General features: G+C 44.1%; 49 protein-coding genes (2 of these 49 cut by a window edge). 14 read left to right on the top strand and 35 right to left on the bottom strand.

Going from position 1 to position 57671, the window contains the following annotated elements; all coding sequences use genetic code 11:
* Both lpxD and ACQY73_RS14540 read right to left on the bottom strand, forming a co-directional pair.
* Positions 1 to 557, bottom strand: partial view of a UDP-3-O-(3-hydroxymyristoyl)glucosamine N-acyltransferase gene (lpxD, locus tag ACQY73_RS14545; protein ID WP_428667283.1) — the 5' portion only. Its footprint begins 481 nt before the window's first position; only the first 557 of its 1038 coding nucleotides appear in the window; the start codon lies at positions 555 to 557; its stop codon lies beyond the left edge, outside the window.
* 10 nt (positions 558 to 567) lie between these two features.
* A complete protein-coding gene (locus tag ACQY73_RS14540) occupies positions 568 to 1800 on the bottom strand; it encodes an HD domain-containing protein (protein WP_428667281.1) in 1233 nt (410 codons plus the stop codon).
* 70 nt (positions 1801 to 1870) lie between these two features.
* Here ACQY73_RS14540 and ACQY73_RS14535 point away from each other — a divergent pair, with 70 nt between their 5' ends.
* From ACQY73_RS14535 to hisIE, 3 genes are all read left to right on the top strand, one after another.
* Positions 1871 to 2569 carry a peptidylprolyl isomerase gene (locus ACQY73_RS14535; RefSeq protein WP_428667279.1) on the top strand — a complete coding sequence of 233 codons (699 nt, stop codon included), beginning with the start codon at positions 1871 to 1873 and terminating at the stop codon, positions 2567 to 2569.
* 203 nt (positions 2570 to 2772) lie between these two features.
* Entirely contained in the window at positions 2773 to 3936 is a 1164-nt protein-coding gene (locus tag ACQY73_RS14530) for a sigma-54-dependent transcriptional regulator (protein ID WP_428667277.1), read from the top strand.
* Between the two features lie 103 nt (positions 3937 to 4039).
* Positions 4040 to 4639 carry a bifunctional phosphoribosyl-AMP cyclohydrolase/phosphoribosyl-ATP diphosphatase HisIE gene (gene hisIE / locus ACQY73_RS14525; RefSeq protein ID WP_428667275.1) on the top strand — a complete coding sequence of 200 codons (600 nt, stop codon included), beginning with the start codon at positions 4040 to 4042 and terminating at the stop codon, positions 4637 to 4639.
* A 333-nt stretch (positions 4640 to 4972) separates the two neighbouring features.
* Here the strand turns inward: hisIE and ACQY73_RS14520 are convergent, their stop codons facing one another.
* The gene (locus ACQY73_RS14520) at positions 4973 to 5842 is read right to left on the bottom strand and encodes a carbon-nitrogen hydrolase (protein WP_428667273.1); all 870 of its coding nucleotides are present in this window, start codon (positions 5840 to 5842) and stop codon (positions 4973 to 4975) included.
* 123 nt (positions 5843 to 5965) lie between these two features.
* Between ACQY73_RS14520 and ACQY73_RS14515 the strand changes: the two genes are divergently transcribed.
* The 4 genes from ACQY73_RS14515 (at position 5966) to ACQY73_RS14500 (ending at position 10333) form a co-directional block, all read left to right on the top strand.
* The gene (locus ACQY73_RS14515) at positions 5966 to 8185 is read left to right on the top strand and encodes a prolyl oligopeptidase family serine peptidase (protein ID WP_428667271.1); all 2220 of its coding nucleotides are present in this window, start codon (positions 5966 to 5968) and stop codon (positions 8183 to 8185) included.
* A gap of 53 nt (positions 8186 to 8238) precedes the next feature.
* Positions 8239 to 8559, top strand: coding sequence for a hypothetical protein (locus ACQY73_RS14510; RefSeq protein WP_428667269.1), 321 nt, complete (start codon positions 8239 to 8241; stop codon positions 8557 to 8559).
* A gap of 30 nt (positions 8560 to 8589) precedes the next feature.
* Entirely contained in the window at positions 8590 to 9528 is a 939-nt protein-coding gene (locus ACQY73_RS14505; protein WP_428667267.1) for a sugar phosphate isomerase/epimerase family protein, read from the top strand.
* Positions 9529 to 9697: 169 nt separating this feature from the next.
* Positions 9698 to 10333 carry a hypothetical protein gene (locus ACQY73_RS14500; RefSeq protein WP_428667265.1) on the top strand — a complete coding sequence of 212 codons (636 nt, stop codon included), beginning with the start codon at positions 9698 to 9700 and terminating at the stop codon, positions 10331 to 10333.
* 56 nt (positions 10334 to 10389) lie between these two features.
* On the opposite strand, the gene ACQY73_RS14495 is transcribed toward ACQY73_RS14500, so the two are convergent.
* The 6 genes from ACQY73_RS14495 to mutL all read right to left on the bottom strand — a co-directional run bounded on the left by ACQY73_RS14495 (position 10390) and on the right by mutL (position 18545).
* Entirely contained in the window at positions 10390 to 10779 is a 390-nt protein-coding gene (locus ACQY73_RS14495; RefSeq protein WP_428667263.1) for an RDD family protein, read from the bottom strand.
* 134 nt (positions 10780 to 10913) lie between these two features.
* Complete coding sequence (locus ACQY73_RS14490; RefSeq protein WP_428667261.1) at positions 10914 to 12143, bottom strand: dicarboxylate/amino acid:cation symporter; 1230 nt, start codon at positions 12141 to 12143, stop codon at positions 10914 to 10916.
* 550 nt (positions 12144 to 12693) lie between these two features.
* Entirely contained in the window at positions 12694 to 14625 is a 1932-nt protein-coding gene (dxs, locus tag ACQY73_RS14485) for a 1-deoxy-D-xylulose-5-phosphate synthase (protein WP_428668469.1), read from the bottom strand.
* A gap of 120 nt (positions 14626 to 14745) precedes the next feature.
* Entirely contained in the window at positions 14746 to 15663 is a 918-nt protein-coding gene (locus ACQY73_RS14480) for a rhomboid family intramembrane serine protease (RefSeq protein ID WP_428667259.1), read from the bottom strand.
* Between the two features lie 115 nt (positions 15664 to 15778).
* Positions 15779 to 16558 carry a rhomboid family intramembrane serine protease gene (locus tag ACQY73_RS14475; protein ID WP_428667257.1) on the bottom strand — a complete coding sequence of 260 codons (780 nt, stop codon included), beginning with the start codon at positions 16556 to 16558 and terminating at the stop codon, positions 15779 to 15781.
* Positions 16559 to 16679: 121 nt separating this feature from the next.
* Entirely contained in the window at positions 16680 to 18545 is a 1866-nt protein-coding gene (mutL, locus tag ACQY73_RS14470) for a DNA mismatch repair endonuclease MutL (protein WP_428667255.1), read from the bottom strand.
* Positions 18546 to 18837: 292 nt separating this feature from the next.
* On the opposite strand from mutL, the gene ACQY73_RS14465 reads away from it, so the two are divergent.
* Positions 18838 to 19017, top strand: coding sequence for a hypothetical protein (locus ACQY73_RS14465; RefSeq protein ID WP_428667253.1), 180 nt, complete (start codon positions 18838 to 18840; stop codon positions 19015 to 19017).
* On the opposite strand, the gene ACQY73_RS14460 is transcribed toward ACQY73_RS14465, so the two are convergent.
* From ACQY73_RS14460 to ACQY73_RS14425, 8 genes are all read right to left on the bottom strand, one after another.
* Positions 19012 to 19317 (bottom strand): DUF6787 family protein, encoded by a 306-nt coding sequence (locus ACQY73_RS14460; RefSeq protein ID WP_428667251.1) that lies wholly within the window; start codon positions 19315 to 19317, stop codon positions 19012 to 19014. The genes ACQY73_RS14465 and ACQY73_RS14460 overlap by 6 nt on opposite strands.
* A gap of 48 nt (positions 19318 to 19365) precedes the next feature.
* Entirely contained in the window at positions 19366 to 20094 is a 729-nt protein-coding gene (locus ACQY73_RS14455) for an RluA family pseudouridine synthase (RefSeq protein ID WP_428667249.1), read from the bottom strand.
* Positions 20095 to 20187: 93 nt separating this feature from the next.
* Positions 20188 to 21012 carry a 3-methyl-2-oxobutanoate hydroxymethyltransferase gene (panB, locus tag ACQY73_RS14450; protein ID WP_428667247.1) on the bottom strand — a complete coding sequence of 275 codons (825 nt, stop codon included), beginning with the start codon at positions 21010 to 21012 and terminating at the stop codon, positions 20188 to 20190.
* Positions 21013 to 21084: 72 nt separating this feature from the next.
* Positions 21085 to 22506: a murein hydrolase activator EnvC family protein gene (locus ACQY73_RS14445; protein ID WP_428667245.1), complete on the bottom strand. Its 1422-nt coding sequence runs from the start codon at positions 22504 to 22506 to the stop codon at positions 21085 to 21087.
* 63 nt (positions 22507 to 22569) lie between these two features.
* Entirely contained in the window at positions 22570 to 23529 is a 960-nt protein-coding gene (locus tag ACQY73_RS14440; RefSeq protein WP_428667243.1) for a DUF4292 domain-containing protein, read from the bottom strand.
* Between the two features lie 33 nt (positions 23530 to 23562).
* A complete protein-coding gene (locus tag ACQY73_RS14435; RefSeq protein ID WP_428667241.1) occupies positions 23563 to 25278 on the bottom strand; it encodes a tetratricopeptide repeat protein in 1716 nt (571 codons plus the stop codon).
* 186 nt (positions 25279 to 25464) lie between these two features.
* Positions 25465 to 26247 (bottom strand): exodeoxyribonuclease III, encoded by a 783-nt coding sequence (locus ACQY73_RS14430; protein ID WP_428667239.1) that lies wholly within the window; start codon positions 26245 to 26247, stop codon positions 25465 to 25467.
* Positions 26248 to 26338: 91 nt separating this feature from the next.
* Positions 26339 to 27535, bottom strand: coding sequence for an MFS transporter (locus ACQY73_RS14425; protein WP_428667237.1), 1197 nt, complete (start codon positions 27533 to 27535; stop codon positions 26339 to 26341).
* A 408-nt stretch (positions 27536 to 27943) separates the two neighbouring features.
* Here ACQY73_RS14425 and ACQY73_RS14420 point away from each other — a divergent pair, with 408 nt between their 5' ends.
* Positions 27944 to 28759, top strand: coding sequence for an ion transporter (locus tag ACQY73_RS14420; RefSeq protein ID WP_428667235.1), 816 nt, complete (start codon positions 27944 to 27946; stop codon positions 28757 to 28759).
* Positions 28760 to 28962: 203 nt separating this feature from the next.
* On the opposite strand, the gene ACQY73_RS14415 is transcribed toward ACQY73_RS14420, so the two are convergent.
* Complete coding sequence (locus ACQY73_RS14415) at positions 28963 to 29358, bottom strand: hypothetical protein (protein WP_428667233.1); 396 nt, start codon at positions 29356 to 29358, stop codon at positions 28963 to 28965.
* A gap of 333 nt (positions 29359 to 29691) precedes the next feature.
* A complete protein-coding gene (locus ACQY73_RS14410; protein WP_428667231.1) occupies positions 29692 to 32814 on the bottom strand; it encodes a glycoside hydrolase family 9 protein in 3123 nt (1040 codons plus the stop codon).
* A gap of 192 nt (positions 32815 to 33006) precedes the next feature.
* On the opposite strand from ACQY73_RS14410, the gene ACQY73_RS14405 reads away from it, so the two are divergent.
* Positions 33007 to 35172 carry a bi-domain-containing oxidoreductase gene (locus ACQY73_RS14405; protein ID WP_428667229.1) on the top strand — a complete coding sequence of 722 codons (2166 nt, stop codon included), beginning with the start codon at positions 33007 to 33009 and terminating at the stop codon, positions 35170 to 35172.
* 51 nt (positions 35173 to 35223) lie between these two features.
* Here ACQY73_RS14405 and ACQY73_RS14400 read toward each other — a convergent pair whose 3' ends face one another.
* Both ACQY73_RS14400 and ACQY73_RS14395 read right to left on the bottom strand, forming a co-directional pair.
* On the bottom strand, positions 35224 to 36402 hold the full coding sequence (locus ACQY73_RS14400; protein ID WP_428667227.1) for a sodium:proton antiporter: 1179 nt from the start codon (positions 36400 to 36402) through the stop codon (positions 35224 to 35226).
* Positions 36403 to 36541: 139 nt separating this feature from the next.
* Positions 36542 to 38065, bottom strand: a complete 1524-nt coding sequence (locus ACQY73_RS14395) for a trypsin-like peptidase domain-containing protein (protein WP_428667225.1) — start codon at positions 38063 to 38065, stop codon at positions 36542 to 36544.
* Positions 38066 to 38456: 391 nt separating this feature from the next.
* Here ACQY73_RS14395 and ruvX point away from each other — a divergent pair, with 391 nt between their 5' ends.
* The 4 genes from ruvX (at position 38457) to ACQY73_RS14375 (ending at position 41893) form a co-directional block, all read left to right on the top strand.
* Positions 38457 to 38870 (top strand): Holliday junction resolvase RuvX, encoded by a 414-nt coding sequence (ruvX, locus tag ACQY73_RS14390; RefSeq protein ID WP_428667223.1) that lies wholly within the window; start codon positions 38457 to 38459, stop codon positions 38868 to 38870.
* Between the two features lie 44 nt (positions 38871 to 38914).
* Positions 38915 to 39487 carry a peptide deformylase gene (gene def / locus ACQY73_RS14385; RefSeq protein ID WP_428667221.1) on the top strand — a complete coding sequence of 191 codons (573 nt, stop codon included), beginning with the start codon at positions 38915 to 38917 and terminating at the stop codon, positions 39485 to 39487.
* Between the two features lie 87 nt (positions 39488 to 39574).
* On the top strand, positions 39575 to 40306 hold the full coding sequence (locus ACQY73_RS14380; protein WP_428667219.1) for a 3'-5' exonuclease: 732 nt from the start codon (positions 39575 to 39577) through the stop codon (positions 40304 to 40306).
* A 42-nt stretch (positions 40307 to 40348) separates the two neighbouring features.
* A complete protein-coding gene (locus ACQY73_RS14375; RefSeq protein ID WP_428667217.1) occupies positions 40349 to 41893 on the top strand; it encodes a M20/M25/M40 family metallo-hydrolase in 1545 nt (514 codons plus the stop codon).
* 133 nt (positions 41894 to 42026) lie between these two features.
* Here ACQY73_RS14375 and ACQY73_RS14370 read toward each other — a convergent pair whose 3' ends face one another.
* The 14 genes from ACQY73_RS14370 to ACQY73_RS14305 all read right to left on the bottom strand — a co-directional run.
* Positions 42027 to 44198: a molybdopterin cofactor-binding domain-containing protein gene (locus tag ACQY73_RS14370; RefSeq protein ID WP_428667215.1), complete on the bottom strand. Its 2172-nt coding sequence runs from the start codon at positions 44196 to 44198 to the stop codon at positions 42027 to 42029.
* Between the two features lie 3 nt (positions 44199 to 44201).
* The gene (locus ACQY73_RS14365) at positions 44202 to 44675 is read right to left on the bottom strand and encodes a (2Fe-2S)-binding protein (RefSeq protein WP_428667213.1); all 474 of its coding nucleotides are present in this window, start codon (positions 44673 to 44675) and stop codon (positions 44202 to 44204) included.
* A gap of 61 nt (positions 44676 to 44736) precedes the next feature.
* On the bottom strand, positions 44737 to 45414 hold the full coding sequence (locus tag ACQY73_RS14360; RefSeq protein ID WP_428667211.1) for an NAD-dependent epimerase/dehydratase family protein: 678 nt from the start codon (positions 45412 to 45414) through the stop codon (positions 44737 to 44739).
* Positions 45415 to 45416: 2 nt separating this feature from the next.
* On the bottom strand, positions 45417 to 45980 hold the full coding sequence (locus ACQY73_RS14355; RefSeq protein ID WP_428667209.1) for a TetR/AcrR family transcriptional regulator: 564 nt from the start codon (positions 45978 to 45980) through the stop codon (positions 45417 to 45419).
* A 125-nt stretch (positions 45981 to 46105) separates the two neighbouring features.
* Positions 46106 to 46246, bottom strand: coding sequence for a hypothetical protein (locus tag ACQY73_RS14350; RefSeq protein ID WP_428667207.1), 141 nt, complete (start codon positions 46244 to 46246; stop codon positions 46106 to 46108).
* A 17-nt stretch (positions 46247 to 46263) separates the two neighbouring features.
* Positions 46264 to 46635, bottom strand: a complete 372-nt coding sequence (locus ACQY73_RS14345; RefSeq protein WP_428667205.1) for a LytTR family transcriptional regulator DNA-binding domain-containing protein — start codon at positions 46633 to 46635, stop codon at positions 46264 to 46266.
* 539 nt (positions 46636 to 47174) lie between these two features.
* Entirely contained in the window at positions 47175 to 47960 is a 786-nt protein-coding gene (locus ACQY73_RS14340; protein ID WP_428667203.1) for a hypothetical protein, read from the bottom strand.
* Positions 47961 to 48330: 370 nt separating this feature from the next.
* Positions 48331 to 48591 (bottom strand): hypothetical protein, encoded by a 261-nt coding sequence (locus ACQY73_RS14335; RefSeq protein ID WP_428667201.1) that lies wholly within the window; start codon positions 48589 to 48591, stop codon positions 48331 to 48333.
* Positions 48592 to 49766: 1175 nt separating this feature from the next.
* The gene (locus ACQY73_RS14330; protein ID WP_428667199.1) at positions 49767 to 50909 is read right to left on the bottom strand and encodes a glycoside hydrolase family 5 protein; all 1143 of its coding nucleotides are present in this window, start codon (positions 50907 to 50909) and stop codon (positions 49767 to 49769) included.
* A gap of 316 nt (positions 50910 to 51225) precedes the next feature.
* Positions 51226 to 52017 carry a cupin domain-containing protein gene (locus tag ACQY73_RS14325; protein ID WP_428667197.1) on the bottom strand — a complete coding sequence of 264 codons (792 nt, stop codon included), beginning with the start codon at positions 52015 to 52017 and terminating at the stop codon, positions 51226 to 51228.
* A gap of 28 nt (positions 52018 to 52045) precedes the next feature.
* On the bottom strand, positions 52046 to 52942 hold the full coding sequence (locus ACQY73_RS14320; RefSeq protein ID WP_428667195.1) for an MBL fold metallo-hydrolase: 897 nt from the start codon (positions 52940 to 52942) through the stop codon (positions 52046 to 52048).
* 57 nt (positions 52943 to 52999) lie between these two features.
* On the bottom strand, positions 53000 to 54553 hold the full coding sequence (locus tag ACQY73_RS14315) for a serine hydrolase domain-containing protein (RefSeq protein ID WP_428667193.1): 1554 nt from the start codon (positions 54551 to 54553) through the stop codon (positions 53000 to 53002).
* Between the two features lie 177 nt (positions 54554 to 54730).
* A complete protein-coding gene (locus ACQY73_RS14310; RefSeq protein WP_428667191.1) occupies positions 54731 to 56269 on the bottom strand; it encodes an acetylxylan esterase in 1539 nt (512 codons plus the stop codon).
* Positions 56270 to 56284: 15 nt separating this feature from the next.
* Positions 56285 to 57671: the 3' portion of a sialate O-acetylesterase gene (locus ACQY73_RS14305; protein ID WP_428667189.1), read on the bottom strand. The gene runs 1283 nt beyond the window's last position; 1387 of the gene's 2670 nt are visible here — the last part of the coding sequence; the start codon falls outside the window, past its right edge — the gene reads right to left on this strand; its stop codon occupies positions 56285 to 56287.

The following is a 57671-nucleotide window of genomic DNA, read 5'->3' as shown; positions in this document are numbered from 1 at the left end:
CCAAAACCGTCGCTTCCAATGACCGCGTTGGCAAAGAAAGTACAATTCTTGCCAATAACGGTATTATTATAAATTTTTACTCCGGAATGAATGACCGTATTGTCGTCAATACAGACGTTGTCACCAATGAAGGCCTGTGGAAAAATCTTGACATTTTTGCCAAGTTTGCTGTTGTTTCCAACATAGGCAAAAGCACCGAGGTAGAGCCCTTCACCGGCGGTAGTTCCTTCTCCAAGATGAGAAGGTTGCTCTATCCCTTTCTTCGTTCCTTTGATGATTTGTTCGTACTGCTGAAGAAGTTGAGTAAAAGCGGTATACGAGTTATCAACCCGAATAAGAGTTGTGTTTACTTTTTTTCTGACTTCAAAATGCTTATCAACAATTACTGCCGAAGCTTCGGTAGTGTACAAATAAGGCTCATATTTGAGGTTCGCTAAAAAAGAAATAGTCCCGGACTTGCCTTCTTCTATTTTTGCTAACTGATTGATTATCAGATTTTCATCTCCTTCTATTTCGCCTCCTAGCAGTCCGGCTATCTGCTTGACGGTAAATTCCATACGGTCTTAATTAAGACTGCAAAGTTAGAGGTTTCATCCAACAAACATAATACTTTCGGACAATATTACTGAGCGCCTTAATGGTCGGTAAATCAGAAGCATCCGCAATATCGCGTACGCTGCTGTCTTTCATTTTGATCAGGATGCGCTCTTTGCTCGAAACATAGGCGGCATTGGTTGATTGGCCCTGCACCAAAAAATAAGATTGCAGCTCTTCGGGCACACCTTGTGCGACTAATTGCTGATGAATTTGTGACAACTGATTTTGATTGAAGGGTTCGTCTGAAAACTGGATTTTGTACAATTTTCGGTCTAAAAGCCGCTGGCAGATCGAAGAAAGCACAGTGTCAAAATGACCGGCCCATGACTTCACACATGACCAAATATCATAATCATCAATTTGAGTAAACGCGTGAAAATAAGCGCTGTCTGCTTCGAATTGGCTGAGAGTCACGGTATTGGTCAGAAATAATAAAAAATGCGGTGGTGCAAAAACCGCTTCTCCGCTCATTACCAATTCACGAGCCCGTCGAATGGCCTGAATGAGCATTACCTCTCCGCAAATGGAGGTTTTGTGTAAATACACTTGCCAATACATAAGGCGGCGCGCGTTTAGGAAATTTTCGATACTTAAAATTCCTTTAAACTCCACCACCAATTGATCATCCACCACGTCGAGCATTTTGATAATGCGGTCGGTGCCGATGGCTCCTTCTGCCACGCCCGTAAAAAAACAATCTCTATTAAGATAATCCATCCGGTCCATGTCCAATTGACTGGAGATGAGTTGGTGGAAAAAATGCCTTGGATAACTTCCTTCAAACATTTGGATAGCCAAGTCCAATCTGCCGTTGAGTTGGCGGTTGAGCTCTTTCATGATCTGTAAGGAAAGATATTCGTGGGGAGTATTGGCAAAAATAGTCTTTTCCAGTACGTGTGAAAAAGGCCCGTGCCCTACGTCGTGCAACAAAATGGCAATTTGGGCAGCTTCCCACTCGGCATCCCAGATCAAGTGTCCTTTGGCACGCAACGTATTGAGTGCCTGACACATCAGATGCATAGCGCCCAGCGCGTGGTGAAAACGGGTGTGTAATGCTCCCGGATACACCAACTCGGCCAAACCTAATTGTCTGATACGCCGGAGGCGTTGAAAATAAGGGTGTTCTATAAGGTCAAAAACGAGGTCGGACGGAATAGTGATGAAACCGTAAACGGGGTCATTGAAAATTTTGCGTTTGTTCACGGAGTATGTGAAATTTGGGAAACGTTTTTTTTGATTGCAATTTCGTGAATTAAATAAAGCCAATACCTAAATGAATCGCTTTTGTCTACTATTTCTCCTGCTGAGTTGTGTACAATCAATGGCTCAAAAAAAGTCTCGCAAGGATTACCTCATTACCATCAATACCAACTACGGCGAAATGAAGGCGGTATTGCACGACCAAACTCCTTTACACAAACAAAATTTTCTGAAACTTGTTCAGGAACATTTCTACGATAGCCTGCTGTTTCATCGGGTCATTGAAGGATTTATGATTCAGGGAGGCGATCCCGGTTCAAAAGGAGCCAAAGCCGGCGAACGGCTAGGCAATGGCGGTGGAAATATGGAGCGTGTTCCGGCAGAATTCCGTCCCGAATTATTTCATAAAAAAGGAGCCTTGGCGGCAGCTCGTGATAATAACCCCGAGAAAAAGTCTTCTGCCTGTCAGTTTTATATAGTGCAGGGCCGAGTTTGGGATGCTGCGACGCTGGACGCGCAGTTGAAACGAGGTGGGAGAACGCCTTCGCCGCAACAAATTGAAACCTACAAAACCAGCGGCGGTACGCCTCATTTGGATGGTGGTTATACCGTATTCGGGCAGGTGATAAGCGGCCTGTCAGTGGTAGACAGCATTGCGCATCAACCCAAAAATCAGGCCGACCGACCCATCAAAGATGTGAGAATGAGTATGACTGCTAAGAAGATGAAAAAGAAAAAAATCACGAAACAGTACGGATATGTCTTCGAATAAGATAGAAATAGCAGAGATAAAGCTAAAATATTTGTAAAAGCTCAATTCTTTCGCGTAATTTCCGCCATGGGTTTATTAAATTTGCCCATTCAAGTGCTTTTGTATAAGGAGTTGTTAAGGATTAATCGGTAAGTATGAAAGCATTATATGCGCTGCTTTTTTGATTAACAGCTAACAATTAACGGTTAACTTTTTTACTACTGATGGCTAGAATCCTAATTGTGGATGACGAAAAAAGTATCCGGGCAGCTTTGCGGGATATATTAGAATATGAAGGTTATGAGGTCGAAGAAGCCAAAGATGGTGAAGAGGGCCTCAATATGATTTTGAAAAATTCCTATGATGTTGCACTATGTGACATCCGAATGCCCAAATTGGAAGGACTCGAAGTTCTCCTGAAAGCAGGAGAAGCCGGGCGATCGACGCAATTTATCATGGTATCGGCCTTTGGTAACATAGAAAATGCCGTCGAAGCTACCAAAAGAGGGGCGTATGATTTTATCACCAAACCTCCGGATCTGAACCGTTTATTGGTCTCGGTTCGCAATGCCATTGAAAAGTCGAAATTGGTGGCAGAAACCGTTGACCTGAAAAAACGAATTTTTAAAATCAACGAGATAGTGGGCGAATCAGCCCCCATCCGAAAAGTAAAAGATACCATTGATCGCGTAGCGCCAACCGAAGCAAGGGTGTTGATCACAGGAGCCAACGGTTCCGGAAAAGAGATGGTTGCTAAGCAAATTCATGAAAAAAGCAACCGCGCCAATAAACCGTTGATCGAAGTGAACTGCGCAGCGATACCCAGTGAGCTGATTGAAAGTGAGTTGTTTGGGTACGAAAAAGGGGCATTTACCGGAGCGGTAAAACAGCGCATCGGAAAATTCGAACAATCAGATGGCGGAACGCTTTTTCTGGATGAGATCGGAGATATGAGTCTTTCTGCTCAGGCAAAAGTGTTGCGTGCATTGCAGGAAAGCAAAATCACACGCGTGGGTGGCGATAAAGAGATCAAAATCAACGTACGAGTGATTGCCGCGACGAATAAAGACCTGAAACGCGAGATCGCGGAAGGCGGTTTTCGCGAAGATTTATACCATCGTCTCAACGTTATTCCTATCCACGTTCCGCCATTGTCGGAGCGCCGGGAAGACATCGGGCTGTTGGCCGATAAATTTCTGTATGATATTTCGCAGGAATACGGCGGCTTTGCTAAGTCCATCCTTCCTGATGCCATGCAATACCTGAAGTCGTTGCCTTGGACCGGAAATGTTCGAGAATTACGCAACGTTATTGAGCGATTGGTCATCATGTGTGGCGACGAAATCATGCTTGATGACGTTCGCTTATATGCTAGTTTTGGCAATTAATTTTTTTAGAAAATAGAGGTTATACAGTGGACGATGGATGTTAGATAATGGAAATAATCCGATCTAATGTCCATCGTTCAGTATCTAACGTCACCATTAATGTATGCAGATCAATTTTGAAAAATCCCCGGATGGTTTAGTGCCTGCCGTGGTTCAGGACCACGAAACGGGCAAAGTGCTGATGTTGGGATATATGAATGAAGAGGCTTTGGCCAAAACCGAAGCCGAAAAAGTGGTTACTTTTTTTAGCCGCAGCAAACAGCGTTTGTGGACCAAAGGCGAAACATCCGGCAATTTCTTAGAGGTTAAAACTATTCTGGTGGATTGCGACCAAGACACCATTCTGATCAAAGCCCATCCCATTGGGCCTACCTGCCATACGGGTGCTGATACCTGCTTTTTTGAAAAGAATGAAGGGAAAGCTCCTTTCCTGAATTATTTGCAAAAGGAAATTATTCGCGAACGCAAAAACAATCCTTCGGAATCATCGTATACGAGCAAATTGTTCAAAAAAGGGGTTAATAAAATCGCCCAAAAAGTGGGTGAAGAAGCTGTTGAATTGGTGATCGAAGCCAAAGATACCAACGATCATCTTTTCAAAAACGAAGCTGCCGATCTGCTTTTCCATTACCTGATTCTACTCGAACAACGCGGAATGGATCTGGACGACATTGTGGATGTATTGAAGGAAAGACATAAATAATAAAGATAGTCCGGTCTTGAACGTCAGACTGTATTTCAACGTCGACGTTCAAGACGATACCCTTCCGACAATTCAGAACCGTCGGAAGAGTGCTTCTCTAAGTCCTTGACCTTTATTTTAAATACCCTGAAATTTTGACAGGTCATTTAAATGAAACTCTTTTAATAGTTGACGTTTACGATGTTCAAACTGTTGGAAAGAGAGTCGTAATAAAGAATCGGTAGAATGCTTCTCTAACATTTCGGAATGTTGTATAAGCAGCTGATTCACATCATTTAACTCTTTTGCCACTATATCGGGATGCCTAGGTTCAGTTATTTTTAAAGCCATTTTCTATTCGTCGATCAAACGCTTTGTAATGGGTTGGTAACTGTCAATGCGGCGGTCGCGGAGATAGGGCCAAGTGGTGCGATAATATTCAGTTTTATCCAGATCCAACTCGACCACTTTTACTTCTTCTTTGTCGTGAGACGCCAAGTACAGCAAACTTCCGAAAGGATTTGACACAAACGATCCACCCCAAAACTGTTGATCTGCTTCGCGTCCTACTCGATTGACTGATACCACATAGACCCCATTAGCCACAGAATGACTGCGCTGGATGGTTTGCCAGGCGTTGTATTGTTCTTCATTAGTAGCGGAATCCTGTTCATTTGTATCCCAACCGATGGCGGTAGGATAAAACAGAATTTCGGCTCCCATTAAACTCGTGATCCGAGCTGCTTCCGGGTACCATTGATCCCAACAAATCAGGATGCCCAATTTCCCGAATTTGGTATTGAATACTTTATAGCCCAAATCTCCGGGCGTGAAATAAAATTTTTCGTAGTAACCCGGATCATCGGGAATGTGCATTTTGCGGTATTTTCCCAGATAACTACCGTCCGCATCCAATACGGCCGTGGTATTATGATAAAGGCCGGGCGCGCGTTTTTCAAACAATGAAGCAATGATCACAATCCCCAATTCTTTGGCCAAATCGCCAAAAAGTTCGGTTGTCGGGCCGGGAATGGCTTCTCCCAAATTAAAATTGGCGTGGTCTTCTACATCGCAGAAATAGAGCGATTTAAATAATTCCTGTAGGCAAACGATCTGCGCTCCCTGCGCCGCCGCTTCGCGAATTTTGGCAATGGCTTTCTCTACATTATGGTCAACATCAGCGGTACAACTCATTTGTACAAGGCCAACTTTTACGTTTCGCATGGTAATCCGGTTTCTATGTAAACTACGTCTTATGAGGGTACAAAGGTAACGCGAAAAACGGTTGATTATTGACAAATCCGCGAAAGTGCTTACTTTAGAGGTAAAATCAACAAACCCTTTAAGATGATGTTTTTTACTAACCTAACGAGAGCAACTTTTCTGTCAACGGCTCTTTTCTGTTATTCCTTCAGTAGTTTTTCCCAAACCAAAGAAAAAATCGTAGCCTCTGACCTGACACGTATTAAGCAAGTTGGAGGCATTGCCATTTCGCCCACCGGAAAGCAGGCCGTTTACACCTTAACAACGCTTGAACCTGCAACGGAAGCGCTTGATTACGACTACCGTACGCATATTTGGTTGGTGGATTTGGAAACCAAAACTCCACCCCGTGCCATTACGCGCGGATCAGAAAGTGCCGGCCAACCCACTTGGAGCCCGGACGGGAAAACCGTTGCTTTTGTGAGAGCAGTAAAAGGTAAAGCTCAGGTATTCATCATGCCGCTGGATGGGGGAGAGGCATGGCAGTTGACCGATTACAAACATGGCGCTTCGGGCCCTCAATTCTCACCGGATGGACGCCAAATACTGTTTTCAACGACCCCGGCCTTTTCTGCTTTAATGACCGATTCTACTTTAAACCCCACCAAAGCAGGACCGGCGTGGAGTTTGGAAAAAGCGGGTTTTGCTAAAAATGAATTTCTAAAGAAAAACACTGCCAAACCCAATCCTGACGGTACCATTGAAGAAATCAGAGCTTACCTGGACAAAGATGTGGAAGATAAAAAAGCAAAAGTGATCAATCGCCTCAATTTTCAGGGCGAAGCCTCTGCGGGACAGGAATTAAATTTCAGCCACTTATTGGTCATTGACGTCAAAGAAGGCGCAAAACCCACGCCGCTTACTAAAGGATTTTACTCTTATACGGGCGCGGCTTGGTCGGGCGATGGCAAACATATCTGGTTCACCACTCGCGTCGATAGCCTGCTTCACCCTGACCGCGATGCAGAAAGCCGTATTTGCATCATGAATGCCGATGGCAGCGGTATGCGTACCGTTTTGGTAGAAAAAGGAAAGAATTTCGGGCAACCGACTCCGTCGCCCGATGGGCAATGGTTGGCGTTTACTACCTCACAGGCACCTGTGAAACCTTCTTCGCTTGATCAGGGACATTTAGGTTTTCTGAATCTCAAAACTGCAGGGGCTAAATATACGGTCAATCCGTTTGACCGTTCGTTCAGCAATATGAAATGGGTCACGCTGACTTTTCCAAAAAATAAAAAGGAAGTAGGAAAAGTTGATTACGTGTATTTTACGGCTCCATCCAATGGCGGTACACCGCTTTTCAGAGCGGTACCCACCATTGATAAAGTTGAGCAATTGTCTGACTTTGACAGCGGTGTCACTGATTTTGATATACTTCCCAACAAAGTGATTTTTTCCAAAACCGAAGTAGTAAATCCTTCCGAATTGTATCAGGCCGATGTATTGGCAAAAAATGCCGTTAAGCTGTCTTCGCACAACGATTGGGTTAGCAAAAAGGCGTTGAGTATGCCTGAAAAACGTACCTTCAAAAATGCAAAGGGCCAAACGATCGAGTACTGGATCATGAAACCGACGTTTTTGGAAACAGGCAAAAAATACCCGTTGTTGCTCAACATGCACGGCGGCCCAACGGCCATGTGGGGCCCGGGAGAAGCATCGATGTGGCATGAGCATCAATTCTTCTGTGCACAAGGTTACGGCGTAGTATATGCCAATCCGCGTGGCTCGGGAGGATATGGGGTTGAATTCATGAAAGCCAACTACCGTGATTGGGGAACCGGACCGGCTGACGATGTATTGCGGGCCTGTTCTGATGCGGCTAAAGAAGCATGGGCCGATACGGCACGCCAGGTGATCACGGGAGGCTCGTATGCCGGTTATCTCACGGCGTGGATCATTGCGCACGATTATCGCTTTAAAGCCGCTTTTGCGCAACGCGGTGTGTATGAACTGACAACGTTTATGGGTGAAGCCAACGCCTGGCGTTTGGTGCCGGGTTATTTTGGCGGATACCCCTGGGAAGCCGAAGCCAGAGCATCAATGGATGCGAATTCGCCTTACACGTTCGTTGATAAAATAAGAACGCCGTTTCTCATCAAGCACGGCGAAAGTGACCTGCGCACGGGCGTTATTCAGAGCGAAATGATGTATAAATCACTGAAAATTATGGGACGGGAAGTGGAATATGTACGTATGCCGGGCGCTACGCACGAATTAAGCCGAACCGGTAATCCGCGCCAGCGCATTGATCGTATGCTGCGTATCTATGAGTTTTTTGAGCGTTATGTGGGGAAAAAGTAGATTTTGCCTTTGATTATTTTCTTTTGTTATTTGCGTTAAAATTATTTTAACTAATGACTGAAAAAGAACGTCTATCGCAATTAGAAGAAATTGTATCTGAAATTCTTGTAAAGCAGGATAGAATTGCGGAAGAAGTAGCGCATTTAAGCCTTAAAGTGGCTTCTAATTCTATTGATATTGCCGGAGTGAAAGTAGCGGTTTCATCCTTGGAAACTAAAGTAGACAGATTAGAAACTAAAGTAGATAGACTGGAAACTAAAGTAGATGCGCATACCGGTAGAATTGTAAATCTTCAGCAGGATATAAAAGCCGGTCAGGCTGAATTAAGAAATAGTATGGAGGTACTTTTACATGCTATTAGAAGCTCAAAGTGATAATTCTTATAAAACCTCAATCTTTTTCACATGAATAATCGCCGCAATTTCATTAAAAATTTGGGAGCTGTAGCGGGTATGGCTGCTTTGGCACCCGAAGCGTTGGCTTTTGCAGAACCCCAAAAACTATGGTTTGAGATTTCGTTGGCCGAGTGGTCGTTGCATAAAACCATTTTCAACGAAAAGAAACTGACTAACTTAGATTTTCCCGTAGTGGCTCGCAAAGAGTTCGGAATAGGCATTGTGGAATACGTCAATCAGATGTTTAAAGACAAAGCAAAAGACACGGCATATCTCAATGACCTATTGACGCGTTGCAAAGACAATGACATCAAAAATCACCTTATCATGATTGACGGGGAAGGAGGTCTGGCCGAAACCGATGCGGCAGTGCGTAACAAAGCGGTAGACAATCACAAGAAATGGGTGGAATGTGCTAAATATTTGGGTTGCAAAACCATCCGTGTAAATTCATTCGGGAAAGGCTCTGCCGAAGAAGTAGCCAAAGCCGCCGTAGAAGGCTTAGGAAAGTTAGGTGAATTTGCGGCACCCGTAGGTATCAATGTAATTGTCGAAAACCACGGTGGTTATTCTTCCGACGGACAATGGTTGACGGGCGTAATGAAACAGGTCAACATGAAAAATGTGGGCACATTGCCTGATTTCGGTAATTTCTGTATAAAGCGCAGCGATAACAGCGAATGGGGCGGTAAGTGCGTAGAAGAATATGATCCTTACAAAGGTGTGCAGGAATTGATGGCGTTTGCCAAAGGAGTAAGCGCCAAAACCAACGATTTTGACGAAAAGGGCAACGAAGCTAAAATGGACTATGCCCGATTGCTCAAAATCGTCAAAGATGCCGGTTTTAGAGGAATTATCGGCATTGAATACGAAGGAAACGTAACGTCGGAATACGACGGGATCAAAGCCACCAAGAAGCTATTGGAGCGGGCGGGAGCAATGGTATAAGCGGAGAAATTTTTTGAAAACAGGGTGTTGCGTATTTTCTATTCAACACCCTGTTTTTTTGAGCCTGTACCACGAAAAAATAGTAAAATTTAAGGAAGGTATAAATCCAATTCGTGCATTAGCGGTGTAAATATAGGTTGAAGGCTCTTTTACCTTTTCTCTGCATTCCATGAAACGTATTACCTTTTCCGTCATTTATTTGTTGCTTGCGGGTTGGATACTTTTTGATGTGTATTACCCTCAGAAACATGATTTGCGCGAATTTGACCCCAAAGGCGTAGCACTGCTTGATGCGGCAATGTGGCGTTCCTATTATGAAAAAAAGCCACTGAAATTATTTTGGCAGTCGGCAGAATTGCTGCGGCAACAGGTAAAAGCGCCGTTTTGGCGTTCGTTTAGGCTATCATACCACGCGGCAAAGGCGGCGTTTGTGTTTAAAGATGGAAAAAACCGTCGGGATTACGACCGGGCGTTGCCTGATCTGGAAGCCTTTTACGGAGGAATAAATACGCTGAGCGATAGGTCGTTTGACGTAAACAAAACCGCTCGCCGGGAATTGGAATGGTGGATCATTCGCCGTTACCGTGAGCAGCACCCTCCTGAAGAGTGGGCTGAATTACAGGCCGAAATTGCTGCTGAGATTTACCATGTGCCCGTTGAAAAATGCAGAGAGTACGGTCGAATTCGAACAGAAGCCATGTTTTTTCGTGACCAAAAAGGAGACACGATCACTGAAGCTGATTGGCAACATGTTAATGATTTATTAATGACTTCCTGGAGGTCTCTAGCTAAAGCAAATCAATAAAAAAGCCACTTCCCGGAGGATAAGTGGCTTTTTAAATTGCTATATGCAAAAATAGATTACTCTTTTACGACAATCGTATTAGCCCATTTGTCACCAAAGCGTTTTCTTTCATCACCAAATACCATAAGCGCATCCACAAAACCGAAAAGAGGAATCAACAGTGAAACCTGACGTACAATAGACGCGCCCCAATCTCCCTCAATACCTTGGCCTGTATCTTCTTTAATGACTTTAATTTTCATCAATTTTTTACCAACGCTTTGTCCGCCAAAAAAACCGCTTGTTGCAGGAATTGCATCTTTGGTCAATAAATAAGCGATGGCAATCAGATACCCCACAAAAAACAGTTTAAAAGAAATAAAAGCTAAAATCCAGGCAGGGAGATACCCCACAATACCGTCAATAAAGGCAGCTACAAAACGTTGGAGAGCGTCGGCTTTTTGCATTAGATTAAGAAGGTTTAGTGAAAAAAAGTGGTTTAGAAAAATTTTACCGAACCTACTTCTTTTCATGCAAACAGTCAAGAGGTCACGGATTAAATTTTGGTGAAAACCAATTAGTTGTGAAAAAATTATAACTTTTAGCTTTCAATGTATTCACCCTCCAGTTTAGAAATAACTGCTGTTGCAACGGCATTACCCGCAACAGAAGTAGCCGACCGTCCCATATCCAGAAAAGGATCTACTCCGATAAGCAAGGCAAGCCCCTCAACGGGCAAATCAAACTGCGCCAATGTTCCGGCAATAACCACCAAAGATGCTCTCGGTACACCCGCGATTCCTTTGGACGTAATCATTAACGTGAGCAACATCGCAATCTGCTGTTCAATGGAAAGTGGTATGCCGTATGCCTGTGCAATAAAACCGGTGGCGAAGGTCATGTACATCATAGAGCCGTCCAAGTTGAAAGAATAACCAAGCGGCAGCACAAAGCCGATGATACGCTTGCTGCATCCGAATTTTTCCAACGCCGTAATTTGCTGCGGCAAAGAAGCCTCCGAACTCGCCGTGCTAAAGGTCAAAATCATGGAATCTTTGATGTGAGACAACAATTTTAGATATGGAATGCGCATCACCAAGCAGATAGCCCACAGAATACCGAAAACAAAGAAGATCAAACCGCCAAAGAAACATACCATTAAGTAAGCATAGGAAATAAGGATTTCGAGCCCTTTCATGGCTACAACGCCCGTCATGGCACCAAGTACGGCGAAAGGAGCCAATTGCATCACATACCCTACGATTTTAAAAACTACTTCCGCTAAGCTGTCAATGACCTTTATCAATTTTTTGCCGTGTTCACCAACGGCACCCAACGCAATTCCAAAAAACAGCGAGAATACCACGATTTGCAGGATCTCGTTTTCGGATAAAGCTTTGAAAAAACTGTCGGGGAATATATGCAGAATGAAGTCTTCGACGGTTTTCATGGCTTTGCCCGATACCCCCGTATCCGTTCCGGCAGCGGGACGAGGCCATTGCTGTACTTCGCCGGGACGGGTGATGTTGACAACTACCAAGCCGACGATCAGTGAAAGAATGGTGGCAAAGTAGAAATAAAGTAATGTTTTAATACCGATTCTACCCACAACCTTAAAATCGCCGAGTTTGGCAACACCTACGACCAAGGTGCAAAACACCAAGGGGCCGACGATCATTTTAATTAATTTGAGGAAGACCTTACTGAGAATTTGAAATTTTTTGGCGACTTCGGTAGCTTCTTCGGGAGTCATGGTACTGTGCAGAATCTGACCGATGATAACGCCTAATACAAAGCCAATAACAATTTTGGTAGTAATGTTTAGTTTCATGAAGTGTTTGGGTATAGAAAAGTTAGGTTAAAGTTCAAAAACCTTGCTTTTGAAAGTTTCACTTTCAAAAGCGACCGGTATTTTAGATGGAATAAGCATAACGATTTAGGGTTAGTAAGGTAAAGCATTCGATTCTGCCACAAATTAGGGAAAAAATGAAAAATAAGGGAGTAAACAAGGGAAAAACTGCCGGTAACATCCTAAATACCCTGTGATTTCGTTATAATTCATGCTTTTAATGCATTAAGTGCTTAAGTATAAATTTTAGAGTATTTGAAATGGCAGGTCTTTCGCCGGTTAACGGCCACATGGTCGAGTCGGATTGTGAGCAACCCGACGCACAGGAATACAAGGAGTGCGTCAGGTTGCTCACAACCTGACCGGCGTACCCTCCGATTCGATCGTTAGAGCAATACCTATCTTATAAAACCCAACAACTTTTGCTCAACTTCTTAAAAGTTGACAGAGAATCAGAAAGCTTAAAAACCAAAAGTGCCTTTGTTGAACTCAACAAAGGCACTTTTGGTAGAAATATAGTTAGAAGTAAGTATTACACAATCGCAGGTACTGCCATCATTTCACGGGCAGCACGGGCAATACCTTCAGGATCAAAGCCACATTCCCGGTGCAGTTCAAGTTGTTCGCCGTGTTCTACAATACGGTCAGGGATGCCTAAACGCTTGAGCTTAGCATGATAGCCGTTTTCAGCCATAAATTCCAATACCGCACTTCCCATTCCTCCCGGCAGGCAGCCATCTTCTACGGTGATGACCTTATCAAATTTCCGGAAAACTTCGTGCAATAAGGCTTCATCCAATGGTTTCACAAATCGCATATCATAATGGGCAGCGCTGATACCTTCCAACTCAAGCATGGCGCAGGAACTGACGGCGTAATTACCGATATGTCCAATGGTCAAAATCGCGATGTCTTCGCCGGCACGAACTTTACGGCCTTTGCCGATCTCAATTTTTTCAAAAGGTGTTTTCCACTGAGGCATCACACCCTCGCCGCGCGGATAGCGGATGGTAAAGGCTTTTTTCGATTTTTGCGTTTCTGCCAACTGAGCAGTGTACATCAAATTGCGAAGCTCCTGTTCGTTCATAGGGGCCGAAACCACCATGTTTGGAATACAACGCATGTAGGCAATGTCGTAGGCTCCGTGGTGGGTTGGCCCGTCAGCGCCGGCAAATCCTGCCCGGTCTAAACAAAAGATAACGGGCACTTCCTGAATACACACGTCGTGAATGACTTGGTCATAGGCTCTTTGCATGAACGTGCTGTAAATATTGCAATAAACCACAGAACCTTGGGTAGCCATCCCCGCTGAGAATGTCACAGCGTGTTGTTCCGCAATGCCCACGTCAAATGCGCGATCAGGCATAGCCTTCATCATGATATTGAGCGACGAGCCCGACGGCATAGCAGGAGTTACGCCGACAATTTTTTCGTTTTGTTCCGCCAACTCTACCAACGTGTTTCCAAATACATCCTGGTATTTGGGAGGTTGGGGTTTTTCGTATACTTTTTTGAAGATCTCTCCCGTAATTTTATCAAACTTGCCGGGCGAATGCCACTTGGTTTGGTCTTTTTCGGCGGGAGCAAATCCTTTCCCTTTGACCGTTACGCAGTGAAGCAATTTAGGGCCGGGAATATTTTTAAGATCATTGAGAACGTGTACCAGATGATCGACATCGTGGCCGTCAATAGGGCCAAAATAGCGCAGATTGAGTGATTCAAATAAATTGCTTTGGCGCAGCAATGTTGCTTTGAGGCCATCTTCCACCCTTGAAACGACCTCACGGGCATTTTTGCCGAATTGACTCATCTTGCCCAGCAGGTTCCAAACTTCTTCTTTGACGCGATTATAGGTATGTGAAGTGGTAATATCGGTCAAATATTCTTTCAACGCCCCAACGTTGGGGTCGATACTCATACAATTGTCATTGAGAATAATGAGCAGGTTGGTGTTATCAAGCGCCCCGGCGTGATTCATAGCTTCAAACGCCATTCCGCCCGTCATAGCACCGTCGCCGATAACGGCAATGGATTGTTGGTTCTTGGCACCGTTCAACTGCGCCCCAACGGCCATTCCGAGTGCTGCCGAAATAGAGGTGGAAGAGTGCCCCACGCCAAAAGAATCATAAGGGCTTTCTTTGCGTTTGGGAAATCCCGAAATGCCGCCGTACAGACGATTGGTATAAAAATTATCCCGCCTTCCTGTAAGGATCTTGTGGCCATAGGCTTGATGGCCTACATCCCATACCAGCTGGTCTGCGGGCGTATTGAAAACGTAGTGTAATGCAACGGTCAATTCGACAACTCCTAGGCTGGAACCAAAGTGACCGCCGTAGACTGACACCAAGTCAATGATGTATTGTCGAAGTTCTTTGGATACTTGAGGGAGTAACGCTGAGTCTAACTTACGCAGGTCTTCGGGCGTATGGAGTTGCGAAAGTAGTTTACCTGGAGTGATGAGCATCATTTAACAGCTTGAAACAAACAGTAGTACTATAACCGGCGTGCTAACGAAAGTGTTTGGCAAAAGTACGAAAAAGAAACTCAACTTATCAAAAGTTTACCTATTCCTCCTCTGAACCTGTTATTGCTGACTTGCTTTGTATAATTTTTGTTTCTCCTCCCGCGTCAGACTTTCGTAGCCTGACTTCGATATTTTGTCCAGAATAGCGTCGATCTCGTCTTGATTTGGTATTAAAATAGCCGAGTTTTCGCTGCTTGAGTTAAAGTGTCGGGTGGCTGAAGTGGTAGTGGCACGGGCGCGCTGCGGTACGTGTACACTTGGTCTTCTGGTAAAAAGCCTTTGAAAAAAATCATTGATGGCATAGATGGGTGTGCCCCAATCGTGGCCTTTTTTGAGTGATTTTATAAAACCGAAGCCTATCATTGCCCCCGCTATATGCGCCACGTTGCCACCGGCATTGGGGCCTACCAATTGTGCCATAGAAATGATAATGCACAAAGCAGCTATATACTTAAGTTTTACAGGACCGATCAAAAACACAAAGAACGTATGATCGGGCAGGAGCGTAGCCGCACCCAAAATTACTGCAAAAATAGCGCCTGAAGCCCCAACCAGCGTTGTATTGACTAATTCACTCTGAAAGTAAGGCAGCGTATTGTACATCGCTAAAAACAGTAAACCTCCTCCGAGTCCGCCTAATAAGTAAAGGGCAACCAACCGACGACTTCCGAGGTATTCTTCCAAAACCTGCCCAAACCAGTAAAGAGAGAGCATATTGAAGAAAATATGAAAAGGGCCCTGATGGACAAAGAAGTTGGTAAGCAACGTCCAAGGTTTGTGCAAAAAGGCGTTGAAATCGGCGGGAAGCCGTAATTGTTCCATCACCCAATCATAGTAGAAAGGGTATTGGCCAAAAGTAAAAATAATGTACAGAACAATGACCGTCACAAAGACGAACAAATTCAATAGTATGAGTTTAACAACCGCATTGTTGGTCTTCGAAAACTCCCCCTTAACATCGTCAAAAATGCTGCCCATGCCTTTTGGTTGTTAATGTTTATTGGTTAGTTAATAATAGTGTCTAAACAAGCTTTAATGCTTTTTATTGCTGTTTTTTTAACGAAAGTTAGGTAAAAGTTCACAAAAACGCAAATCAATACATTCGCTTCACTCTCCACACCTTCAGCAATATATACGCAAAAATCATGCCTCCGATATGGGCAAAATGCGCCACTCCCGAATCTTTAATGTAAACCCCCGCGTATAATTCATACAAAGCGTAAAATGTAACGAAATATTTGGCTTTGATAGGGATTGGGAAAAACAACAGCATCATTTCCATATTTGGGAAAATAAGCCCGAATGCGGCAATAATACCGAAAATTGCCCCGGAAGCGCCCAACATAGGTACGCCCAATCGCTCCTGATACAGCCTTTTCACAAATCCGACGCTTTCATTTATATACGATAAATTCTTCGGTTGGTCTTCAAAATCATTCAAAAAATTTAAAGCGCCTTGTTTAAAATCGGGCGCAAATCGTGTGACGAAATCTAAAAACGCGTCAGGAGAGGGAAATTGAACGTACAGATCAACTGCGTGACCGAGTTGGTACATTTCAATGTAATTGATGATCGCATATAAAAAGCCTGCCCCAATACCGGTAACAAAATAAAAAATAATAAAGCGTTTGGTACCAAGCACATGCTGTTCAAGTAAAGGGCCAAAGAAGAAAAGGCCAAGCATGTTGCTGAATAAATGCCCGAAATTGCCATGCAAAAACATGTAGGTCACAAATTGGTGCGGCTTAAAGCCGTCACTCATGACGGGATGCAACGCAAACCAATTAACAATATTGGGGCTAAGGTCTTGGAGTAAAAAAATGACGACGTTAAGAATTAATAAATTCCGTACAATCGGAGTAATGTTGAACATACAAGCACAGATTAATTAGAAACGAAAGTATATAAAGTAAGGGTTAAATGAAAATGACAACCGTTAAGAGAATATGGCTGCTGATTCCTTAACTTCTGATTTTCCAACCGTTGATCCCTTATTAATTCTTAAATAAATGAGCTATTTTGTCTAACGATAAAATAACAAAAATGGGTTCGCCGCCGGGCGTATAATTTGGATTTGAAGAAATAAAAAGTTGATTGATCAATTTTTCTATTTCGTCAGAGGAAAGGCGTACCAAATAACGGAAAGCAAAACGCCGCGCCAGCGTTCGTGCCGTGGTTTCGGCGCGATTAAGCCGGAGATCGGCATAGCTATGATTTAACTGCTCCGTCAATTCTTCAAACAGTTGCTGAATATTTTCACTTGGCAGGTCGCTTGGCAGGCTTCTTACCACGAGCGTATCGGGGCCTAATGCATCAAAATCAAAACCCAGCGCAGTAATTTCTTCGCGCATTTCAAGAATGATCGGAATATCTGCCTGAGGTAGTCGGACTGTCGCCGGAAAAAGAAGTTGCTGCGAAGCGGCAGTTTGATTCTCCAATTGTTTCAAATAACGGTCATATAGCACTCGTTCATAAGCAGCTCGTTGGTCAATGAGCATCATACCCGATTTAACAGCAGAAACCACATATCTATTCTGGATCTGCACCGCCAGACGACGATTTTTTATATCTTCATCTTCCGCATTCATTACATTCGCGCGGCTGCCAAGGGTAGGCACAACATTGTCCGGAATATCCTCTTTTTCTCCTAAATCCAAGGTTGCCTGTACAGAAGTTGGATCGGGTTTTTGAAATCCATCAAACAGTTTTTCCCAATGAGACAGATTCGTTTCTTCGCGGCGAGCGGTAGGGAGCGCAGGCGAAGGAGAATCCCAACCGGTAGTTTGCGGTTTTGGAGGAGCGGTAGTCCGAGCGCTTGACATTGGACTTAGAAAATTGACATTCGATTCAAAATCAATCGAATTTGACAAATGATTGATGCTGATGGCTTTACGAATGGCGGCCATCAAGAGTGCATACACCGAGCGTTCGTCGTCAAATTTTATTTCCGTTTTAGTGGGATGGATATTGATGTCGATATGAGATGGATCAATGTCCAGCATTAATACGTAGAAAGGATGGCTTCCTTCTGAAATGGTGGCCTCGTAAGCGGCTAAAACGGCGTGGTGCAAATAGCCGTGTTTTACATAGCGCTCGTTTACAAAGAAAAACTGCTCACCACGGGTTTTTCGGGCAAAATCGGGTTTTCCAACATACCCTTTTACGGTTACATAGGGTGTTTCTTCCTGGCATTGAATCAGTTGCTCGCGGTAATTTTTACCAAACATATCTACGATACGGCGGCTCAATTTTCCTGCATAGAGATTATAAACTTCCGTATCGTTATGATATAGTGAAAAACTTATTTCCGGATGGGCCAACGCTACCCGTTGAAATTCGTCGAGAATATGACGCATCTCGACCGAGTTGGTTTTAAGAAAATTACGTCGGGCGGGAACGTTGAAAAAAAGATTTTTAACCAGAATGTTAGTCCCCGGCAAACACGCAACCGATTCCTGAGATTTGAGTTCGGAGCCTTCCATACGAAGCAAAATACCGATTTCGTCGGAAAGGCGGCGAGTACGCATTTCAATTTGAGCTACGGCCGCTATAGAAGCCAAGGCCTCGCCCCGAAAGCCCATGGTTCGAATCCTGAAAAGGTCGTCGGCATGGCGGATTTTGGACGTAGCATGACGCTCAAAACTCATGCGGGCATCTGTCTCGGACATGCCGCCGCCGTCGTCGATGATTTGAATAAGGGTACGTCCGGCGTCACGAATGATTACCTGAATATTTTTGGCCTGTGCATCAATGGAGTTTTCCAACAGCTCCTTTACAACTGAAGCCGGGCGTTGGACTACTTCACCCGCCGCAATTTGGTTAGCAATGGCATCGGGCAACAGGCGAATTACATCTTGCATAGGAGGGGTACGTCGTTCAATTTATACAACAAAAAAATGGGCTTAAAACGTTTACACCGTTTAGATTTTAGTGAAAAAATATGTATGTTGCAACAAATAAAAATAAATATGCGTTTTATGATTAAAAAGGTAAATAATTTTACTTTATTGATATAGTAAGATTATTTTATGTTTCTTTTGAAAATAAATTTTCCCCATAAAAAGAGTTTGGCACGCTGTTTGAGGAAAGGCTTAAAAGAAGGGTATTTTACTTTTAATCAAACAGTTGTACATTATTAACGACACTATCCCGATGAAGAAGCCTAACCTGTATTTGGCTTTCCAGTGGCTAATTTTCCTGCCGATTATTTTGCCGCTGTGTATTGTGTTCGGAGCCCTGCAAGGGGTGGCCAACACAGTAGAGCAAATGGCCCAACAAATGTGGACCGACGTTTCGACGGTTGAAAAAACCGTTGAGCCTTCTGAGTTATGAGTGCTTGCGAGAAAATATGTTTATCAGGCGCCTGAACATTTTTTGCTCGAAGCCCCAAAAGAATTGAAATTGTCCGAAGAGCCATCCATATAATAAGAGGATGACTTGATAAAGGGGCAATATGACCAATATACTGAACGTCCATTTTGCCCATGCGCTTTCAATAGACAGCCATTGGGTGAGCCATCGCTTCGTATACATTACTGTAAATCCTGTACAGGCAAAGACAAGTAGTATGATGACTACTTGCCAAGTGTTTTTTACTCCCCAACGGCTTTTGAGTTTAGTGATCCAAGTCATTTGATAATTATGCGATATCCGGGAATTATTCTTGGATGGATTTGCGTATTATTCGTGCAAAAACGCTAAATGTTCAGGCCCGATCTCTTCCGGATCTAAATCCAAAAACTCTTCCCAAAATGGATCATTCGGCAAAGATGCCCGACATAAAATGGATTCTTTTTTCACCGGATGCGTAAAAAATAACCGCCGCGCGTGCAAATTAATGCTTCCGTCGTGATTGGGTTTTGGCGAACCGTATTTTACATCGCCCCGTATCGGACAACCAATTTGCGCCAATTGTACCCTGATCTGGTGCGGACGTCCGGTCAGTGGACTTACTTCCAATAGATAATGTTTGTTGACTTCACCCAAGAGGCGATACGTAAGTTCTGCTTTTTGAGAATTAGTTGCCGGATAATCGTAGGCGGAAACTACATTTTTGTTTTCATCTTTGACCAGCCAACTGACAAGTTTATCCTGTTTTTTGGGAGGACGTCGGCGAACTACCGCCCAATATGTTTTCTGAACATCGCGTTTACGAAAAATTTCGTTCATGCGTTCAAGGGCTTTGGAGGTGCGGGCAAATACCACCAGGCCGCTTACCGGCCGATCAATGCGGTGAACCGTTCCTAAAAATACATCACCGGGTTTTTCGTATTTATCTTTAATGTAATCTTTCACCAGGTCCAATAAAGGAACATCGCCCGTGGAATCACCCTGTACGAGAATTCCGGCGGATTTGTTGACAATGATAAGGTGATTGTCTTCGTATACTACGTGAAATGGCTTGGCCATTGGAATCAAAAATTAATGGTTAACAGCAGTCTTCCTGCCATGAGTTGCTCATTAGAAGCAATTAAAGTTTAACGGAGAACCCCTATTGATGGTTCAGTACGACTCTTTTTCATTCGGAAAATCGTTGGCTTTTACATCTTTCACATAATGACCAACGGCGTCGGTCATTATGCTGTGCAGGTCGGCATATCGCCGCAAAAAACGCGGTTTAAATTCTTTGGTAATGCCGAGCATATCATGCAGCACCAGAATTTGCCCGTCGGCATGAGGCCCTGCGCCAATGCCGATGGTAGGGATGCTGACGCTTTCTGAAACCTGCTTGGTGAGACTGGAAGGAATTTTTTCCAGCACCATTCCGAAACAACCGATCTCATCCAACAATTTGGCATCCTGCAATAGCTTTTCAGCTTCCGCTTCTTCTTTGGCGCGAACGGTATAAGTACCGAATTTGTAAATGGATTGGGGGGTAAGCCCTAAGTGACCCATCACGGGTACGCCTGCACTCAATATCCGGATAATAGAATCTTTTATTTCAAGGCCGCCTTCGAGCTTGACGGCGTGCGCTCCCGATTCTTTCATGATTCGGATGGCTGAATCAAGCGCGGCGCGTGAGTTTCCCTGATACGAGCCAAACGGCAAATCTACTACCACAAAAGCCCGTTTTACGGCGCGTACTACGCCCTGAGCATGGTAGATCATTTGGTCGAGTGTAATAGGAAGGGTGGTTTCGTGGCCCGCGATCACGTTGGAGGCAGAATCACCCACTAAGATAATATCAATACCGGCAGCATCCACGATGCGCGCCATCGAATAATCGTAAGCAGTGAGGGCGGATATTTTTTCGCCCCGATTTTTCATTTCCTGAATGATGTGCGTCGTGATACGCTTTATTTCAAGGGAGGAAAGTTGGGTTGACATTTTTAATGGGATAAGTTAGCACGTTATTTAGGTTATCGGTATTGATCAATAACAAATAACGATAAACGGTTTTTATCTTGGTCGAAGCCAAACTTCGGGGTTGAGTTTGCTGGTGTTTTTCCAAATTTGAAAATTAACTTCAGAAACACCATCACCATCGGTAGCCACTACCCCGATGGTTTCTCTTGCTTTCAGTTTTTGCCCCGGCCGAACATTCACATTTTTCAATTTTGCATAGACGGTGTAAAAATCACCATGTTGAACAAATACGACATTCCGCATTACACCCATGTTGGTTACGTCCATCACGACACCATCGTAAACAGTATGAACGGCTGTACCGGCATTGGTTTGAATGTCTACTCCCTGGTTTTCCTGAAAGACATTTTTGAGTACTTCTTTGGTTCCGAAACCATCGGAAATAAATCCGGGAACAGGCCAAGGCAAACGTCCGCGGTTGGCGGCAAACGACGAGGCCAATGTTACCTCTTCTTCGTTCATACCTTCTTCGTTGATCGCTTCTTTTTTGGTCTCGGGTTTGGTAACCGGAGGTTCTGCTTTTGTGATTTCTTCTTTGTTGTTGTCCTTTTCCTTCGCTCTTTCGGCAGCGGCTTTTGCGGCGGCCTCCCGCTCAGCCCTGTCGCGCGCTGCTTTTTCGCGGGCCGCGGTGCGCGCCCGTTCACGCCGCTCTTCTATTTCGCGTTGAATAATGCGTGTTAAGGCGTTTTCCAACTGCTTATTTGCCTTCCGAACTTCCGCTACTTCACCTCGGATCTCTACTTCGCGACTGCTTAATTCTTTAACAACTTTATCTTGTGTTCCTCGTAATTCTTCCAGATTTTTACTTTCTGCGATCCGGGTTTTGAGCGCATTCTCCTGATCTCTTTTCTTATTGGTGATACTGTTTGACTTAGCAATCATGAGTGATTGCACTTTTTTCATTTGGGTAACCTGCTTCTCTCGTTCATCGGTATATTGTTTCAGATACTTGTAACGGACCAAAAATTGGTTGAAGTTAGGTGCCGAAAACAGGAAACTTAACTCATTCAGGCTATTATTACGTTTGGAGGCATTATACACCATTCGAGCATATTCATCCCGTAATTTTTCAAGGTCTTTATCGAGCGCTACTTTGGCTTGTTGCAGTTCGTTCAATTCAGAATCCATCAACTTCAGATCGTCGTTGATCAGGTCTATTTTACGATTTTGGGCGCTGATCTGTTGTTTGATCGCTTTTAATTGGCCTAAAGTAGCTCGTTTTTGTTCGGTTGTTTGCTTCAAAATCCCCTGCAACTCCTGTAAACGTTCCATGTTTTCCCGTTTCTCTTTTTCAAGTTGCTGGCGACTTTTTTGGGCCATTGCCGAAACACAGGGGACAAAGAGTGCTAATCCGATCAGCACCAATACTTTAAAAACCAACTTAGTATTATCCTGAAAAAAACGCTCTGTCCATTGGCGTACAGCAGCAATATTTTCAGTATAACATTCAATCATTTTTTTACTCATAAATAGCTTATTCAACACAGCAACAATACGTTTTAAAATCGTCAAGACCCTCTATTTTCGCTCGTATTTGGGTGGGACACTGAATGGGAAACTAAGCTTTTTATCGCTTAATTCTACTTTTTGATGCTTTATTCGGAATACGGTCTGATAAAGTTGATTATCTTTTTGAGATTGATAATCCAACTGAATAAGACTGGTATAAGGAAACAGATAATTGTTCAGATGGGTAAAATCGTCGTAATCAAGCGTGAGAGAATTCTTGGTTGGCTGCTCGGTAACAAGCAATTTTTTCAGACGACGGTTCTGTTCTCCAATGTAATTTTCCAACACTATCTTTCCTTCCTGCTGGCGAAGCATGAAATAGTCTTTTTCCTTTTTAAAGCGTTGATTTTCTTTTTTGGGAATGGGCATATTGCCTATCAAAATAGATTGGATCAGATCGAAACTCAGTTGAAAATTGAATTTTTGACTCAGTGAATTAAAATCGTACAGATAATACTCTTTATGATAACGATCAACGATCTGAATAGAGTCGCGTGTGATGAGACCTCGAACTACTTCAATAGGCCCTGCCACAATTGAAAGCCACAAAACGCTGTCTTTCAGCATTCTGATGTTGACGTTGGCGTTGTCTATGTCTTGATCTTTGCTTTTAAATGACACTTTAGACTTGGCCGTCAGGTACTTGAAATCAACCGTTTCAACGTTTACTTTTGTATCTTCCGTTTCAGAGATCGGCGCGGTTACTACCGTCAATGAATCTTTTTTGGGAGATACATTCGTGTCTTTTTGGACTACGGCAAGACTATCGGATGTTGTTGCGGTTTTACTTTTTTCTCTTGGTCGATGACACGCTGAAAAAACCAGAACCAAGACAAACGCAGTATAGCTCAAAGGAAAGGAAAAAAACGTATTTGCGTCGGGAGAGAGTTTTTCAGCACGAAGATATCCAAGGGAAACGCGGAATGCGTCAACAAAAATTTCTTTAAAGAATGGTACCTTAACTTTCATATTCTGTGGGAAATGACAGGAATTGAATCGGTATTACTCAATCAATTGACCCGTCGCAATTTTTTTATCTATTTGAGACGTGTTCTCACCCATTGTTTTGGCTTTTTTCCATTGCTCCACTGCTTTTTCCCGTTCGCCCAATTGGTAAAGTACATCTCCGTAGTGTTCAATAATCGTTCCACTTACATTTTTGCCGGAAGCAATGGCCTTTTCTAAATTTGTACGGGCACCTTTGTAATCTTTCATTACGTAAAGCACCCATGCATAAGTATCCAAATAGGTTGCATTGTCAGGATTACGGCTTACTACCTGACTGGCCATTTCTTTGGCTCGTTCCAATTTGGCTTTGCGTAACGATAAGAAATAACTGTAATTATTTAGAACACCATCGTTTTTAGGCTCTATCTTGATAGAAGCTTCGTACGATTCATCTGACTTTTCGTGTTCACCCAATCCGTGATAAGCATCACCCAATTGACCATAGATCGCTCCCTGTAATTCTTTATTGTCGGACGTTAGTTTTTGAGCTTCTTCGAGGGCATCGACGGCCTTTTGATAATTACGTTTGACCAAATAGGCTGAACCATTGGAATACCAAAACAGGCCTTGATTGGGGAATGTTTCCAATGCCTGCTCTGAGTGAGCCACCATACTGTCAATTTGATTAAGATCGCCGTCGAGTTGTAAAATCGCTCCCCAGACTTCGTACATTGAACTGTTGATGCGACTGGCTCTTACGTAGGCATCCCGTGCTTCCGCTTTGCGGTCGGCTTTGACCAACAGATCAGCGTACACTACATAGGCTCTCATATCTTTGGGGTGAGCCTTTACGATCTCGGCCGCTCTGTTGAGTACTTCCTGACGGGTAGCTTCGTCTTTTGCTTCACGAAGCAATCCTACCAATGCCTGCATTTTGGTGTCAATGTCAGCATTGGGGTTGTTGAACATTTGCCCGATCTGTTGTTCCGCCGCTTTATTATCTCCGCTTTGACGATAAATATCGGCCAACATCATGCGGGCACCGGCCTCGTCAGGGTTAATTTTAAGCGCTTTTTCAAGTTGTTCTTTGGCTTCTTGAGCGCGTTTGTCCATCATTAATAATTGCGCTAATTCTACCACATATTGGGCTTCGGTCGGCTCGGCATTAATGAGTTTATGGGCTTCTTCAATGGCCTTTTTAGGCTTATCGAGCTTGAGATAAATGCGCTGTTTCTGATGCACCAGATCTTCATCTACACCCAAGGCGCGTTCTACTTCATCGTATGATTTCAGTGCCTCTTCGTATTTTTCATCCAAAATATAAACAGCTGCCAATTCGAGACCATACTCAGCGTTATCGGAATTTTGACGGATTATGCCGCGATAAATTTCGGCCGCTTTGGCATATTTACGTTGTTGAGTATAAATTTCCGCTAACTGAATGGCGTAAAATTTATTCTCCGGCGCAAGCTGAGCCGCTTTTTGTGAAAAAATAGCCGCTTCATCCAAGCGCTCGCGTTTTAGTAGTGTACGCGCCAGTTCGTAATTTAAGGCAGGTACGGCAGCGTCGATCTTTAATGCACTTCGCAAGACACTGTCAGCCCGGAGGTATTCTTCCATGGCAGTATATTTCATACCTTCGGCCAGTAATGATTCTAATTCAAATCGTTGTGATTTTTGGGCGTCGGTTTCACCTACAGGCTTATTTTTTTGGGCCATTGCGAGGTGGCTCAAAAATAAGAATACCCAAACAAAGGGCGTGTGTTTCATTGGTTTCAAATTAATCTCGTTGACTGGTGTGACTGAGGTTCGAAATTGAGATTCAATCTATTATAAAAAACGAGATTAACGAAGCAAAATTGGAAGAATTTAGTCGTTTTACCAAAATTTATACAAAAACCCCTCCTAAACCCTCCGCAACGGCGGCCCGGCCCTATGAGGGAGTAGTTTTTTTGCTTACGACGAAAAAAAAGCATCATTTATCTCCAACCAAACGGGACAATGGTCGGAATGTACTGCATCCGGCAATTGCCGACATGCCGCAAGATAGGGTTGAAGATTATCTGTAACGGAAAGATAATCAATGCGCCAACCTTTGTTGTTGGCTCGGGCACCTGCCCGATAACTCCACCAACTGTATTCCACCAGTTCGGGATTTGTATATCGGAAAGCATCGGTAAAACCATCGGCAAACCACTTTGTCATCCACTCGCGTTCTTCGGGAAGAAATCCCGTCGTATTTTTATTACGGATCGGGTCGTGAATGTCGATTTCCCGGTGGGCAATGTTGTAATCACCGACCACGACAAGATTGGGGCGTGTTTCTTTCAATGTTGTTATCCACTGATGGAAATCGCCCAAAAATTGCATTTTAACTCCCTGGCGTTCGTCGCCACTGGTGCCCGAAGGAAAATATGCATTGACAATGGTTAGGTTACCGATATCGGTGCGGATCACGCGGCCTTCATGGTCGTAAAGGTCAATGCCGCAGCCAATTACGCAATTGTTTACAGAGGCTTTAGAAAAAATAGCCACACCGCTGTAGCCTTTCTTTTGGGCCGCATTCCAACCGGCCAATTGATAGCCTAACGCTTCAAATGCCGATAGATCGACTTGGTCGAGCGTGGCTTTGACCTCTTGAAAGCACAATACATCAAATGACTTTGTGGCAAGCCATTCCATGAGCCCATTGCGCATGGCAGCGCGAATGCCGTTGACGTTGTAAGAAAGAATTTGCATGCGGAACCTCACCCCCTGCCCCTCTCCTTATTCAAGGAGAGGGGTGTTTTTTATAGGGAATGTTTTAGAAGATTTTAAACTCTTATTCCCTCTAAACCGTAGCCGATTTAGCTGATTTTTCGCTGAAGAATAATAGGAAAAGCACTAATACACCTGCAGCAATGGCGGCGGGGACCGTCCAAACACTTAACCAATCCGTTACTTTGTCCGCATTGGTATTAGCGGCTACGACTTGCCCACCCAGCCATGAGCCAATGCCCATGCCGAGGCCGTAAGTAGCCAAGGTAATAAGACCTTGTGCTTGAGCTTTGATACTGTCGCCGGCTTTTGTATCGGTATAAATTTGTCCGGTTACGAAGAAAAAATCAAAACAAACTCCGTGGAGTAAAATAGCCACATAAAGTATCCATTCGCCGGTATTGGCGTCTCCGTAGCCAAAGCAAAGAAAGCGAATGATCCAGGCGATCAAGCCCACAGCCAACATCCATTTAACTCCCAAACGGCTGAATGCCAAGGGGATCAATAGCATAAATACCACTTCTGAGACTTGCCCCAATGACATTTTGTTTTCCACAAATTCCATTCCTGACGCGCGCAATGAAGGGTTTGCATAGGCATAATAGAACGATAAAGGAATACAAATAAGCACCGAGGCAATAAAGAAAATGACAAAAGAGCGATTTTTAAATAACGTAAAAGCATCAGCTCCAATGATTTGACCAACATTTATCGGGCCTGTGGCGCGAGGAGGTGTATTGGGTAAGGTAAAGGCCAATAACCCTAAAATGAGCGATGTTACGATAGAGATTTGAAAGATGGTGACTTGATCGCCTACGTTGAGAAAACCAATTAAGTTGGTCACGGCGATCCACGCAAGCGTACCCATCACCCGAATGGTAGGGAAATCTTTTTCGGGAGACGCAATGTGTCGCATAGAGATAGATGTCGTGAGGGCGATACAGGGTGCAAAACATAAACAATAGGCTAAAATAACCCAGAAAAAACTTGTGGTATCGGTGATCTGTGAAAGTATGAACAGCAACCCTGCTCCTATTAAATTCAGTACTCCCAATACTTTTTGGGCGGCAAAATAACGGTCGGCCACGGCTCCGATGAAGGGAGAAATGATCATGGCGATGGAAAAAGCAAGATAGGCGTTACCGATTTGGTCGCCGGTTGCGTTGAGTTGTTTGCCGAGATAAACACTCATTTGACCGTACCAAGATCCCCACGTAAAAAACTGGAGGAACATCATTAACATCAATTGTATCCGGACGGAAGACTTCATAGGTGTTTTAGGGTTGAGTTTTGAAATGGCGAAATTGAAGGATTTTGGTTAGAAATTCAAATGCTTTGTAAATTTGACTCTATGAATCCTTATACTGCGCCGGAATAGCTTGCCATTGACCATGTAAAGTTAAGAAGGAGATTGAGTCGTTGAAGCGAGAGTTTTATTGATTTAAAGAAAAAATACAAACACGGGGTCTTTTGAAGGTATATTGTTGAGCTGTATCGACCGGACTTGATTGGCGAGTGTACCTTCCAACTCCGTTTCATTTACTTTTTACTGAACCGGCGCAATTACCTACCGATACGCCACCGGTTATGTATAGTTTTTTCTAATTTTAACCGATCCGATTTTAGGAGCGCTTATGATTAACTATCGACTCGTTGCTCACCCCTCATTCCACATTACATGAAACAATTTAGAAAATGGCTGTATCACACAATCTTCGAAGCAGAGACCATTGAAGGTAAACTGTTTGACATCACCCTGTTGAGTCTCATACTGCTGAGTTTTGCTTTGGTGATGCTCGAAAGTATCCGGTTGATATACGCCCTATACGGAAGCACGTTTTATACTGTTGAGTGGATATTGACCATTTTATTTACGATTGAATACGCTTTGCGCCTTTATTGTGTACCCAACAAGCGGAAATTTGTTTTCAGCTTTTACGGTATCATTGATTTTCTCTCCGTTTTTCCTTTTTATCTTGCGTTGTTGTTTCCTGCTTTGCATTTTCTGGGGGTTCTGCGTGTGTTTCGCCTGTTACGGATCTTCCGCATTTTCAATCTTGTTCACTTTTTGGAAGAAGGAAATGTATTGATGGAGTCGCTGTGGAAGAGTCGCCGAAAAATCATCATTTTCCTTTTTTTTGTACTGCTGCTTACTGTCATTTTGGGTTCGGTCATGTATGTCATAGAAAATGAAAAAAATGAGGCATTCAGCAGTATTCCCCAAAGTATTTATTGGGCCATTGTCACATTGACAACTGTAGGGTATGGAGATATTTCGCCTATTACCACGATTGGTAAAATGTTCGCTTCGCTGATCATGATCCTTGGTTATGCAATCATAGCCGTACCTACGGGTATTGTTACGGCCAACGTAATTAATGCCTCCCGGGCTGAAACCACGCGTACCTGTCCCAACTGTCTTCGTCAGGGACATGACTCCGATGCAGTGTTTTGCAAGTACTGTGCCTATGAGTTAAGGCAATCACCACTTTGAAGTAGATTAATACGGTTTGACTGAAATTTAAACCTGATGCAGAACAAACAACTTTGGATTTTTAGCCAATATAATTTTATAAAAACAATTTCGCTCCAAAAACGCTGACAGGGAAAGAACTGATTGATAATGAGCTCTCTTCCATTTAACACTTATCAGGATAAGGTCGAATAGGCAATTCGATTTTTCGTGTAATTTTCGGTTTATTGATTAATGTAAATGTTATCTCCTTCTACGAGCTCTTCAATTGCATTGTTAATAAAAACCTCTTCGGTTTCTGCCTTTATAAGGTTATATCGGGTAGCTAACTCCACCTCTGCCGGATCGTTAGCGGTGTTTAAACATTGGTAAATCTGATTTTCTTTTATAGAATGAACTTTAGCTTCGACTTGATCTTTGGCGGTGTACAAATACGCTAAAAGTTCCTGTTGCTTATTGGAGAGTTCAAAGCTCAGTATTTTTACGAGATGAGGATGCAGGTCTTTTCGAACCTCTTTACGAATAGTCTTTAACTTTCCGGATAATGTTAAGTTAAGATCCAGTGCTACCCTGTAATACGCGTCGTTGTAATAGGCAATAATTTTTGCAACAGTTTTCATAACGTATTTATTGGTTAGAGCATACATCGGTATTTTTTGATATATACAAATAATATACCAAAAGTATAATTTTAGCCCCCGAATAAGTATTTTTTTTTGCAAAAAAATGCTTTAAATATGACGCTTTTTCTTAATTAGGTATATAAATTGGCTTTTCTGCCTGAAAGGCTAAAAAGCCAATCTTTATCCATTGCAGTCTCTATTGAAAACCTGCGATCACTTATAACGGATTTACTGCAATGATTTTTTTAGTGCCTGTCAAATAAAGTATTGATTGTTAGGAGATTATAATTAAAAAACGATATTCTTTATTAAAATATTTGTTCTGTTTTCTCAGTTACAGCCATTTACTTTTGCTGAAAAAGTGCTTCCCTGCAATGCTTCAAATCCTTTTTCCAGAAGGATGGATTTGCCGGATTGAAAAGTCGCGGGAGCGTTGGGAATGACTAAGTTATTTCCTCTGATGGCCTGCTGTGCCTGAACGGTTGTCGCGGCCGAGGTAGGAGTATTGACTGTTACATTATCGGGGCAAGGCACATTTTCGACAAATTTTGATAACGCTCGTACATAGGCTGCTTGGGTATAAATGCCGATCTCGGAAATCGTCCACGAGTTTTGGGGGTAACTTGTATTCCAATCTTTGTAACTTTTTTGGGCGGGATTATTTTGAGGTGGAGAAATCGTGCTTCCGTAGCTTGGATCAGGTGCGTAGGTAGGATTGGCTCCACCCGGTACAAATCCCGGCGGCGGGCCGGTGGGAGAGGTTAGGGCATTGTCGTAAACGGTACCGTCGCCAAACCAACTGTGGTAGATCTCGTTGATAGAGGAGTCTGCTTTGCTGTCATACATATTGGTTAGGTATACTTTTCCAATGGGATTTACGCCGTGAAAATAATGCACAAATCCACGCGACGCATTTTCATAGTTGGTGGCATTGGCGGCATTCAGGCTGTATTTGACCATGGCGTAATACATCGAACCTTTGTGTCCTTTGGTCGTATTGGAACCCCATGTATAATCACTCGTTTTTAAATAGGCCCGGTACGCGTCGGTATTTCCGGTAAAACTCGGCAGATTTTCATCGGTATTTTGCAACGAACTTGTGTACTTATTTTTGATGGCAGCGGCTACGGTTGCGGTAGCACCCGCAGTGAAAGCATAATAAAGAAGTGCGTCCTGATACCCTGCTTCAAACGGATAGGCAAAGGTCCATTGAATAAGATGAGCATTGGCATAACTTCCATCAAAAGCTGTTTTGTAGGTTTCATTGCCCGTTAATGCAAAGAGATAAGCGGCGGCGGAGAGTTTCAGCGCAGTTTGGTAATCATAGGCGGCACGCTCGGGGTTAGCGCTTTGAAATCCTGCATTAGTATATACGACGTTGGGATTGGCAGCGGCCCATGTCCACGCATTGATAGCGGCAGTTTGCAGGGTAGATGTGTAACTGCTCAACGAAGGAGTTGAGCCAAATACAATAGCAGCATGGGCAAAGACCGAAGCCGCCGTAAGAGTCGAGGACGTAGAAGCGGGGCCATAACGTCTTGCTCCCAAATCGGCGCTTGGCGGCGATGTTGCCGAAAAATCGGTTACGCTGACTTTATTAAGCACAGAGCCGTCAGCATTTTGCATTTTCAACAACCAATCCAACTCCCATTTGATCTCATCTAAAATATCAGGCACGTTATTTCCTGATTCCGGAATGCCGAAATCATCAGTCCAAATGCCGGGCTTTTCCTGATAGGCATACAGCAGATCATGCACGGGTTCGTACGTAAAATTGGTGTATTTGTTGTAATCACCTGCATCGTGCCAGCCGCCCGAAAGATTTTTGGCAAGGGAAGCATTACTGACATCCGTGACCAATCGACAATCCAAATCCTGATTGGCGTGTGTGTGGCAGGCCGTATTGTCATTCCATTTTTTACCACCAAAATACGTAGCCTTAGCTATGCCGCAACGCTGATAGAAAAAAGCTCGCACCGCGTGTTTCAGCACGTTTTTGTACACATCCTGACGTATTTCAAAAGCAAATGACTGCTTGTTTTGGGCGGCATCATAAATATAATATTCGCCGTTGGTGGTTAACGCCGAAAAATCAAACCACCACACTTTATCGCCTGATTGGTCGTGCGTGGCACCTCCATTCCAAGTAGTTATACTTCCTGAAAATACAGATACATTATCGAATAGCCGTCTGATTTCCAGGGTAGAAGAAGGAGTAAAAGCGTTATTGACGGAATTATACCCCGAAATAGGATTGCTGATAACGGCTATTTTCTGCGCGTTGGTTTGGTAACCAAACTGGTCAATTTTGAAATGAGTATCGACCACAGGTGCAGTATTGACTCCTCCGACGGTAATGACCGATGCGGCTGTTTGGCTACTGTTACAACCAAAGCATTTGGCGGTATACGTTGTATTAACGGAAGGGATGATATTGACGGAATTTGCCCGCACTCCCGTTGACCATAAAGGCAATGCTCCTGCCGGGCAATTGCTTGCGCTGATGAGTTGACTTTGCCCTGTAGTAATGGATGCGCTTGGCGGCGTGACAGTTGGCGGCGTTAAAACAGGCGTACTAAATGTTGATAAACTAAAGGTTTTGACAAAATTCCAAACCTCAGTGGGCGTATCGTAGCCACCATTTGCCAATGTTGCCCAACCATGCCCCCAACCTTTAATGGCAGCGAGAATTACCTTTTTATTGGTTGAACAAAAGCTCAGGTTATCCACCGAAGCATTGTAGGCCGTGGTGGTATAAGCAGAAATATTGCAATTTAGGGAGCCATAACTTGATTCGGGCCACACCCACGAAGGAGGAGAAGCAGGAGAATAATTAGGAATGGGAAAATCGACAGTGCCATCGGCCGTACCGTGGATGTGTAAAATCGGAACTTTAACGGAAGCACCGCTACTGAAGTACGTGTTTAAATAACTGTTTTCGCCCCAAACACTCGCTGCTACCGGAGCGAAAGCCGCTATTTTGTTATTGAGTGCAATGCTCAGAAAATAGCACATGAACCCACCGCCTGAATGTCCGGTAACGTATACCCGATTTCGATTAATGGCGTAATTATTGGCAAAATAATCAATCAGGTCAGAAGTGAACTGTACGTCATCGGCGGCATTGGTTTCGCCCGAAGGGGCAAAACCCGGTTGATTGTCGGCGTATTTGTTCCACTGAAGAGAACCCCAAATCGTAGTGGAATTGGGATAAACAACAATGAAGTTTTGGCTATTGGACAGCGCATCAAAACCGGCATAACTTTGAATACCTGCACCTGTGCCACCGTCGCCGTGATAGACGATGAGCAGTGGTAAATTACAATCGGGGTTGGCATTGGGCAAATGGAATACAAAGCTTCTGTTGATTCCTCCCGAAGTAAGGCTTCCTGAACCGTTGAGTTGGGCAAATGCCGTGGAAGCAAAAAATAGGCAAACAATAAAGATCCTCATCGCCGCAGTCGTTGAATATTATGTAAATCTAACGTTTTATCTTTTTGAGCGAGCGGTATTTTATTAAGCGGGAATTGAAAAACGAGAAGGATAAAAGAGAAAACGTTTGAGACAATGAAATTGAAATAAAGGGCTGTTTACCGAAAAAAAATCAAATGGCTGACTATACTTAAGCTTTTGTATTTTTGCTCCATGAAGCAACTCATCCAAAACCTTAAAAACGGTCAAACCATCTTAGAAGAAGTGCCTGCGCCGCAGGTAAAACGAGGAGCCATTCTGATTCAAACGCGCCGCAGTTTGGTTTCCTTGGGAACCGAACGAATGCTTGTGGAATTTGGTAAAGCAAACCTCATCGAAAAAGCTCGCCAACAACCCGACAGGGTCAAAATGGTTTTGGATAAGATCAAGTCTGATGGCCTGGTGCCCACGTTGGAGGCGGTTTTTAATAAACTTGGACAACCGCTTCCGTTGGGTTATTGCAATGTAGGTCAAGTCATTGCCGTGGGCGATGGCGTCACTGATCTTCGGATCGGTGATCGTGTGGCTTCCAATGGCCCGCACGCGGAAATCGTTTGTGTACCCCGAAATTTGGTTACTAAAATTCCCGATACAATTTCTGACGATGAAGCCGCATTTACCGTCATTGGCTCCATTGGTTTGCAGGGTGTGCGATTGCTAAATCCAACGTTGGGCGAAACTGTTGTGGTGATTGGGTTAGGATTGATCGGTTTGTTAACGGCTGAATTGCTTCGTTTGAACGGCTGCCGAGTCATTGGTTTTGATTTTGACGAAAATAAACTGCGCATTGCCCGTGAAAAAGGAATTTTGGTGGCTAATCCCGCCGCAGGAACTGATCCTGTGAAATGGGTAGAAAGCCTGACCAACGGTGTAGGAGCAGATGGGGTGGTGATCACGGCTTCTACTAAAACGGATGAAATTATCTCGCAAGCGGCTCGCATGTCGCGCAAACGTGGGCGTATCATTTTGGTGGGTGTCATTGGACTGAATTTAACGCGGGCTGAGTTTTATGAAAAAGAGCTTTCGTTTCAGGTTTCCTGCTCATACGGCCCGGGGCGCTATGACGATGATTATGAGCAAAAAGGAATGGATTATCCGTTGCCTTTTGTGCGTTGGACGGAAAATCGAAATTTTCAAACCATTCTGCAATTGATGGAGTCGGGCTTGCTCGATGTAAAGCCGCTCATTACGGAAGTGATACCGTTGGAAGAATATAGTAAAATTTACGGAGATATGGGCAAAGGAGGTGCTATTGCGTCCTTGCTGGCCTATCCTGAAAAGATTTCTACAGAACGTACCGTCCGCCATCATGATATTTCTTTTACAGGTCGAAAAGGTATTATTGGCATTATTGGTGCTGGAAATTTTACAAAAATGACCTTACTTCCTGCTTTGAAAGGCGCAACGACAATAAAATACATTGCCAGTGCAAATGGTTTGTCAGGGACAGCATTGGCGCAAAAACACGGCATTGCGCACAGTACGACCGACTATCACGAGCTATTGAGAGATGAAGAGGTAGATTTGGTGATGATCACTACCCGCCACAATCAACATACCCGTTTGACGATAGAAGCGTTGAATGCGGGCAAACATGTGTTTGTAGAAAAACCGCTGGCAATTTTTGAGGAAGAGTTTTCCGAACTTCTCGAACGGCTGCAACTTTCCGAAAATTCTAAACCGCGGGGCGGCCCTGTTTCGGGAAGTTCGGAAAAAGAAGCATTGAGTATTATGGTAGGTTTTAACCGCCGTTTTTCACCACATGCTCAAAAAATGAAATCACTTTTGGGAGATGCCCCCATGAATATCATCGCTACTATGAATGCAGGTTTTATTCCTGCTAACTCATGGGTGCACGACCGTGCTGTCGGCGGAGGGCGCATTTTAGGCGAAGCCTGTCATTTTATTGATCTGATAACCTTCTTAACAGGCAGTCGCGTCACGGCAGTATGCATGAATGCGATGGGGCCGCATCCGACCGAAACGACCGACAATGCCACCATTTTGCTGCGGTACGAAAACGGCTCAACGGGCGTCATCAATTATTTTTCCAACGGCAACAAGGCTTATTCCAAAGAGCGGGTAGAAGTATATTCGCAGGAACGCACGTTGATATTGGATAACTTTCGAAGCTTGGAAGGATATGGATTTAAAGGCTTTTCCAAACTCAAAACCAATCAGGACAAAGGGCATAAAACGCAGTTTCAGGAGTTAATGAAACGTATTCAAACAGGGGGCACTCCGTTGATTCCGTTGGATGAAATTATCAATACAACAGAGGCGGCTTTTGCTGCTATTCGAAGCTTAAAAGAAAATACATGGGTATCTCTGAAAGAATAAAAGTACTTAGGTGTCCGAAGAGCTGTGCGCCCCGTTTAAACCGTCAGACGCCTAAGTAACCGGTCTTTCTTTTTTATTCTCCATCATCAACCCGACCATCATGACCAGCGCAGATAAAATGATGATTTGAATAATAAGGGATTTGTTGACCAACGGAATAGTCTGAGATGCCGGAATGCTCAAAAACAATAAAATGGTAATCAATCCGCGCGGAGCGATAAAAAGCAACGGAGAAAGGTCCATTTTGTAGAATTTAAGCAGAATTGCCCGTAAACAGAAGATATTTATTACAATTCCTATCGCCCAAATCAGCGTATCGGTATTCAAAATTTCGGAAGTTTCCATCAAATAACCGAAAAGCAGAAAAAACAGCACCCGAATCACGAATGTTGCTTCAATCGTGATTTCCTTAAATTTTTTTACTTCGCGGTCGAGCAGGTCGGGTTTGAGTCGTTGGATCCATTTAAACTGTTTCATTTCGTCAAGGTTCCCCAAGAAAAGCCCGAAAATGAGTATAAAGACAAGGGAGGGCAGATGATAGATTTTGGAGATATTATAGATCAAGATCACCAAAAGAATAATAGGCGCGAATTTGATATGATGGTCGATTTTACTCAGTAAATAGGATAAGCCGCCTGTTGCCAGAAAAGAGACAAGGACGATGGTAAATAGTTGGGCAAAAAAATGCCAAACGGAATTAAAACCGAACGTATCATTGAGCGCTACAAAATTGAAAAACACAACGCCTAAAATATCGGAAAGGCTGCTTTCGTAAATGATAAATTCTTTTTGGTAACCCGGTAGATTTTTAACGCTCGGAATGGCAATGGCGCTGCTGATCACGCAAAGCGGCACCACGTTGGTTAGACAATCTTTAAAACTTCCTCCCTGCCAGTAATACATTGCTCCCGCAACTCCAAACGCCAGCAATAACATGGGAATTAATGCTACTCCGAAAGATTTACGGATAAGAGGGAATTTAGAGGCATTCAACTCCAATTCCAGAGAGCCTTCCAACACAATAAGAATCAGACCAATGGTTCCCAGAATGGGCAGAATAGAGCTTAGATTCGGAATGGAAAGGTCGATAGTGAGTGCAATTTGCTTAACTAACCACCCCATCAAGAGCAAGAGAATAACGGACGGAACTTTGGTTTTGGAGGAAGTAACGTCAAAAACATAGGCAAGAAGAACCAGAACACAGACCGTGATGATGATTGCTGTTGTCATGTATAGAATGGTTGGATACTTTACAATACTAACAAACCATTGTGTAAAAACAAAGGGTTAAGCCGTTAACGGCTTAACCCTTTGTTTTAAATAAAACGAAACGTCAGTGAGGTTTGAACCTCACTGACGTTAATCGGTACTACAAATTAAATCCGAAGGAATATATATCTTCAGGATAGTCTAAATACAGACCTTCCATCTGAACACGTGCGCCTTTTTTCTCGGCTAAAGCTGCTTTCAATTCTTTGACAGTGCGCACGGCTTTATCGTTTACTTTGGTAATGATAAAACCTTCTTCAACGCCTACGCGAGCCAATTTGCCGGCTTCCATGGCGGTTACCTTAACACCACCGGTGATGTTGGAGCGTTGAAGGCGTTGTACTTCGCGCGGGTTGAGGTCGCTGAATTGCGCACCCAATGAATTAAGCGCTACATCAGCTTCGTCAGTTTTGATGATTTCGCGGCCTCCTTCACGATTGCGAAGCATTACGCTGTAATCTTTCACGCTTCCGGCACGGTTAACGGTCAACACAACACTTTCGCCGGGACGTTTACGTGCTACCAGTTCGCGGAATTTAGGATCAGAATCTACGTCGATGCCATCTACTTTAGTGATAACATCGCCCACTTTTAAGCCGGCATCTTTGGCGGCGCTGTTGCCTTCGCCAAAGCCCTGTACGTAAATACCTGTTGCCACTTTTACATCATATTGTTCCGCTTTTTTGCTGTCTAATTCTTCAGGAATAATGCCGATGTAACCGCGTTGAACGCCGCCGAATTTGATGATGTCGCTGGAAACTTTTTTCACTAAGCTGGAAGGAACCGCAAACGCATATCCTGCATAGCTGCCCGTTGGACTGGCAATGGCGGTATTGATCCCTACTAATTCTCCTTTGAGGTTGACCAATGCACCGCCCGAGTTGCCGGGGTTAACTACTGCATCCGTTTGAATAAACGATTCGAGTGGAGTATCACCTTTAAATTGACTGCCACGAGCGCGTGACTGCTGTTGGAATTTCTCGGCAAGGATACCGATACCGCGCCCTTTTGCGCTTACAATTCCTGCCGTAACGGTTGATTCCAAGTTGAACGGATTCCCTACCGCCACTACCCATTCGCCTACTCTGATAGCATCAGAGTTGCCAAATGTCAATGAAGGAAGATCTTTGGCCGGAATTTGAATAACCGCAATATCGGTAGAGGGGTCAGTACCAATAACTTTTGCTTTGTAAGTACGCTTGTTGGACATCACTACTTCCAATTCTTCCGCGCCTTCCACTACGTGGTTGTTGGTGACGATGTAGCCATCAGGGCTTACAATAACGCCTGAACCGGAAGACTCCTGTTTTTGCGGGCCGCCGCGACGCATTCCAAAATCTTCGCCAAACAGATCAAAGATGTCCATACCGCGTTGCTGCGCCTGGCGTGTTGCCGACGCTTTAATGTGTACTACCGCAGGGGTTGAAACTTCTGCCGCATAGGTAAAGTCAGCAACCGCGCCGGGAGTTGGTCCGCCCGTAAAACGATTCATGGAAGGAGCGCTTGCTTCGGTAAAGACAACATCTTTATTGTTGTCAAGACCGCCTAAGAACTTAACACTTCCTACGGTAACAGCACTTGAAATGAGTCCAACCAATGCCAATGATTTCCAATTTTGATTCATGACTTTTATGATTTGGTTTTGGTTTTAGTAACTAATGAGTTTAATTTTTTTGTTTTTAAAATGAACTGTCAAAAATGCACCGACATAACGTTTCTGCCAAGATGATCGGTGCCCAAATTTCTACTTTTTAACACTTTTTAACAAACAAAAGTTTGTTGCTGATTTAGATATAAAAGAATAATGCAAGCGGGTTTTAACTGTCAAATTGTCACCTACTTGCAGGGCTTTTATGAGGTAATGTCGCCAACGGCTGACGAATTTTCTGCTATATTTGTGGCTCAATTGCCAATTTAACGTTTTAGGGAATTTTGGGGAATATCAAATGTAGTTGTTTTTCCCCGTTTTTCGATGAACAATTGCAATTGATAACTAACTCAAACATAACGAAATAGTGGGGCGAATTCTTGCCATTGATTATGGCTCAAAACGAACCGGACTGGCAGTCACCGACCCGTTGCGGATCATTGCAACGGCGCTCGAAACGGTACGTTCGTTTGAGCTGATTGATTTTTTGAAACGTTATACGACAACTGAAACCGTAGATGTATTCGTGGTTGGGATGCCCAAAACTTTGGAAAATACCGACACCAACAATACACACTTAGTGAAAGGGTTTATTAAGCAACTCAAAAAGGCGTTCCCTGATACACCCGTGCACGAACACGACGAGCGTTTTACCAGTAGGATGGCGTTGCAGACAATGATCGCAATGGGTTCCAAAAAGAGTGAACGCCGCGACAAAGGCAACATTGACAAAGTGAGTGCCACTATTATTTTGCAGTCGTTTATTGAAAGCCAACGATGAAACCTTAAGATGGGTGTTTTGCCCTGTAAACCATTAAAAGGACAATGATTTTTCCAATAGTAGCTTATGGCGATCCGGTATTACGAAAAGTGGCTCGCCCCATCGAAAAAGACGAACTCAATCTGCCTGAGCTGGTAGACAATATGTATCAAACTATGTACGATTCTTCAGGGATCGGTTTGGCCGCTCCGCAAATCGGACAAAGTATCCGTTTGTTTGTAGTAGACGGTACGCCTCTCAATGAAGATGAAGAAGAGGAAGACAAAGACCCGAGTTTGGAGGGCTTTAAAAAAGCGTTCATTAATCCGGAAATGGTAGAAGAGACGGGCGAGGAATGGGCTTTTGAGGAAGGCTGTCTCAGTATTCCGGGTATTCGCGCCGATGTGTATCGCCCTGAAGTAGTCAAAATCAAATACCGCGACATTGACTGGAACGAACGCATCGAAACCTACGAAGGCATGGCAGCTCGGATCATTCAACATGAGTACGACCATTTGGAAGGAAAACTCTTCACGGATTATTTGCCCATGCTGAAAAGACAGATGCTCAAAAAACGGCTGGCCGATATTACAAAGGGCAATGTCAAAGTGGATTACAAAATGAGATTTCCTAAATAGTGCCAAGTATAGAGTATGGTGAATTGAGTACTCGGTTTTCGGATCTTTACAGGCTACTCACTACTTGATACTCATTACCAAATTCGTATGCAAGAACTTCGCCGAGTTGCCAAAAATGTTCTTTTTATTGACCTGGAAACGGTGTCAGGAAAAGCGTCGTTTGATCTGTTGGATGAACGGATGCAGGAGCAATGGCAGCGTAAAGCGGCTAATATTCGCAACGACGACCACGTATCGCCCTTTGACCTGTTTTATCGGCGGGCCGCCATTTATTCTGAGTTTGGCAAAATCATCTGCATTGGTGTCGGAGCGCTGTATTGGAACAACTCCGATGATCTGCCACGCTTTAAAGTAAAGTCCATTGCCGGCGATGATGAAAAAGCTATTTTGTTGGAATTTAAAGAGTTGATCGAAAAATATCCACAAAATCAATTGATTCTCTGTGCGCACAACGGCAAAGAATTTGACTTTCCTTTTTTGTGCCGTCGCATGCTTGTTAACGGAATTACACTTCCTGATTCGCTGAAACTTTCGGGCAAAAAACCGTGGGAAATCCTGCACCAGGATACGCTGGATATGTGGCGCTTCGGGGATTATAAGAGCTTTGCCCAATTGGATCTGCTGGCGGCTTTGTTCGGTATCCCGAGCAGCAAATCTGACATTACCGGCGAAGACGTAACGCGGGTTTATTACGTTGAAAAAGACCTTGACCGCATCCGTCGTTACTGCAAAGAAGATGTAGTGGTATTGGCGCAGTTGTGGCTTCGCCTCAATCAGCACGATACCGTCAGGCCCGAATTGATCGTGCGGGCAGAATAGCTTTCTGAATTTTCGTTAATCATCATAAACTAATATCCGCTCATGAGAAAACAACTGCCTCTTCTATTCGTAGTAGGCTTCTTCTGCTATGCTTCTGCTTTTGCGCAGGAAAAAGTAGACCTTGAAATGGTCAAAAAAATCCGCGACGAAGGGCTGCAACGCTCCAAGGTAATGGATCACGCTTTTTATTTGACCGATGTCTCAGGACCGCGTTTGCAGGGTTCGCCCGGTTGGATGCGTGCCGCCAAATGGGCACAAGCCAAACTGACTGAATGGGGATTGACCGATGCCCGTCTGGAAGCGTGGGGCGAATTCGGGAAAGGTTGGGAGCTTGAAAAAAGCTACATCGCCATGACCGCACCTTATTACAAGCCTTTTATTGCGGTTCCCAAAGCTTGGTGTGGCGGTTCGGATGGCTTCAAACAGGCTGATATTCTGTATTTTTCGGAATCAGATACCACGGCCATTGAAAATATGAAGGGAGCATTGAAAGGAAAGATCATCCTGATCGACCGCCTGACTGAAAACATCAAACAATCTTTTACCGGCGATTCGAGAAGATATACAGACGAGGACTTAGCTAAGATGGCCGCCGGAAACAGCAGCCGTGGAGAAGGTCAAATGTCAGATTCGTTGCGCCGAAATTTGATCCAGACCATGCGTCGACGCGGTACAATGAGTTCGAAAATGCGTGAAATTGCCAAAAGGGAAGGTGCCTTAGCTATTCTGAGTATGACAGCTACGGGGAAAGACGGAACGGTATTTGTGAGCGGTGCCGGTTTTGGCGTTCAGAAAACATCGGCACCTGCCGAAATGCTTGATATGATGCTTTCCGCCGAAGATTATCTCATGCTGTGCCGTTTGGCAAAAGCGGGTATTCCGGTGAAATTGGAAATGGATGTTAAAACAAAATTCTATACGGACGACACCCAAGGGTACAACGTTTTGGCCGAAATAAAGGGCACCGATTCAAAGTTGAAAGAGGAAATCGTAATGGTTGGCGCGCACTTGGATTCATGGCATTCTGCGACAGGCGCTACAGACAATGCCGCCGGCTCAGCCGTGATGATGGAAGCTGTTCGCATTCTGAAAGCACTTAATATCAAGCCTCGCCGAACCATCCGAATCGGTCTGTGGAGTGCTGAAGAAGAAGGTCTTTTAGGCTCGGCAGGGTATGTGAAAAAACATTTTAAAGAAGAAGGAGCGGAGAAAAATCTCGCCAACTTTTCGACCTATTTCAACCTTGACAACGGTACCGGAAAAGTAAGAGGTGTTTATTTGCAGGAGAATGAAGATGCACGCCCTGTTTTTGAAAAATGGTTGGAACCATTCAAGGACTTAGGCGCTACCACTATTACTAAAAGCAACACGGGAGGTACCGATCACCTTTCGTTCAATGGAGTAGGGCTTCCCGGTTTTCAGTTTATTCAGGATCCCCTTGAATACAATACACGGACGCACCATACCAACATGGATACCTACGATCACCTGATTCCTGAAGATCTTAAACAAGCCGCTACTGTGATTGCCGCTTGCGTCTACCAAGCTGCCATGCGCGACGAGAAAATGCCGCGCAAGGCGAAATAAAGCAGTCGCTCGCGTCCCGCGAGTGACGACTATTTTGAGGCCTCCGGCCGGCTGTTTTATTCAGGCCGGAGGCCTTTTAATAATCGTCACTCGCGGGACGCGAGCGACTGCTGAGTTTAGCGACTGCTGAGTTTTAGGTTAATTTTAAGGGCAATGTTCTTAATCTTTTACCTGTCAAATCAAACACGGCTGCCGCAATCGCCGGAGCAACGGGTGCCAACGGCGGTTCACCCACGCCATACGGTTCTTCGTGACCTTCTACAATAACCACCTCAATGTCAGGAGTATCTGACAGCATTGCCATGGGATATCGGTGAAAATTAGTCGTCGCTATTTGCCCGTCTTTCACTTGCAAACCTTCGTACAATGCTGCTGTAACTCCCATCATCGTAGCGCCTTCTACCTGCTGACGAATTCCTTCGGGATTGATGGCAAAGCCGGCATCAATGACCTGCGTTACTTTTTTTACCTGAATTTTATTGTCTACAACGCTGATTTCGGCCATGACGGCGGAAATGGTTTTGCGGTCATTGCAAATAGCTACGCCTCGCCCAATTCCGGTTGCTTTTGTAGTTTTCCAGCCACTTTTTTCTTTCAAGGTTTCCAACACTTTAACATACCGTTCATTGATCTTCTCATTTCCTTTGAGCAATTCCAGTCGTAACTCAATCGGGTCTTTTCCTGTTTTGTGGGCCAGTTCGTTCATGAAACTCTCAATCGCGAAGGTGTTTGGAAACATTCCGACGCTACGCCAAATACCCGTTATCACCGGTAATTTAGTTTGCCAAACTGCCGTAGATTTATTTTTGATGTTGTATAAAATACTTGCACCATGACCTGCTGAGACAAAATCTGAGCCAAAAAGCGATAAAGCTGCCGTTCCTGCCATGGATTCAAGAACCATATCCGGAGTAGCCTGATTGTGGCTAATGGCTTCAATGTTACCGTCTTTTCCAATTTTCGCTTCCAATACGTGGTGGGTGTTGGGGCGATAAACACTATTCTGAAATTCCTGCTGACGGGTATTGAACACATGAACGGGTTTGCCGATGACCTTTGAAATCAAAGCCGCCTGTGAAGCATTATTTACGAGGCCTCGGCGCCCAAATCCTCCGCCTATATACGCAAGTTCCAGGTTGACTTTGTCATCGTCTAAATCAATCGCTTTGGCCACCGTCCCTTTTACCATGCTTGGCATTTGGGTGCCGATGGTAACCGTAGCTTTGTCTTTTTCCACGTGCGCAACGCTGCCGTTGGGTTCCATGTGGGCATGGGCGGCCATGGGGGTTCGGTATTCCTGCCTGAAAGTCGATTCTTTATTCTTTTCAAGAATCCCTTCCGCGTCTCCTTGTTTTTGCACATTAACGGCATTTCCCTTGCCTACCGTCACGATTTCTTCAAAATCAGCCTGCTGCCATTTCTTCGGAACGTCCCATTCGGCCTGTATTTTGTGTAAAGCTGTTTCGGCAGCGTAACGATTTTTGGCGACGACGGCAACCAGCTCTTTTTCTTCAATGATTTTGACCACATCGGCCGATTTGGCGGCTTCTTTGGTGTTGATGCTTTTGAGAGTTCCGCCAATGTAAGGCGATTGCAAAATTAGGGCATACAGCATATCGGGTACACTTTTGTCGATGGCAAAAAGGGGCTTACCCAGTACTTTTGCTTTTAGATCAACCCTTTTTGCTTCTTTACCAACGTATTTGAACGAAGAAACAGGTTTTAATACCGGCGTTTTCGGAATGTCCCATTGTTGGGTAGAACGAGCTACTTCGGCGTAGGTCATTTTTTTAGTACCCGAACTCAATACTCCGTTTTGGGCTGTAACTGAACTTTCGGCTACTCCCCACTGCCTTGCTGCGGAATTTTTCAGCATTTCCCGCATCGTGGCCGCTACTTCCCGAATAGGGATAAACAGAGAAGAGGTTGAATTGCTTCCCCCGGTTGCCATGTCAACCGGACCTTTTAAGGTGCTCGCATGCTCTACTCGCATTTGACTGAGGGGTACTTCCAATTCCTCCGCTGCCAACATGGCAAATCCCGTAAAAATCCCCTGACCCATTTCCACTTTGGGCGATTTCAACAGAATGGTATTGTCGGGCAATACCTCAAACCAGAAATCAGGTTGATAGGTGGAGATCATTGAAGGAAAATCCAGACTTTCAACAGTTTGTGCGGCATAGCGCCGCATCATGCCGCGCCCTAAATAAGCAGTTACTACGGTGCTGCCCAGTATAATTGCTCCGCGTTGCAAAAACTTACGACGGGAAAATTTCTTCTTCATGGGTTTATCTTCGGTTGCCATGGCTTAAATAGTAACGGTTTGGTTAAGTTCAGCGGCTCTTTTGATGGCTTTCAGGATGCGCGGATGCGTGCCGCAGCGGCAAATATTGCTGATGTTGTTTTTGATGTCTTCGTCGGTTGGATGGGGGTTTTTGGCAAGCAGACCGGCGGCGGCCATCATAAATCCGGGCTGACAATACCCGCATTGAGGTACGTTTTCTTCCATCCATGCCTGTTGGATCGGATGAAGTTGCTCTTCACTTTTTGATAAACCTTCCAACGTAGTGACCTCTTTTCCTGCCGCATAGCTCGCCGGAATAGAGCAGGAACGGTAAACTTCACCATCAATGTGCAATGTACAGGCACCGCACAGGGCAGCGCCACAACCGAATTTTGTGGCTTTGAGGTTTAGCTCATCACGAACTACCCAAAGCAAAGGCATGTCAGGATCAACGTTCACTTTTGCCGTCTTACCGTTTATTTTGAAATTGATTTCCATTGAGTTTAGTTAATTAATATATTTCTAGATTGACTAATCACTCTACCAATAAAACAAATTTTTATCCCTTTTTTGTCAAAGGAACAAAGTCTTTTATCTCCAATACAGACTTTTCATAGCCTTTTGTGGCAACGTAGATCATAGCCTGGCCTAATTCCGCTAACGTACTTACAAAGTTTGGAAAAAACTTGCGCGCGAATGGATACATCCAACTGATGTATTTGTAAGCAGGAAGAGTATTTTTCAAACCCGGCGTAGAGTGCATATACCCCGGGCGGAAATTATACACGGCTTTGAAAGGTAATTTCATCAAATCGTTTTCGGTTTTGCCTTTTACCCGCGCCCACATACTGCGACCTTTTTCGGTGCTATCAGTACCACTGCCGGATACATAACAAAAGGTCATGTCAGGGTTGAGCTTACTTAATGTTGCCGCCACGTGCATTGTAAGGGTATAGGTCATTTTGGTATATTCTTCCTCTTTCATCCCAACAGAAGAAACTCCTAAACAGAAAAAACAGGCATCATACCCCTTTAATTGCGCTTTGATGGGAGAAATGTCAAAGAAATCTTTGTGAATGATTTCCTTCAATTTGGGATGAGTAATGCCCGAAGGTTTACGGTTAATGATCAAAACCTCTTCTACTTCAGGACTTTGCAGGCATTCGTGCAAAACTCCTTCGCCCACCATGCCGGTGGCGCCTGTTACTATGGCCTTTATTTTCTTGATTTCTTTCATCGTTATTTTGATTCGGTTAGCATATCCCAAAGCATTTCAAAGCTATGTTCGATAATGGTTTTTTGTTCATCCGGAGGTAAGTTGGAAACGTAACTATAAATTCCCATAATGTGACTGTTGACCAAGGTATAATGCAGGTCGGTGGGTAGATCTTTGATGATTTTTTCCGCTTTTGCTTTTTCGATCAATTGAATAGCCTGATGTGACTGTTCCTGTAAAATAGCTTCCGGTATTTGAGAAATATGAGGTGAAAAAAGCACCTGTTGGATGTAGTGATTCTTTTCCCGATTGTCTAATGCCCAGTAAATAAAATAGATAAATAGTTTTTTCAGCGTGACCTCAATACTGTCGTCGGGACTGATGTGTGAAAATAAATAAGTGTTTAAATCATTTTTGATGGCAATATATAACTCCTTGATTAGCTCTTCTTTGGTGGCGAAATAATGAAAAAGGGTTCCGTTGGAAACACCCGCTTCTTTGGCAATTTTACTGGTTGGGGTACCATGAAAACCAAACTCCACAAAAAGGGTTAGCGCACTCGCCAGTATCTGCTCTCTTTTATCCATTTATAATAGATTGACTAATCACTCTACAAAAGTAAAGCCTGTTTTTGATTTTCCAAATTTGTTTCAGGATTTTATTGTTGACATCCAAGTTTCTATACTTTCGCCACCGTGGTCTGTGTCTCCACCTAAAGTATATGCACAAATTCACAGTTAATTTTTTCACCGAAACCGCTCAGCTTCTTGGCATAATAATCCACTTGGGTATCCCTTGCCAATTGGCCCAATAATTCATCCGGAATTAAGGCCAAAATTTCCTTAATTTTCATTCTGCAAAATTAAATACCTAAATCTTCCGAACACCATTGGTGATAACACCCACAACGGCGCAGAGATTAAGCGGCAATATTTCTACCAAGAGCCGCCAACGCCTTCTTGACACTTCGTAACAAAGACCGTCTTTGAGCCAGATCTCCTTTCGTGATCTCCCTACTGCAACAATGTCCGATACATTGACCACGTGGCCTTTATGAATACGAATAAAGCCGGCAGGTAAGACTGACTCATAATTGCCCAACGATTTGGTAGAGGTGTATGTGCGGCCATCCATGAGCACAAAAACAGTGTAGTTACCCTTTCCTTCCAGCCGCTGCACTTGTGACCACTCAAAGGGCAGGTGGTGATTATAATTATAATAGGAAGCCGGTATTTGTATCATTATGCGCTGTTTTGTTAATTCTGTGGATAACCCGCACTAATCTGCGCTGTAAACACCGTAGCCTCCGCCTTGAAGCCCGGCAGCAGCGTTACCGAACGGTCTCGGTCTCTTGTTTATGTCACATTGGCGTTGGTAATCTGATTGGTGGTAGTAATGGCGCCTGCCGCAAAATTGGCACTGCCCGAGCTGATGTTGGTGCTGATGGGTAAGCTCGTTATGGATGGCTACTCCGGGCCCTTCACGCACCCATGTCCACCTGTGGGCTATTTATGTATTCAAGATTGATAAGAAATGCACTGTTTGGGCGAGTAAATCCATTGCCTACTCGCTCCTGAATGCCCGATAGTAGTGGTAACAATTAGTAGTATAATGAATAATCGTGTAATTAACATCGACTTCAAAGTAAGCCACATCTTTGGTTAGTAGTTTAATTCTACCTCCCACTTTTTTTGGGCTGTTTTTATAATTGTGTGCTTATTTCAGATTCAAGAAGTAAGGTTCCCTACTTCTTGAAATTATATCGGATATTTATTTCACTACTACTGCATGCGAGTGATGACGAGATTTGCTGTAACTGCACGTGTGCCACCTGCACCGGGATTCAACGTTAAAGCAACCGGATTTCCGCTTGGATTTACAACCGTCAGGACAGAATTTGGTAAAGCGGTTGTAATCATCGTATGACCAACTATTTGACTTGTTCCTGTTGCTCGCCCAATTACGCTGCTTGCAATGTCGGTGCCATTAAGCTGCAAAATAAGTTGACCTGCTTCGGCGATGCTTACTTGCCAATGAACCAAATAGGTACCAATGGCAGGTATATTAAACTGGCTCGCATTTATACGAGTAATGATGCCATTTGTTACGCCATTCTGCGGAAATTCGATTGGTGCACCCGGCGCAATTGTAGCTGTATTATCTCCGGGCATGAGTGCATAAAATTCGGCAAATGTTGTGATACTGCCCAAAAGATTCCATTTTGTTCCTGTCCAGTAATAGTAACCGGGCGAAACATTATTGGGTGGTGTGCCAACGGTTGCAGTATTATAAACCAATAATGAAGTAGCCGGTGAATCAATAGTGCTAATATCAGCAGTAGACGATAAAGCTACACGTGGAATTAGTACACCCTTGTTACTTGAAGCTACATCAAGCATTGCGGAGGGATTATTTTGAGCAAATAAAGCTCCGCTAAAGTTTAAAAGAATTAGACAAATGATCAAACCAACGAAAGAGGAGTTTTTTTTCAACTCACATAATGAATTGGTCCTTAATGATTCGCATTTAGATGCGATTGCTACAAGGGTAGTAATTGATTTTTTCATTTTGAAAACGTTTTTATGAGATTTTAAAAAGCAAAAGTGCCGGTTTAAGGGCGTTTCTAAACAATCGTTTTGGTATCGTAAAAGATTCGATAATTACTTGAACTGAGATAGGCGGTTTGCCGCTGTGATTACATATTTATTTTATACTAAAAGCGAATGTTTTGTTTGAGAAGCAACCTTTAGAACGTGTTGGGGAATTACGCCGTTGTTGGTATTATGGTTTAACGGCTATTTCATTTAAAAAAATCAATCGCTTTTCATTTCGACTAATTCGTTTTCTTCCGGTTGTTTTGCACAACCGGCCAGTATCTTATCTACCTAATCAGCCGGCACGACCCGAAACTTGTTATCGGTCACTGTTTGTGCTATATCACCAAGCGCCCTCAACATTCTTACAATTAACAGCTACATCTGTTTTTGAATACATTCTGATCTGTTCAAAGGCAGAATCCACCAAGCGCTCAAAATCCGGCCGGAGGATGTTAACTACAACTTTGCCATCCGTATAATTGTGTACATTATTGGTCAACGCCCCGGCATTACCCTGCCCGTTTAGAGTGAGTGTAACATTAAAGGTTAAAGGTTGCGGCTGATCCCACACAATAAACGCCGGCATTAAGTTCTGCCCCATTGCCAAAGGGAGTTCCGAGCCCGGTACTTTTATATATATTTGCGTCTAAAGCATCATAAGCCACAACTACATTGGCGGCGGCCTGTGACGAGGTGGAATTCGCTACGTCGCTTTGTCCGTTCAACGTCCCGGGGGGATGCACTATACGCTCCCACGTTTGTTCCAACATTGCCGGTTACGACGCCGGCGTCCAGGTTTGAAAATGCCCCCGTAGTGGTAAATGCTGCAAAGTTGGAGGTTGTTCCCAGGTTCGGTGCCTGACTGAAGCTGAGGTTGGAGAAAAGCAGAGAAAGGATGACTACTCCGGTAAATAGGAGTGTTTTTTCATAATGATGATGTGATTTTGTTCCAACAAATATAGTTAATAATAGTGCTAATAAATTAAATAATATTTCTATAAAATATTAATATATCAATAGTGATGTGTTTTTTTTTATTAAGCTGTTTATGCTGAATTATAAAATACGTTTTAACTTATTGGTATATAAATTAAATATTTTTCCATGTGCAAAAAATAGCGCCATATTATAGGGCAATAAAAGTTTGGCATGATTTTATTAGCTGTATAATCGAGTAAGAAGCTTCATTTTTTTGGTAAATGGAGGTTTTTAAGCCACCAACTCTGAGTTTTGAAATACAAAAAAGAGTTTACGGGTCTTAAAGTTATATCCCAAGAAAGCAGGACTCCGGCGGGAGTTTTACGATGATTCCTTTCAAAATGGAATAGTTTGTGTTTAAAGAAAGGTATGTCTCTTTTCTTATCCGACAGGTATAATGTATTTGAATAGCGAGCCGGAAGAGAGGGGGTAATCGGGGGGCGGTCGGTGCGCCAAAGATATGCGCTATAAGACCCTTTTACGTCGTGGCCGGTGTTTTACCTGAACCTTTGGATCCGATTGAAAGAAAAGTTGCCGTAAATTTTGCTGATTAACGCATGTTTTATGCGTTTTTCCTGCAAAGTAAAAGCTTATATTTTGAAGTGCAAGTGTTGAGGGTCTTGCTTTATAATATGTTGATTATTAGCATTTTATCTATTGATTTGTGTGCATTTTCCTCTAAGCAAATGCTTTGACAATACAAAATTTGCATTGCGTGTTTTTATTGGTAAAATATATTTCACACAGAATAAAGTAAAGAGAAAATTTGGCGAGAAGTGTTTTTTAAAGCGCAAGAACTTACACTTTCTGCAAAAGCGCCAGCAGTTTTCTATCCAATTTTTGGCCTTGGAAATTTTCGTAATCCACGTCGTTGCGTCCGGAATTGAGTAAGCCAAAAGAGCCGTCGAATTCCCATAACGCAAAGCCGATCCCGTTTTCACTCAAAATGCCGAGCAAATCGCTGAACCAAGCCAAAAATACAGCGTGAGGTGTTTTGTTAAAACAACCGCACTCGCCGCAGTGAACGCCCGTTCCGCTGTTTTTCAGGTCTATCCACGGCTTAAATCTATCCTCCAACATTTTTCGGCTCAAGTATTGATCCCCGACCTGACCGGGCCATACGGGCACCGGCAAACTTTCAGGGTCTTTGTATACCCAAGTGGCTTTGTAATGCGAGATGATGGAAGGCGTATAACCTCGGCAACTTTGGCCTACTTCTAAGTCTGAAATACCCGTGATCACATCATTGCCGACGTTATTGCCATCGGCGATGATCATGTGTTTTTTGTTTACGCCTTTGATGGTATTGTAGGCCGCTAAAATCAGCTTGCGGTACATTTCGGGTTCCAATTTGGTTTTTTTACCCAATTGATCGTTCATGTCGTCGCGCCAACTTGGTTCATTGAGGAGGTCAAAGCTGATTTTTTTTGAAGAAGTATCCTTAAATCTTTTGGCCCAGAATTCCCAATGATAGCAGAAATCACTCAGTGCCTGCTCGTTGGTCCAAAGGTTGTAAGGCTCCTCAAAACCGGCATTGATGCAATAGCCCGGTGCGCGATGGAGATTGAGCGAAACGTGATGATTGTATTTTTGCGCCCAATAGACCAAGTTTTCGATTCGGTCGGTCATTTGGGTGTCAATGTTTCTGATTTCGTCAATGCGGATGTTTCTTGAACGGTCAAATTTCAGATACGCAGGATACGCCATCGGAATTCGGACAAAATCAAAGCCCCAATCTTCCATCCATTTAAAATACATTTCGGGCGTTTGAGGGCGACTTTTAGCAGGGTCGGGTGAAAAGAAATCAAGAACGTTGAACCCTTTCCATTTGGGTAATTTGTTTTTTTGCTTCAACGACAAATTCATACTTCCACTCGACAAGGCAACTGTAGCCAGCGAACTGTTTCTGATAAACGTGCGACGATTGATGCGATTTTCCATAAGCAATAAATCGTTGAAAAGTAAAGTTGGTCAATACAATAGAATCAGTTCAATTCTTTTTTTTGCTTTCCGCGGTCTGTGTCTCCACAGACCCTTTGTCTATGTAAAAAAGGTCTGTGGAGACACAGACCACGGAAAGAGAGACACAGACCACGGAAAGGTTGACCAAGATAGTAAGTTAGTTCAATGATTTTTTGACACAGAGCCTCACTGAGTTAAACACAGAGTTCCACAAAGGTGAGCAGCTAGTTATGCTGTGAAACTCCGTGCCAACCTCCGTGTCACTCTGTGTCAAAAAAATGTCAAAGTCTGACACTCATTCAAACTGAAAAGCAAAATAAGTGCAGGAGCCTTTGCTCGTGTTTTGAAGGCCGTGAGGAACGTTTGAGTTGAGGAAAATGATGTCCCCGACTTTTGAATCATGCCATACTCCATCAATGGTTTCCTTGGCTTGACTGTCAGCTTCCCCTTCCTGACTGTTGACTAACAGCAAGATCTCGGCGGCAGGGTGGCGGTGCGCGGGATGGCTCATCCAATTGCCGGTGAGGGTTGTTACGTGCATTTCAAAACGCTTGCTCATGCTCGTTGGGCGGTCGAAAAAGTTTCTTCTTCCGCCTTTGTCGTGGCCTTTGAACTCGGTTTCATCCCAATTGAGCAGCAATGATCCGCCCGCGGCTTTGCCCCTTTCAACATCAAGCGGGGCGACGGAATTGAGCTGAAAAACATAATACGTAACGGGTTTATCGGTAGTATTGACCACGCTGCGCTTATCGCCCGACATGATAAGGGCAATGCCGCCGGGCTTCAACTCTTTGGTTTTACCTTCTACGGTCACGGTTAGCACTCCTTCTTTTATGATAAGCAGTTCTTCATTTTCCTGCGTATATTCAGTATCGCGCATCCTGCTTTTGGGGTTGACAGTGGTAGCGTGTACTTTGAATAATTTGAAATGAGGTGTTGTGCCTTCCAAAATAGGGCGGGCTTCGCCTTTAGTTCTTTTGACTACTTCCAGATCTGACCATTTGTAAACTTTAGAGACTATTGGCTCAGTTGTTTGTGAAAAAACAAGAGAGCCGACAAGAAATAGTGGCAAAAGCAGTTTTATCATGGTTTCATTTATTTATCGTTCCGGATCGTTATTTTTTGTTAACCTGCTCAATATAAATGGTCCGAATGAGGGCATCGCCTTTGATAAACCCGCTGCCAAAGGTCGTATCATAATCTTTTGCAAGATTCTTGGCAAGTATGCCGTCCAGTGAAGTATTAGCTTTTACTTCTTTCCTGACCGCATCGCGAAGGGTCATTACGGCATCGCGTGCAGCCCGGTAATCTTTCTTATTAGCCAGATCGCCGTGGCCGGGAATAATGACGGTTTCTTCGTCAATGAGGGTCAACGCCCGTGAAGCAGCATTGAGCCAACCATCTACCGAACCGCCCGAATTGTTGTCAATAAAGGGAAATCGGCCTTTCATGAAGCAGTCGCCCGTATGTAAAACGTTGCTTTGCAGCAAATAAAACAATACATCGCCGTCGGTGTGAGCATTGTCAACGTGAAAAATGATCACGTCCTCGCCGTTAAGATGCAGCGTCATTCCTTCTTTATAGGTAATTACGGGCCAGGCGGCTTCAGGCGTAGGTTTAGGTTTTTGCCTGAACCGTATTTTGGTAGAATCCAGCGCCATTCGTGCGCGGACATTTTCGTGGGCAAAGATGACAGCCCCCATTTTGGCAAAGTTTTCGTTGCCTCCCGAATGGTCGCCGTGGTAGTGCGTATTGAACAAAAACCTGATCGGCCCTTTGCTGACGGCTTGGACCGCCGCATTGATTTTTTCAGACAAAGGGGCAAATTGATCATCCACCAAAATATTACCGTCTTTTCCCGAAAGCAGCATCATGTTACCCGCTCCTTCCCATTGAAGCAGATGAATATGGTTTTTGATCTTGATGGTACTGATAGAGGCGTTTTCGATATTGGGCTGAGCCATCGCCCTGAAACTCAGAGCAATAATTAGCAGGAAAATACTGTTTTTCATCGTTGATAAAGGTTCAGGAGGTTGTATACGATTCTTAAAAACACAAATGACTCAACATTAGACCATTACTCCTTTTATTGCCTCTCTTTTCTCCGGACTGTTTTTGTTATTTTCCGAAACGCTGCTGAGCAAGGATGCTGTCATAGTATTGCCCTCAAATTTAACGGTGAGTTTATCGCCGTGTACTTGGTCTACAAACTTAAAATTGATTTGTAACGTATTGTCATCGAGCCAGGTAGCCGTGCTTGCTATTCGGGAAGGAATCACGATCGGATTGGCAGAAAAGGGATTTTTGCGTTTGTTGGGATTCACTCTCCATTTTTCCCATCCAAACCCGATCTTTTCCATCCCATTGCCGTAGTTGACGCGTAATACGCCCGCATCTTCAAAAAGCCCGAAGCCGATTTGAGTGAGGCCAAACGCATTTTTTTCTACATTGAAAACCTTGTCAGAATACTTGCTCATCATCGGAGAAGACGTCTTGCCTTTGGCAACGGGCAGGGAAAGCGCAGCAATTTCAGATTTGAGGGCAGTCAATTCAGCTGAATTTTCGGCTAATTTTTCTTTTTGTAAGGCGGGTAAAATGGTTTGATAGGCCACATCCATCGTCTTTTGCAGATTGAAGCTCTCGCAGGTCATCACCAAAACAGCGTCCTGTTCCGGCATGACCATGCAAAATTGGCCGTAAGCGCCGTCGCCTCGGTAAAAGCCCGGTTTGCAACGCCAAAACTGATAACCGTAGCCCTGCGACCAGTCGTTGTCGCCTGATTGCGAGGTGGTTCGTTTGCCGGTCGCTTCTTCAACCCATGCGGCAGGCAAGAGCTGCTTGCCTTGCCATTGGCCTTTTTGTAGGTAAAGTTGCCCAAATTTAGCAATGTCTTCGGTACTGATTCTAAGGCCATAACCTGCGGTATTAAGCCCCTGCGGCGATTTCTCCCAGTCGTAGCCTATGATGCCCAGTGGTTTAAAAAGCCGAGGTTCTAAGTATTCTTCCAGCGTTTGCCCCGTAACTTTGTGCACGATAGCGCCCAGCATATAGGTTGCCCCCGTGTTATACATAAAAAACGTACTTGGCTCGTGTTCAACGGGTTTTTCGAGGAATGATTTTACCCAATTTTGATCAGGTTTAGCTCGGATGTCAGGCATTGAATCGGTATGATGCCCCGTATTCATCGTAAGCAAATGCTTGATCTTCATCGCTTTCAGGTTGTCGCTCACGTTGGCTGGCGTCTGATCCGGAAAGAACGAAATCACTTGGTCGTTGACGGTAATTTTGCCTTCATTGACCAAAAAGCCAATGGCCGAACTTGTAAAACTCTTAGAGAGCGAATACAGGGTATGTTTGTTAGGTGCTTCAAAAGGCTTCCACCAACCTTCAGCCACCACATTTCCGTGACGTACCAACATAAAACTATGCCATTCCAAACCTGATTCTTTGGCTTTTTGGAGAAACTGACGAACCCCTGCCGAGTCCACGCCCTGCGATTCAGGGGTTTTACGAGGGAGGGTAGCCACATTGTCATGTGCGAACAATTCAAGCCGGGGCAGTAATCCCAGCCCTACTGTACCCATTCCGGTAGTTTTGATGAAGTTGCGGCGATTGGTTTTCATGTTGAAGATATAGGTTAAAATCTATTTTAGGCTAATACAAGTTTAGGAGCTAACTTTTTTACCACAAAGGACTTAAAGAATAGCTCAAAGCGCACTAAGAAAATTTTTGTGACTCTTTGTGTTTAAAACTTTGTGTTCTTAGTGGTAAAACAACAAAAGTTCACATGAGCACCAAGTTTACTGTCCTGCTTTTTCATATTTCAGCATCTTGCTCGCCCAAGGAATAAAATGCTGATAATTAGGTTGGTCGGTGTGTCCGCCGTCGTGCTGCCGCCAAGCCAATTGCCCGTCGTGCATACTTGTAAGCATGGGAGGCATTTTTTCTTTTATGGGATCGTTTGAAACTCCCAGATCTTTTGCTCCCAGAAGTTTATACGTGGCACCCGCCGCAATTGTCGCCATATAACTGCCCTGTTGGTCGAGCCACTTGGCATCGCCTTTTTCAGGAATGCCGTAGCTGACATAACAAAGGCGAGGCGCACAAAGCGCAATCAATTCATGCGAATCTACCGTCAAATCGCAACCCGTTTTTTTGCCAAAACCCGATTCTTCGGTGCCGTATTTCAGATAATTTCCCGCCATCCAATGGTATTCGCCGCTTGCCGTCAGACTTTCGACTGCTTCCCCAAATGTGCGGCGGTGCAAGGTTGTACCGCCTTTTCCTGATGAGCCGATCAATCCTATGGCAAAACGCGGCTCGAAAGCCAAGGTGACTAAAGCCCCTTTGCCGTAACGGGATACGCCTTCAATGCCTACTTTTTTGGCATCAACGGCAGGGTCAGTTTCTAAATAATCCAACCCCCGCGCAGCACCCCACGCCCAGGCCCGGAGAGCGCCCCAATCGTCGGGTTTGCGATATTGCCCTTTATTGACCAAACCAATGATTCCTTTCGTCAATCCCCCGCCATTATCGGCCTGAATACTCGAAGGGTCGATGGTGCAATAACCCCAACCTGCGGCTAACAACTGCTCACTGCCCGGAGATTCACCGGTGGGAAGAGGGGCGAAGAAATTGGGGAGTGTTGCGCGAGCAACGGGACTGTAAGCGGGGTATTTATCAAAAATGGCTTTCATTTCCGGATTGCTTTTGATCAGCATCTCTTTGAAAGCCGCATTTATTTTCTCGAAGTCTTCATTAGTAGGTTGGGCAGGTGAAGGAAAAGCCGGACGGCCAAACATCATCAGCACGGGCACGGGGCCTTTGACGTTAGTCGGAATTACGAGCATCATGTTGATGTCCACTTTGATGGAAGGATACGCACTGTTGTCTACATGGCCTGTCAATTTTTTGGCAATCACGGGAATTCGTCCCACAAATTCATTATCAACAGCTTCCACTTTCCACGTTACTTTTGGGATGTTTTTAGGAAGTCTTCCGTACACTTCACGTTCAAATTCTTCAACAATTTCCGGGCGGCGCTGTGACCACCATACATCGGCAGTGGTTACTTTATTGCCATTTTTCAACGTTAATACATCGGGTAGTGCAGGGCAGGGATTTGCCACGGATTCGTCATAATTGGCGTGATTGGGAGCAGATTCATTGCCACTTGGGCCGGGCCGCAACGTTTTAATGCCCAGTTGCTGCTTCATATTGTTATGGTCGGCGGCAGTAAGTTTATTAAGACTGTCGCGTTGAGCAGTCGTCAAACCAAATTGAGCAAAAGTAGTAAGACTAATGCAGCTAAAGAGCAGAAGGTATTTTAAGGCTTTCATTTTCAGAGAGTTGAATTATGGATTTTTCAATGCTTTGATATGCTCGGCCACGCCAAGCATCGTATCAATGTAAATGTCTTTTTCATTGTCTTTCAAATAGCGAAGCAATTGGCGGTGAGCTTCGAGCGACACATTGAGTGAATGCTCACCGCCTACTCCGTGAAAAAGAAAAATCAGCAATTTGCCTTCGCTTTGGGCTTTTTTTACTAATTGGATGAGTTGTTCGCCTGTCTCGCCGTTGATCATATACGAATCGAAGCTGTACAAATCTATTTCGTTCGGTTTGTGCATAGCAGCGCGTACGGCTCTGGCGCCCGTAAAGTCCTTTTTGAGGTCGTTCATAAACTCCACTCCCTCTACTTTTGTGTCGCCGCAGGTGAAGGCAAAGGTTCGGTTTTTCTTGCCATCTATCGATTCAAGCAAGGTATTGGTCAAGCGGATTTCGTCAGTGATGCGTTTGAGAGAATATTTGCTGAGGTCATTTTCGGGATTGACCCAGCTACGCCCGGGAAGCGAAGCGTCGCAAGGGTGAAACAGCGTGTGATTGCCCAATTCGTGCCCGCGGTCGGCGGCTCTTTTCCATTCTCTCATTCGGTTCTTAAAACCTTCAAATGAGCCTGCTATATAAAAGGTGCCTTTTATACTGAGCGAATCAAGCAACGGAATGGCGTAATTGAGATGCACATTGAGGGCGTCGTCGTAGGTCAGCGCCACAGCGCATTTTTTACCTTTCCAAGGTTTGGTTTCGTCCAACGTTTCGCCATCTGTTCGGAAAGGAGAAGCAGGTAAATTCGCTGAATTATAGAAGTTTACTCCTTCGGGATTGTCTTGCCAGGCGTAGCGAACGTATTTGGGCGTTTTGATGGATTCGCTCCACACTTCTACTTTGTCTTTTCCGACAATTCGGGTTTTTGCCCAAACAAATTTTTTGTCATAGTCGGCCACTGAAAACCAGCGCAACGCTTCGGCATCTTTTGAAGTAATGCCCTCGGCTACGTTGTTGAAAGTGAGAGTAATTTTTTCGTTTTCAATGCTTTGCGATGTTAACGTTGGACCGGAATGCACTAAGTCTGTCTCGCCGTAGGCCAAATTTCGGGCAGAAAGTGCCAACCGTTTGCCAATGTCTTGTTTGTTTAAGGGGTGAATATCGTTCCATTCACCCACGTCTATTGTAACGGTTACGGCCGTATTTGGCAAGGCAAGTGCTTTATTTTGAGCTTCCCGCAGTCGCGCCCAGTTGCTTTCGGTGGGCGTGTAGTTTACTTCCTGAAAATTAGCCAATTGTACCCCCAAAAACGGAAGCGTAGCGTTGCCCCACAGCTTGCGCCAATCATTGACCAACGCAGGCATCAAAGCATCATACGGTTCAGGATTGTTTGCATTGGTTTCGCCCTGATACCAC

It is taken from the genome of Runella sp. (assembly GCF_965279615.1).
GTDB lineage: Bacteria > Bacteroidota > Bacteroidia > Cytophagales > Spirosomataceae > Runella.
Note: the sequence above shows the minus strand (reverse complement) of the source record. Positions and strands in the feature narration are given on the sequence as shown.

Bases quoted from the DNA above. Each gene is read 5' to 3' on its own strand.
- ACQY73_RS14535 (WP_428667279.1), top strand. From the start codon at position 1,871: ATGAATCGCTTTTGTCTACTATTTCTCCTGCTGAGTTGTGTACAATCA.
- ACQY73_RS14530 (WP_428667277.1), top strand. From the start codon at position 2,773: ATGGCTAGAATCCTAATTGTGGATGACGAAAAAAGTATCCGGGCAGCT.
- hisIE (WP_428667275.1), top strand. From the start codon at position 4,040: ATGCAGATCAATTTTGAAAAATCCCCGGATGGTTTAGTGCCTGCCGTG.
- ACQY73_RS14520 (WP_428667273.1), bottom strand. From the start codon at position 5,842: ATGCGAAACGTAAAAGTTGGCCTTGTACAAATGAGTTGTACCGCTGAT.
- ACQY73_RS14515 (WP_428667271.1), top strand. From the start codon at position 5,966: ATGATGTTTTTTACTAACCTAACGAGAGCAACTTTTCTGTCAACGGCT.
- ACQY73_RS14510 (WP_428667269.1), top strand. From the start codon at position 8,239: ATGACTGAAAAAGAACGTCTATCGCAATTAGAAGAAATTGTATCTGAA.
- ACQY73_RS14505 (WP_428667267.1), top strand. From the start codon at position 8,590: ATGAATAATCGCCGCAATTTCATTAAAAATTTGGGAGCTGTAGCGGGT.
- ACQY73_RS14500 (WP_428667265.1), top strand. From the start codon at position 9,698: ATGAAACGTATTACCTTTTCCGTCATTTATTTGTTGCTTGCGGGTTGG.
- ACQY73_RS14495 (WP_428667263.1), bottom strand. From the start codon at position 10,779: ATGCAAAAAGCCGACGCTCTCCAACGTTTTGTAGCTGCCTTTATTGAC.
- ACQY73_RS14490 (WP_428667261.1), bottom strand. From the start codon at position 12,143: ATGAAACTAAACATTACTACCAAAATTGTTATTGGCTTTGTATTAGGC.
- dxs (WP_428668469.1), bottom strand. From the start codon at position 14,625: ATGCTCATCACTCCAGGTAAACTACTTTCGCAACTCCATACGCCCGAA.
- ACQY73_RS14480 (WP_428667259.1), bottom strand. From the start codon at position 15,663: ATGGGCAGCATTTTTGACGATGTTAAGGGGGAGTTTTCGAAGACCAAC.
- ACQY73_RS14475 (WP_428667257.1), bottom strand. From the start codon at position 16,558: ATGTTCAACATTACTCCGATTGTACGGAATTTATTAATTCTTAACGTC.
- mutL (WP_428667255.1), bottom strand. From the start codon at position 18,545: ATGCAAGATGTAATTCGCCTGTTGCCCGATGCCATTGCTAACCAAATT.
- ACQY73_RS14465 (WP_428667253.1), top strand. From the start codon at position 18,838: ATGAAGAAGCCTAACCTGTATTTGGCTTTCCAGTGGCTAATTTTCCTG.
- ACQY73_RS14460 (WP_428667251.1), bottom strand. From the start codon at position 19,317: ATGACTTGGATCACTAAACTCAAAAGCCGTTGGGGAGTAAAAAACACT.
- ACQY73_RS14455 (WP_428667249.1), bottom strand. From the start codon at position 20,094: ATGGCCAAGCCATTTCACGTAGTATACGAAGACAATCACCTTATCATT.
- panB (WP_428667247.1), bottom strand. From the start codon at position 21,012: ATGTCAACCCAACTTTCCTCCCTTGAAATAAAGCGTATCACGACGCAC.
- ACQY73_RS14445 (WP_428667245.1), bottom strand. From the start codon at position 22,506: ATGATTGAATGTTATACTGAAAATATTGCTGCTGTACGCCAATGGACA.
- ACQY73_RS14440 (WP_428667243.1), bottom strand. From the start codon at position 23,529: ATGAAAGTTAAGGTACCATTCTTTAAAGAAATTTTTGTTGACGCATTC.
- ACQY73_RS14435 (WP_428667241.1), bottom strand. From the start codon at position 25,278: ATGAAACACACGCCCTTTGTTTGGGTATTCTTATTTTTGAGCCACCTC.
- ACQY73_RS14430 (WP_428667239.1), bottom strand. From the start codon at position 26,247: ATGCAAATTCTTTCTTACAACGTCAACGGCATTCGCGCTGCCATGCGC.
- ACQY73_RS14425 (WP_428667237.1), bottom strand. From the start codon at position 27,535: ATGAAGTCTTCCGTCCGGATACAATTGATGTTAATGATGTTCCTCCAG.
- ACQY73_RS14420 (WP_428667235.1), top strand. From the start codon at position 27,944: ATGAAACAATTTAGAAAATGGCTGTATCACACAATCTTCGAAGCAGAG.
- ACQY73_RS14415 (WP_428667233.1), bottom strand. From the start codon at position 29,358: ATGAAAACTGTTGCAAAAATTATTGCCTATTACAACGACGCGTATTAC.
- ACQY73_RS14410 (WP_428667231.1), bottom strand. From the start codon at position 32,814: ATGAGGATCTTTATTGTTTGCCTATTTTTTGCTTCCACGGCATTTGCC.
- ACQY73_RS14405 (WP_428667229.1), top strand. From the start codon at position 33,007: ATGAAGCAACTCATCCAAAACCTTAAAAACGGTCAAACCATCTTAGAA.
- ACQY73_RS14400 (WP_428667227.1), bottom strand. From the start codon at position 36,402: ATGACAACAGCAATCATCATCACGGTCTGTGTTCTGGTTCTTCTTGCC.
- ACQY73_RS14395 (WP_428667225.1), bottom strand. From the start codon at position 38,065: ATGAATCAAAATTGGAAATCATTGGCATTGGTTGGACTCATTTCAAGT.
- def (WP_428667221.1), top strand. From the start codon at position 38,915: ATGATTTTTCCAATAGTAGCTTATGGCGATCCGGTATTACGAAAAGTG.
- ACQY73_RS14380 (WP_428667219.1), top strand. From the start codon at position 39,575: ATGCAAGAACTTCGCCGAGTTGCCAAAAATGTTCTTTTTATTGACCTG.
- ACQY73_RS14375 (WP_428667217.1), top strand. From the start codon at position 40,349: ATGAGAAAACAACTGCCTCTTCTATTCGTAGTAGGCTTCTTCTGCTAT.
- ACQY73_RS14370 (WP_428667215.1), bottom strand. From the start codon at position 44,198: ATGGCAACCGAAGATAAACCCATGAAGAAGAAATTTTCCCGTCGTAAG.
- ACQY73_RS14365 (WP_428667213.1), bottom strand. From the start codon at position 44,675: ATGGAAATCAATTTCAAAATAAACGGTAAGACGGCAAAAGTGAACGTT.
- ACQY73_RS14360 (WP_428667211.1), bottom strand. From the start codon at position 45,414: ATGAAAGAAATCAAGAAAATAAAGGCCATAGTAACAGGCGCCACCGGC.
- ACQY73_RS14355 (WP_428667209.1), bottom strand. From the start codon at position 45,980: ATGGATAAAAGAGAGCAGATACTGGCGAGTGCGCTAACCCTTTTTGTG.
- ACQY73_RS14350 (WP_428667207.1), bottom strand. From the start codon at position 46,246: ATGAAAATTAAGGAAATTTTGGCCTTAATTCCGGATGAATTATTGGGC.
- ACQY73_RS14345 (WP_428667205.1), bottom strand. From the start codon at position 46,635: ATGATACAAATACCGGCTTCCTATTATAATTATAATCACCACCTGCCC.
- ACQY73_RS14340 (WP_428667203.1), bottom strand. From the start codon at position 47,960: ATGAAAAAATCAATTACTACCCTTGTAGCAATCGCATCTAAATGCGAA.
- ACQY73_RS14335 (WP_428667201.1), bottom strand. From the start codon at position 48,591: ATGGGGCAGAACTTAATGCCGGCGTTTATTGTGTGGGATCAGCCGCAA.
- ACQY73_RS14330 (WP_428667199.1), bottom strand. From the start codon at position 50,909: ATGGAAAATCGCATCAATCGTCGCACGTTTATCAGAAACAGTTCGCTG.
- ACQY73_RS14325 (WP_428667197.1), bottom strand. From the start codon at position 52,017: ATGATAAAACTGCTTTTGCCACTATTTCTTGTCGGCTCTCTTGTTTTT.
- ACQY73_RS14320 (WP_428667195.1), bottom strand. From the start codon at position 52,942: ATGAAAAACAGTATTTTCCTGCTAATTATTGCTCTGAGTTTCAGGGCG.
- ACQY73_RS14315 (WP_428667193.1), bottom strand. From the start codon at position 54,553: ATGAAAACCAATCGCCGCAACTTCATCAAAACTACCGGAATGGGTACA.
- ACQY73_RS14310 (WP_428667191.1), bottom strand. From the start codon at position 56,269: ATGAAAGCCTTAAAATACCTTCTGCTCTTTAGCTGCATTAGTCTTACT.